General features: G+C 41.5%; 45 protein-coding genes, 8 tRNA genes and 1 pseudogene (2 of these 54 cut by a window edge). 28 read left to right on the top strand and 26 right to left on the bottom strand.

Features of this window, described 5'->3' with window-relative positions:
• Both gap and ACROAE_RS12110 read right to left on the bottom strand, forming a co-directional pair.
• Positions 1-861, bottom strand: partial view of a type I glyceraldehyde-3-phosphate dehydrogenase gene (gap, locus tag ACROAE_RS12115; protein WP_432402043.1) — the 5' portion only. Its footprint begins 150 nt before the window's first position; 861 of the gene's 1011 nt are visible here — the first part of the coding sequence; it begins with the start codon at positions 859-861; the stop codon falls past the left edge of the window.
• 230 nt (positions 862-1091) lie between these two features.
• The gene (locus ACROAE_RS12110; protein ID WP_432402041.1) at positions 1092-1922 is read right to left on the bottom strand and encodes a DUF2989 domain-containing protein; all 831 of its coding nucleotides are present in this window, start codon (positions 1920-1922) and stop codon (positions 1092-1094) included.
• A gap of 202 nt (positions 1923-2124) precedes the next feature.
• Here ACROAE_RS12110 and ACROAE_RS12105 point away from each other — a divergent pair, with 202 nt between their 5' ends.
• The 7 genes from ACROAE_RS12105 to ACROAE_RS12075 all read left to right on the top strand — a co-directional run bounded on the left by ACROAE_RS12105 (position 2125) and on the right by ACROAE_RS12075 (position 8853).
• Positions 2125-3561: a glyceraldehyde-3-phosphate dehydrogenase gene (locus ACROAE_RS12105; protein ID WP_432402039.1), complete on the top strand. Its 1437-nt coding sequence runs from the start codon at positions 2125-2127 to the stop codon at positions 3559-3561.
• Positions 3562-3950: 389 nt separating this feature from the next.
• A tRNA-Gly gene (locus tag ACROAE_RS12100) sits at positions 3951-4026 on the top strand.
• A gap of 39 nt (positions 4027-4065) precedes the next feature.
• Positions 4066-4139: transfer RNA gene (locus tag ACROAE_RS12095), tRNA-Cys, on the top strand.
• A gap of 50 nt (positions 4140-4189) precedes the next feature.
• Positions 4190-4275: transfer RNA gene (locus ACROAE_RS12090), tRNA-Leu, on the top strand.
• A 709-nt stretch (positions 4276-4984) separates the two neighbouring features.
• Positions 4985-6109: a hypothetical protein gene (locus ACROAE_RS12085; RefSeq protein ID WP_432402037.1), complete on the top strand. Its 1125-nt coding sequence runs from the start codon at positions 4985-4987 to the stop codon at positions 6107-6109.
• Positions 6110-6250: 141 nt separating this feature from the next.
• The gene (locus ACROAE_RS12080) at positions 6251-7837 is read left to right on the top strand and encodes an ATP-dependent nuclease (protein ID WP_432402035.1); all 1587 of its coding nucleotides are present in this window, start codon (positions 6251-6253) and stop codon (positions 7835-7837) included.
• Positions 7822-8853, top strand: coding sequence for a DNA helicase UvrD (locus tag ACROAE_RS12075; RefSeq protein ID WP_432402033.1), 1032 nt, complete (start codon positions 7822-7824; stop codon positions 8851-8853). The genes ACROAE_RS12080 and ACROAE_RS12075 overlap by 16 nt, the downstream gene beginning before the upstream one ends.
• Before the next feature lie 273 nt (positions 8854-9126).
• On the opposite strand, the gene ACROAE_RS12070 is transcribed toward ACROAE_RS12075, so the two are convergent.
• The gene (locus ACROAE_RS12070) at positions 9127-9993 is read right to left on the bottom strand and encodes a PA4780 family RIO1-like protein kinase (RefSeq protein ID WP_432402031.1); all 867 of its coding nucleotides are present in this window, start codon (positions 9991-9993) and stop codon (positions 9127-9129) included.
• A gap of 229 nt (positions 9994-10222) precedes the next feature.
• Here ACROAE_RS12070 and ACROAE_RS12065 point away from each other — a divergent pair, with 229 nt between their 5' ends.
• Both ACROAE_RS12065 and ACROAE_RS12060 read left to right on the top strand, forming a co-directional pair.
• Positions 10223-10696: a YciI family protein gene (locus ACROAE_RS12065; protein ID WP_432402029.1), complete on the top strand. Its 474-nt coding sequence runs from the start codon at positions 10223-10225 to the stop codon at positions 10694-10696.
• Positions 10697-10905: 209 nt separating this feature from the next.
• Positions 10906-11205, top strand: coding sequence for a 2OG-Fe(II) oxygenase (locus tag ACROAE_RS12060; protein WP_432402148.1), 300 nt, complete (start codon positions 10906-10908; stop codon positions 11203-11205).
• Between the two features lie 88 nt (positions 11206-11293).
• Here the strand turns inward: ACROAE_RS12060 and yfaE are convergent, their stop codons facing one another.
• The 5 genes from yfaE to ubiG form a co-directional block, all read right to left on the bottom strand.
• On the bottom strand, positions 11294-11662 hold the full coding sequence (gene yfaE / locus ACROAE_RS12055) for a class I ribonucleotide reductase maintenance protein YfaE (RefSeq protein WP_432402027.1): 369 nt from the start codon (positions 11660-11662) through the stop codon (positions 11294-11296).
• Positions 11652-12782, bottom strand: a complete 1131-nt coding sequence (gene nrdB / locus ACROAE_RS12050; RefSeq protein ID WP_432402025.1) for a class Ia ribonucleoside-diphosphate reductase subunit beta — start codon at positions 12780-12782, stop codon at positions 11652-11654. The genes yfaE and nrdB overlap by 11 nt, the downstream gene beginning before the upstream one ends.
• A gap of 91 nt (positions 12783-12873) precedes the next feature.
• Positions 12874-15162, bottom strand: a complete 2289-nt coding sequence (gene nrdA, locus ACROAE_RS12045; RefSeq protein WP_432402023.1) for a class 1a ribonucleoside-diphosphate reductase subunit alpha — start codon at positions 15160-15162, stop codon at positions 12874-12876.
• 567 nt (positions 15163-15729) lie between these two features.
• On the bottom strand, positions 15730-16392 hold the full coding sequence (locus ACROAE_RS12040; protein ID WP_432402021.1) for an HAD family hydrolase: 663 nt from the start codon (positions 16390-16392) through the stop codon (positions 15730-15732).
• A 113-nt stretch (positions 16393-16505) separates the two neighbouring features.
• The gene (gene ubiG, locus ACROAE_RS12035) at positions 16506-17228 is read right to left on the bottom strand and encodes a bifunctional 2-polyprenyl-6-hydroxyphenol methylase/3-demethylubiquinol 3-O-methyltransferase UbiG (RefSeq protein WP_432402019.1); all 723 of its coding nucleotides are present in this window, start codon (positions 17226-17228) and stop codon (positions 16506-16508) included.
• A 388-nt stretch (positions 17229-17616) separates the two neighbouring features.
• On the opposite strand from ubiG, the gene gyrA reads away from it, so the two are divergent.
• The 4 genes from gyrA to ACROAE_RS12015 all read left to right on the top strand — a co-directional run bounded on the left by gyrA (position 17617) and on the right by ACROAE_RS12015 (position 22959).
• Positions 17617-20340 carry a DNA gyrase subunit A gene (gene gyrA, locus ACROAE_RS12030; RefSeq protein ID WP_432402017.1) on the top strand — a complete coding sequence of 908 codons (2724 nt, stop codon included), beginning with the start codon at positions 17617-17619 and terminating at the stop codon, positions 20338-20340.
• A 213-nt stretch (positions 20341-20553) separates the two neighbouring features.
• Positions 20554-21645 carry a 3-phosphoserine/phosphohydroxythreonine transaminase gene (gene serC / locus ACROAE_RS12025; RefSeq protein WP_432402015.1) on the top strand — a complete coding sequence of 364 codons (1092 nt, stop codon included), beginning with the start codon at positions 20554-20556 and terminating at the stop codon, positions 21643-21645.
• A gap of 229 nt (positions 21646-21874) precedes the next feature.
• Positions 21875-22771: a hypothetical protein gene (locus ACROAE_RS12020; RefSeq protein ID WP_432402013.1), complete on the top strand. Its 897-nt coding sequence runs from the start codon at positions 21875-21877 to the stop codon at positions 22769-22771.
• Positions 22768-22959: a hypothetical protein gene (locus ACROAE_RS12015; RefSeq protein WP_432402011.1), complete on the top strand. Its 192-nt coding sequence runs from the start codon at positions 22768-22770 to the stop codon at positions 22957-22959. Before ACROAE_RS12020 ends, ACROAE_RS12015 begins: the two co-directional genes overlap by 4 nt.
• Before the next feature lie 125 nt (positions 22960-23084).
• On the opposite strand, the gene ACROAE_RS12010 is transcribed toward ACROAE_RS12015, so the two are convergent.
• Positions 23085-24278, bottom strand: a complete 1194-nt coding sequence (locus ACROAE_RS12010) for an amino acid aminotransferase (RefSeq protein WP_432402009.1) — start codon at positions 24276-24278, stop codon at positions 23085-23087.
• A 426-nt stretch (positions 24279-24704) separates the two neighbouring features.
• On the opposite strand from ACROAE_RS12010, the gene aroA reads away from it, so the two are divergent.
• The 9 genes from aroA to ACROAE_RS11965 all read left to right on the top strand — a co-directional run bounded on the left by aroA (position 24705) and on the right by ACROAE_RS11965 (position 32803).
• Complete coding sequence (gene aroA, locus ACROAE_RS12005) at positions 24705-25985, top strand: 3-phosphoshikimate 1-carboxyvinyltransferase (protein WP_432402007.1); 1281 nt, start codon at positions 24705-24707, stop codon at positions 25983-25985.
• A gap of 183 nt (positions 25986-26168) precedes the next feature.
• Complete coding sequence (gene cmk, locus ACROAE_RS12000; RefSeq protein WP_432402005.1) at positions 26169-26858, top strand: (d)CMP kinase; 690 nt, start codon at positions 26169-26171, stop codon at positions 26856-26858.
• A gap of 116 nt (positions 26859-26974) precedes the next feature.
• Positions 26975-28642, top strand: coding sequence for a 30S ribosomal protein S1 (gene rpsA, locus ACROAE_RS11995; protein ID WP_432402003.1), 1668 nt, complete (start codon positions 26975-26977; stop codon positions 28640-28642).
• 77 nt (positions 28643-28719) lie between these two features.
• Positions 28720-29007 carry an integration host factor subunit beta gene (gene ihfB / locus ACROAE_RS11990; RefSeq protein ID WP_432402001.1) on the top strand — a complete coding sequence of 96 codons (288 nt, stop codon included), beginning with the start codon at positions 28720-28722 and terminating at the stop codon, positions 29005-29007.
• A gap of 121 nt (positions 29008-29128) precedes the next feature.
• A complete protein-coding gene (locus ACROAE_RS11985) occupies positions 29129-29425 on the top strand; it encodes a LapA family protein (RefSeq protein ID WP_432401999.1) in 297 nt (98 codons plus the stop codon).
• A 1-nt stretch (position 29426) separates the two neighbouring features.
• On the top strand, positions 29427-30587 hold the full coding sequence (lapB, locus tag ACROAE_RS11980; protein WP_432401997.1) for a lipopolysaccharide assembly protein LapB: 1161 nt from the start codon (positions 29427-29429) through the stop codon (positions 30585-30587).
• Positions 30588-30642: 55 nt separating this feature from the next.
• Complete coding sequence (gene pyrF / locus ACROAE_RS11975; RefSeq protein ID WP_432401995.1) at positions 30643-31341, top strand: orotidine-5'-phosphate decarboxylase; 699 nt, start codon at positions 30643-30645, stop codon at positions 31339-31341.
• A gap of 41 nt (positions 31342-31382) precedes the next feature.
• Positions 31383-32225 (top strand): SDR family oxidoreductase, encoded by an 843-nt coding sequence (locus ACROAE_RS11970; RefSeq protein ID WP_432401992.1) that lies wholly within the window; start codon positions 31383-31385, stop codon positions 32223-32225.
• 26 nt (positions 32226-32251) lie between these two features.
• Positions 32252-32803, top strand: a complete 552-nt coding sequence (locus ACROAE_RS11965) for a DUF2058 domain-containing protein (protein ID WP_432401989.1) — start codon at positions 32252-32254, stop codon at positions 32801-32803.
• A 121-nt stretch (positions 32804-32924) separates the two neighbouring features.
• On the opposite strand, the pseudogene ACROAE_RS11960 reads toward ACROAE_RS11965, so the two are convergent.
• The 15 genes and pseudogenes from ACROAE_RS11960 to ACROAE_RS11890 form a co-directional block, all read right to left on the bottom strand.
• Positions 32925-33196 (bottom strand): annotated as a pseudogene (locus ACROAE_RS11960) (transposase domain-containing protein); the annotation flags it as partial.
• 579 nt (positions 33197-33775) lie between these two features.
• Positions 33776-34186 carry a lactoylglutathione lyase gene (gloA, locus tag ACROAE_RS11955; protein ID WP_432401987.1) on the bottom strand — a complete coding sequence of 137 codons (411 nt, stop codon included), beginning with the start codon at positions 34184-34186 and terminating at the stop codon, positions 33776-33778.
• Positions 34187-34755: 569 nt separating this feature from the next.
• A complete protein-coding gene (nth, locus tag ACROAE_RS11950; RefSeq protein WP_432401985.1) occupies positions 34756-35397 on the bottom strand; it encodes an endonuclease III in 642 nt (213 codons plus the stop codon).
• Between the two features lie 10 nt (positions 35398-35407).
• On the bottom strand, positions 35408-36103 hold the full coding sequence (locus ACROAE_RS11945) for an electron transport complex subunit E (protein ID WP_432401983.1): 696 nt from the start codon (positions 36101-36103) through the stop codon (positions 35408-35410).
• Positions 36096-36719 carry an electron transport complex subunit RsxG gene (gene rsxG, locus ACROAE_RS11940; protein WP_432402146.1) on the bottom strand — a complete coding sequence of 208 codons (624 nt, stop codon included), beginning with the start codon at positions 36717-36719 and terminating at the stop codon, positions 36096-36098. The genes ACROAE_RS11945 and rsxG overlap by 8 nt, the downstream gene beginning before the upstream one ends.
• Positions 36720-36742: 23 nt before the next feature.
• Positions 36743-37795: an electron transport complex subunit RsxD gene (gene rsxD, locus ACROAE_RS11935; protein WP_432401981.1), complete on the bottom strand. Its 1053-nt coding sequence runs from the start codon at positions 37793-37795 to the stop codon at positions 36743-36745.
• Positions 37796-37797: 2 nt separating this feature from the next.
• Entirely contained in the window at positions 37798-40524 is a 2727-nt protein-coding gene (gene rsxC, locus ACROAE_RS11930; protein ID WP_432401979.1) for an electron transport complex subunit RsxC, read from the bottom strand.
• Positions 40518-41096, bottom strand: a complete 579-nt coding sequence (gene rsxB, locus ACROAE_RS11925) for an electron transport complex subunit RsxB (protein ID WP_432401977.1) — start codon at positions 41094-41096, stop codon at positions 40518-40520. Before rsxB ends, rsxC begins: the two co-directional genes overlap by 7 nt.
• Position 41097: 1 nt before the next feature.
• Positions 41098-41676, bottom strand: coding sequence for an electron transport complex subunit RsxA (gene rsxA / locus ACROAE_RS11920; protein ID WP_188916400.1), 579 nt, complete (start codon positions 41674-41676; stop codon positions 41098-41100).
• 139 nt (positions 41677-41815) lie between these two features.
• Positions 41816-43714 carry an EAL domain-containing protein gene (locus tag ACROAE_RS11915; RefSeq protein ID WP_432401974.1) on the bottom strand — a complete coding sequence of 633 codons (1899 nt, stop codon included), beginning with the start codon at positions 43712-43714 and terminating at the stop codon, positions 41816-41818.
• A gap of 325 nt (positions 43715-44039) precedes the next feature.
• Positions 44040-44115 (bottom strand) — tRNA-Asn (locus ACROAE_RS11910).
• 51 nt (positions 44116-44166) lie between these two features.
• A tRNA-Asn gene (locus ACROAE_RS11905) sits at positions 44167-44242 on the bottom strand.
• Positions 44243-44271: 29 nt separating this feature from the next.
• A tRNA-Asn gene (locus ACROAE_RS11900) sits at positions 44272-44347 on the bottom strand.
• Between the two features lie 23 nt (positions 44348-44370).
• Positions 44371-44446, bottom strand: a tRNA-Asn gene (locus ACROAE_RS11895).
• Between the two features lie 33 nt (positions 44447-44479).
• A tRNA-Asn gene (locus ACROAE_RS11890) sits at positions 44480-44555 on the bottom strand.
• A gap of 1464 nt (positions 44556-46019) precedes the next feature.
• Between ACROAE_RS11890 and uvrB the strand changes: the two genes are divergently transcribed.
• Positions 46020-48041, top strand: coding sequence for an excinuclease ABC subunit UvrB (gene uvrB, locus ACROAE_RS11885; protein WP_432401972.1), 2022 nt, complete (start codon positions 46020-46022; stop codon positions 48039-48041).
• A 95-nt stretch (positions 48042-48136) separates the two neighbouring features.
• A complete protein-coding gene (locus ACROAE_RS11880) occupies positions 48137-48910 on the top strand; it encodes an EAL domain-containing protein (protein ID WP_432401970.1) in 774 nt (257 codons plus the stop codon).
• Positions 48911-48975: 65 nt separating this feature from the next.
• Here the strand turns inward: ACROAE_RS11880 and asnS are convergent, their stop codons facing one another.
• Positions 48976-50376: an asparagine--tRNA ligase gene (asnS, locus tag ACROAE_RS11875; RefSeq protein ID WP_432401968.1), complete on the bottom strand. Its 1401-nt coding sequence runs from the start codon at positions 50374-50376 to the stop codon at positions 48976-48978.
• Positions 50377-50636: 260 nt separating this feature from the next.
• Between asnS and ACROAE_RS11870 the strand changes: the two genes are divergently transcribed.
• On the top strand, positions 50637-50972 hold the full coding sequence (locus ACROAE_RS11870; RefSeq protein ID WP_432401966.1) for a hypothetical protein: 336 nt from the start codon (positions 50637-50639) through the stop codon (positions 50970-50972).
• Positions 50973-51299: 327 nt separating this feature from the next.
• Here the strand turns inward: ACROAE_RS11870 and ACROAE_RS11865 are convergent, their stop codons facing one another.
• Positions 51300-51875, bottom strand: a complete 576-nt coding sequence (locus ACROAE_RS11865) for a CoA pyrophosphatase (protein ID WP_432401964.1) — start codon at positions 51873-51875, stop codon at positions 51300-51302.
• A 794-nt stretch (positions 51876-52669) separates the two neighbouring features.
• Here ACROAE_RS11865 and malQ point away from each other — a divergent pair.
• The 3 genes in view from malQ to glgX are tightly spaced (at most 42 nt apart) and all read left to right on the top strand, a layout consistent with a single transcriptional unit that may run on beyond the window.
• Entirely contained in the window at positions 52670-54937 is a 2268-nt protein-coding gene (malQ, locus tag ACROAE_RS11860) for a 4-alpha-glucanotransferase (RefSeq protein ID WP_432401962.1), read from the top strand.
• A 13-nt stretch (positions 54938-54950) separates the two neighbouring features.
• On the top strand, positions 54951-57185 hold the full coding sequence (gene glgB, locus ACROAE_RS11855) for a 1,4-alpha-glucan branching protein GlgB (protein WP_432401960.1): 2235 nt from the start codon (positions 54951-54953) through the stop codon (positions 57183-57185).
• A gap of 42 nt (positions 57186-57227) precedes the next feature.
• A protein-coding gene (glgX, locus tag ACROAE_RS11850) for a glycogen debranching protein GlgX (RefSeq protein ID WP_432401958.1) crosses the window boundary here: on the top strand, positions 57228-57671 show its beginning. 1656 nt of this gene lie beyond the right edge of the window; 444 of the gene's 2100 nt are visible here — the first part of the coding sequence; it begins with the start codon at positions 57228-57230; its stop codon lies beyond the right edge, outside the window.

The raw sequence follows: 57671 nt of genomic DNA, 5'->3' as shown, positions 1-57671 counted from the left end.
GTCGATAGACACTAATGGCTCAACATTAATCGCAAGTACTTCAGACATTGGAGCCTGCTGTGAAGCACGAGTAATGATGGCATTCACTTCTTCAACAGTCGTGTCGCGAGACGCTAAGAATGTTAAGTCAACTAGAGACACGTTAATGGTTGGTACACGTACCGCTAAACCATCAAATTTGCCTTGAAGCTCAGGAACCACTAAACCTACTGCAGCAGCTGCACCAGTTTGAGTTGGGATCATTGACATTGCCGCAGCGCGAGCACGACGTAAATCAGTGTGATACACATCAGATAAACGTTGGTCATTCGTGTAAGAGTGGATGGTGGTCATTAAACCAGACTCAATCCCCAACTCATCATTTAACGGTTTAGCAATAGGCGCTAAACAGTTAGTAGTACAAGAAGCATTTGAAACCACTGTCATATCAGCCGTTAATACTTCGTTGTTTACGCCGTAAACAACAGTGGCATCAACATTCTTACCTGGAGCAGAAATAAGCACTTTCTTCGCGCCAGCGATAAGGTGTGGCTGTACAGATTCTTTAGACGTGAAAATACCGGTACATTCGAAAACGATATCAATTTTAAGCTCAGCCCAAGGTAACTTTGATGGGTCACGTTCTTGGAAGGTTAAAATTTTATCGCCATTAACGTAGATAGCTTCATCGTCATGATCAACTTTAGCGTTGAAACGACCATGTACGGTATCGTACTTAGTTAAATGAGCATTAATTGACGCATCGCCTAAATCGTTTAACGCAACGATTTCGATTGGATAGTCTTTTTCGCTTTCGTACAGTGCACGTAGAACATTTCTTCCGATACGGCCATAGCCGTTAATTGCTACACGGATAGTCATCTCATATCCCTCAAGTTAAAATAATTTGGTGGCATGTAAATCGCCTGGTTGTAAAATTACCAAATTGGCCATAATAATCAAGCTAAATCACCCGAATAAGGCGAATTAAGGCAATAATTTTGTATTTTTTTTACATTAAGCACGTTTTGAAGATAATTTAAGCACGGTTTTGTAAGTTGGCTTATTATCCATACATACGGTTAAAGAGCACTTTTAAGTACAAACAGACTCTATTTCAATAACCTTTCACTGACGCTATTTGCAAATTGTTCATTTAATACAGCAGCAACTAAATCTTTGGCTTGGTTGTCTAAAGTTTGAGCCAATGGTTTATCGCCTTTAATGATAGCCAATAATTGAGTCTCATCTGCCTGGCTTTGACTAATGAGTAAATATGCCCGAGTCAATAAGTATTCTTTATCATGATCTTGTTGCTGTTTATAAATGGACGCCAGGGCTAAAAACCAATCTGGATTGATTAATGAAGCATCGGTCGTACCTAATAATTGAAGATAAAGAGCTTTGGCATCATTTGGTGCGAAGCGAACATAATGAGAAGCCAATTGGCCAATGATTTCAGGATCGTCAAGTTGCCCTTGTTGATAAGCTTGCTCAACAATCTCAAGACCCGCTTGCTCATTAAAACGTATCCAACGGTAATACGCTAAATAGAGGTCATTGTTGTGTTGAGTCGATTCTTGCAATTCTGCTAGCGTTTGGGTGCTCACTGCAAACGCACGTTCTCGGTCGCGTGTTCTGTCTGTATTGAGTTTATGCTGAACACCAGCGGCGAGTTCGATGCACTTGCTGTATGTTTCTAGGTAAATAAGTTGCTGATACAGCTCTTTGCCTGTAGGCGAGGAATGTTGTTTTAGTAAGTAGCGATGACGAATGAGGTCAGCTTTTTCGAAGCGACACCAACTATCTTTATGTAAATCGCTACAAAGTTCAGGATTATTTTTACATATTAGGTTGCTATTACGGTCATTATCGCAGCCAAAAAGGCCAAAAAATGCACCAATAATGGTAAATGATGTAATTAATACAAAATTTTGACTCAAATTGAGCTCCAAGAGGTAAATTGTCTAATAAAATTACATATTTACCGAAAATTTGTTACTGGCGAAATGAGCTGTATTTCATTACAATGTCGCCGACCAAGAGGGCAGAGCCCCATACAATAAACTTAATTATTGGTCTTTTCTTTTTGTTACTCAAACCTTTCTGTTAAAAAACTGGAAAAGTGAGATAAAGGATCCCTACATGAGCGCAGATAAACATCTACAAAGCTGGCAAGAACGTTTCGAAATGGCTGAAGCAATGCAACCATTGCTCGGTAAGTTGTATCGTAACCAAGGCGTTGAAGTGATGGTTTATGGCAAACCATTGTTAAACGCATCAACCATCGAAATCATTAAGTCACACCGTTTAGTTCGTCGTCATGTTGGTGAAAAGTTACGCCTTCGCGAAAGTTTCCCATTTGTTGAAGCACTAAGCAAATTGGCTGTGAAGCATTGTCGAGTTGATATCGGTAAATTAGCGATAAACTACTGGCGTGACAACAAGGATGCAAGCGGTATTGAAGCCTACATGGCAAAAGAATTAGCGCCTGCCATTAACCATGGTGATGATACACCTGCACGTGATGTAGTACTTTATGGTTTTGGTCGTATTGGACGTTTACTTGCTCGTTTATTGATTGAGCGCACGGGTAAAAGCAACAAAATGCGTTTACGTGCCATTGTATTACGTGGTGGTAAAAAAGGTGACCTTGAGAAACGTGCAAGCTTGTTACGTCGTGATTCAGTGCACGGACCTTTTAATGGGTCAGTTGAAGTTGATGAAGAAAACAATGCCATCATCGCGAACGGTACCTATATTCAAATCATTTATGCTAATTCACCTGATCAAGTTGATTACACTAAATACGACATTAGCAATGCGTTAATCGTTGATAATACCGGTATTTGGAAAGATGAAGATGGATTAGGTTTACACTTAAAAAGTCCTGGTGCAACTAAAGTATTGTTAACAGCACCTGCTAAAGGCGCAATCAAGAACGTGGTTTACGGCGTTAATGAAAACGATATTTTAGACGAAGACATGATTGTATCGGCGGCAAGTTGTACCACTAATGCGATTACACCGGTATTAAAAGCGGTTAACGATAAATACGGTATCGAAAATGGTCATGTTGAGACTATTCATTCATATACCAATGATCAAAACTTAATTGATAATTACCACAGTGCCGATCGCCGCGGCCGTAGTGCACCGTTAAACATGGTTATTACTGAAACGGGAGCGGCTAAAGCCGTTGCTAAAGCACTGCCAGTATTAGCAGGTAAGTTAACCGGTAATGCGATTCGCGTACCAACGCCAAATGTGTCAATGGCCATCATCAGCGTTAACTTAAACGCTGAAACGAATCGTGACGAGTTAAACGAATACTTAAAAGACGTGGCACTTCAGTCTGGTTTACAAAATCAAATTGACTATACAGATTCTACCGAAATTGTATCGAGTGACTTAGTGGGTTCACGTTATGCTGGTGTTGTTGATTCACAAGCAACGATTGCAGAAGGTAAGCGTGCCATTTTATATGTATGGTACGACAACGAGTTTGGTTATAGCTGCCAGGTTGTTGGTGTTATGCAAAAAATGCTGGGATTAACGACATTATCACTGCCTAACGTATAACTTATAATAAGTCGTTTATACACTGTTGATAGCGTTTAGAATGAAAGCACCTCATCGAGGTGCTTTTTTATTTTGTTTGATATAAAAGTGTGATGAGCTCAAGAAAACCCTTAAGAGATTATCTTAAATGTGATTGTTTGGTTAAAAATTGTCTCAAATTAGCAAATAATCACCACAATGATGATTTATGCATCAAACAGTCATTTTGTTGCAATAATCCTGACTTTATTGATTGACTATCCAGATCAAATCGGTAGAATGCCATTCCGCAGTCAGGGGAAACGTCCTTAGATTGTAATGATAAAAAATGTGACATTAGCTCAGTTGGATAGGTTGGAAGACGATACCTTTCTTGCAGATTTAATAAAGCGTTTATAAAGATTGAAAATGCGACATTAGCTCAGTTGGTAGAGCGATACCTTGCCAAGGTATAGGTCATCGGTTCGAACCCGATATGTCGCTCCAATTTCTTATCTTATCCGATGGATTCGAAGTTGGTAGCATGGCGCGATGGCAGAATGGCTATGCTGCGGATTGCAAATCCGCCGATCTCGGTTCGACTCCGGGTCGCGCCTCCACAAAATTGCGTTTAATGGTTACTGTAACGTAACGGTTAAAACAACACTTTGCCCGAGTGGTGGAATCGGTAGACACAAGGGATTTAAAATCCCTCGCTGAATAAGCGTGCCGGTTCAAGTCCGGCCTCGGGTACCATTATAATCTCTAGTAATAGAGAGTGGTGTAAAAAAGCCTCAACATTAGTTGGGGCTTTTTTACGTCTGCAATTTAGATTTTATTGTTAAGGATTAAAGGCAAAAGCAAAATCCCTCGCGCTCTGGTTGAAAATCAGGCGTGCCATTCTTTCGATAAAGAGCAGTCCGGCCTCGGGTACCATCCTTTACATACGTTAAGTATGGTGTGAAAAAGCCTCGACATTAGTCGGGGCTTTTTTACGTCTGTAATTTGATTGTTAAGGATTAAAGTCAAAAGCAAAATCTCTCGCGCTCGGGTTGAATATCAGGCGTTTCATTTTACTCATGGCCTGCGGCCACTAACGTCGTGGTGCTTCGCCAACACCAGACCAAGAGGAAACCAACGGCTGCTCCCTCTTTATTTTCTATAAAAGAATTGGCCCAGCCGACATATCAAAATTATCATTCTTTACTAAGCAATAGCAGCGATAATTTCGCGACGTGGTTAAATCCAGCTTTTGACCTCGTTTGTGCCCCAAAATGAGTTATGCATAATAGATATATTTAGTAATTTTACTAATCCTAAGTGCCGCGTAGAAGTTACTTTCGCACGATGAAACTAATGGATGACTTTCTATCACCTAAAATAAAATGAACGACAGCTCATCTTGAAAGTAGTATCTTAATCGTTGATAAAAATGGATTTAGTCGAACAGATTGAGAGATGAGATATGCCAATAACTGCCTATTCAAACACTTATAAACGAGAATTAGATGCAATTCAATTGGAGTCACTTTTCAATGTAAGTCCTCACTCTCTAGATGTTTCGTTTCAAAACTTCGTGAAAAATGACATAGAGTGCCCTTCATGCAATGTTACTGGTGGTTATATAGTTAGTGAGGGCATTTGTACAAAGACAGGTAGAACGGTATCTCAAGCTCACTTTGCATTTAGAAACTCTCAAGGAATAGATGCACACTTACCATTTTGTGACTTCTATGATGGTGAGGACAAACAAAAATTGGTATCAAATGAAGGTAAAGTTGACTTAAGAAGCTCTCAGTCAGCTATAACAAGACAAATTGGAGTCATAGTTAGTATTGGGATAGAAAATAATATTTTCAACCAAGGTGACATGAGGGATATGAGGCAATGGTTTCTTGATTTGAGGAAAAGTGGCCAAGATCTTTTTGATATCTCTCCACACATTGTCAATCTAGCCAGAAGCTCATATGTTAAATCTAAAAGAAATTTTGAAAAATTTGTCCCAGACTTTACTGAAGCTTCAAAAGAAGGATTTGATATCGATAAGGAAGTTTATGAGTCTCTAAGCCATCAATATCCTCATTACAAATTGATTGAGTATTATAAAGAGAATCCATTCTATTTAGAAATAAGCCATAAAGCTGTAGTTAAAAAGGCTATTAATATAATAAGAAATGACTCAAGTGCCTTAAGTTTTGACCGAGGCGTGCTCCTAGATAAGTATCAATTGACTCGGAAACTGGCCAATAAAATTGTTAGAAATGATGGTTTTCTATCACAAAAGCTATCTCCTAGTGCAATTTTTAAATCTAATCCGTTAATGGCCCTTTCAGCTTTACTACTTTTTGTATCGAATTGGGATATTGATGAAGCATGGGGGAAGGTTGAAATAATTTATAATATTCGGACCATTAAAGATGAGGATGCTGGAAATTTTATTGGTCTTAATCCATTTGCAAATTATAGCGCTTGGGTGATCATTAAGAAATTGATGTTTATAAAAGACACCCTTGAAGATAATCTAGACTATGACTATTTATTTAATGAAGAGAAGTCTCGATTAATGAAGTTATACGGTCTTAAAGGTTGAACACTGCAACAGTAGTTTAATAATAGCCTAAGCGGCTTATGAAGTTAAGCCTTTACTAGAACACTTTGAAGTACGAATGTAATAATAGATCTCTCCACTAATATCCAGACTAATAAAACTCGATATCTGAGAACGAACAATATGAAAACAATAACTAAAATTCAATTGCGAAATTTCAAAAAATATAAGACATTTAGTGTAGGTTTCGACCCCGAAATTAACCTATTGATTGGAGATAACGAAGCTGGCAAAAGCACTATTCTGACAGCCATTGAATTAGTGCTTAGTGGGAGTAAGAGCAAAGTTGAGACTGCTGGTCTTGAAACCTTGTTTAACACTAGCATCGTGCATGAATTTTTGGTTAGTGATAAGAAATATGAAAATTTACCTGTCTTAATTGCTGAATTACATCTTAATGAACAAGACAACCCATCATTAAGTGGCAAAAACAACATTGATGGAATTCCGACTGATGGGCTTCAGCTTATCTGTGAACCAAATGACGAACTCAGTCATGAAATCTCCCAAGTGTTAGCTCAACCAGAGGCTAATTTCCCCTTTGAATATTATTCCATAAAATTTATTACTTTTGCTGGCGAAGCATACACTGGTTACCGTAAGTTTCTCAAATACCTAACTGTTGATAGTTCCCAAATAAATAATGAGTATGCTACCAAAGAGTATGTAAAAACTGTTTACGAATCTCATGTTGAGCAACCACAAAGGATCGGGTTGCAAAATGACTATCGCCAGCAAAAAGCTAACTTCAAAGATAATAATTTAAAACCTATTAATGACAGTCTAAATAACTATCAATTTGCGATCAGATCAGGAACTAAATGTAATCTAGAGACTGACTTAACAATTACTGAAGATGATGTTCCACTCGATAACAAAGGTAAAGGGCGCCAGTGTTTTATCAAGACTGAGTTTGCATTGCAGCGAAGTAATCCAGACCAAAAACTTGATGTTCTCCTATTGGAAGAACCTGAAAATCACCTAAGCCATACCAATATGAAGAAGTTGGTAGCCCGAATTTCTGAATCTGAAGCAAAACAAATCTTTATAGCTACTCATAGTAGTTTGATTAGTACAAGATTAGATCTTCGAAGAACCGTTTTCATGAATAGCATTTCAACAGATCCACTTTTGTTGAAAAATTTGCCCAGCGATACCGCCAAGTTCTTTATGAAAGCACCAGACAATAATGTTCTGGAATTTGTAATGTCACCCAAAGTTATTCTGGTTGAAGGAGATGCCGAATATATGCTCATTGAGCAGTTATATAAAAATACCACAGGTTCAACACCAGAACAGGACGGTGTGCACATCATTTCAGTCGGAGGAACAAGCTTCAAGCGTTATCTTGATATTGCAAAGTTGCTTAATACCAGAGTCGCAGTTATTAGAGATAATGATGGTGATAAGCAGACAAATTGCGTTGATAGTTTCACCGATTACACCGTTGCCAATATGCAAGTATTCTGTGATGACGATGACAATAATTGGACATTTGAAATATGTATGTTGAATGTAAACCCAAAAATTTGCGATGAATTGTTTACGAAAAAACTAAGAAAAAAACCAAGAAAAGACGAAATAACGACACTTCAAGAATATATGTTAAGTCATAAAGCAGATGTGGCCTTCGAGCTACTTGATAAAAAAGCTAATGAATTAGTTTCACCTGACTATCTTGCCAAGGCGTTTGTATGGATAAACGAGTAATTTTCGCAGTAGCTGGCTCGGGTAAGACTAGCCATATTATTGATGGCTTAAATGAGAGATCGCGAGCTCTCATAATAACTTACACTGAAAATAACTTTAAAAATCTAAAGAGGCGCATATCAACCAAGTTCGGATATATTCCGAATGGCATTAAAGTGTACACCTATTTCACTTTTATATATTCGTTCTGTTACAAACCAATACTGGGTAATGCTGTAAAAATAAAGGGGATAAACTGGGATATACCACCTCAATTCACGCAGCGCTTGAAAAGAAACGATGAACGTTTTTATATTGATACAAACGAGAGGCTCTATCATAACCGTATTGCTAAGATGTTCGAACAATATAAAGTCGTTGATGAGATTATATCGAGGTTGGAAAAGTATTTCGATAGTATCTGTATTGATGAAATTCAAGACTTTGCAGGGCATGATTTTAATTTTTTGCTTCAGATGGCTAGAACTAATATAAATCAGCTATTAGTTGGTGACTTCTACCAACACACTTTCGATACCAGTAGAGATGGGCTAATAAACAAGCCTTTGCACGACAACTATGACGAATACAAGCAAAGATTTATCAAAGCGGGATATACGGTTGATACTGAAACCCTTTCCCATAGCTATCGTTGTAGCGCAAACACCTGTGATTTTGTTACAAATAATATAGGGGTAGAGATTTTTTCACACAGGGTTGATGTTACAAACGTAGAATACATAAACAACAAGGAACGAGCTATAGAGCTTTTCACCTGCCCCAAGACAGTAAAATTGTTCTATCAAGCAAGCTATAAATATAAAGGATTTACTGAAAATTGGGGAGCAACAAAAGGTGAGGATCACTACGAAGATGTATGTGTCGTTTTGAATTCTAATACAGTGAGTAAATACGCTAAGGGGAAACTATGTGAACTAGCTCCTCAGACAAAGAACAAACTTTATGTGGCTTGTACTAGAGCAAAGCGAAACCTTTATTTAGTTCCAGAAAGTCTCTTAGGAGATCACAAGCAGTGAGTCATAATTCGTGTTAAGTTTTTTTTATAGTAGAAGGTTTAGTTAGTTTGGCAATACTTTAGATAATTGGTGACTGGTTACATTGGCGAGCCAGTAAACTCACTTCTGTCCAATAACAAGTTAGCCTTAGCCTCAAAATGCCAACATTCAACTCTGAACTTGAGATTATTTAAGACTTTTACAAAAGAATACGTGAGCCTGTAAATAAAAAGGCAACCTAGTGGTTGCCTTAATTTATGCTTGTTGGTTGTTGTCACGCCTGGTTATAACGACTTAATCATCATAATGATCATTATCTATCGCCTGTTGGCGTTCGCGCTTAAACTGAGCGTCTTCATAAGCAGCGTTGATTTCTTCAAGTACCGAGTCAATATCGGCTGCATTGGTGTCGTCTTCAAACAAGCCTGTAAGTGCGGTATCTGGCTCGAGTTCGCCTTGTTCGTAAAGTGCCCACATTTCTTTAGCGTATTTTGTTTGCAGCAATTCTGGGGCAAATTGGCCGTAATATTCGGTCATGTTATTCACATCACGGTATAACATTGCTCTGGCATTGTTGTTAGCGGATGCATCGACGGCTTGTGGTAAGTCGATGATCACTGGTCCATTACTATCAACTAAGACATTAAATTCAGACAAGTCACCATGCACAATACCGGCACATAACATACGTACTATGTAGCCCATCATGGTGTGATGTTGCGACATGGCTTGCGCATGAGTTAAGTTAACGTCGTTTAAACGAGGAGCAACGTCGCCATTGGCGTCAGTGATTAACTCCATCAATAATACACCGTCAAAACACCCGTAAGGTACTGGAACGCGGATTTTAGCTGCAGCGCATTGATACAATGCATCAACCTCGGCATTTTGCCAGGCTTTCTCTTGTTCTTCGCGGCCATATTTAGAGCCTTTTTCCATCGCGCGCCCACGACGGCTATTTTTAGTTTTTCGTCCTTCTTGGTACTGCGCGGCTTTTTTAAAGCTGCGCTTGGTCGCTTCTTTATAGACTTTGGCGCAGCGAATAGCATCGCCACACCGGATCATATAGACGGTGGCTTCTTTGCCACTCATCAGTTGGCTTATCACTTCATCAACGAGACCATCGTTAACCAGTGGCTGTAATCGTATTGGGGTTTTCATAGCGCTCGTTATACCTTAGTTGCGACTATGATGATATATCTTGGCAGACTTTTTTTACCTTGTTTTGACATCCGGTAAATTTTTGTACAGTTTATGTCATCAAAATAGTTTTTCTCCAAATGTTAGTTACGTCTTGCCAGCATACGTCATAGGTAAGCTTAACAATTTTGATGTCATCATTAACCACACATAACAACATCTTCACTGAAATGTGAAAATAGGAATACCCATGAATGTTTATGCCAGCACGTTAACCCGTTTTTTGCTTTTTTCCACGATGATATCGACTCCGTTAATGGCCCAGACTGAGATTAATCCAATATACGATCAATCGCTGGCAGAAAAGGTGGGGGCGGATGAATATGGCATGAAGCGTTATGTGATGGCGTTTTTAAGTCGAGGGCCTAATCGAGAACGTCCCAAAGCAGAAGCTGATGAACTGCAACGGTTACACATGACCAATATTGAACGTTTAGCTGAAGAGGGTAAATTGGTATTGGCGGGGCCTTTTTTAACTGATGGCGAACTCCGTGGTATTTATATTTTCGATGTAGAAACCATTGAACAGGCTCAACAATTAACTGCAACCGATCCAGCGATTAAAGCAGGCAGTTTGGTAATGGAATTAGTCCCCTGGTATGGCAGTGCTGCGTTAATGGAAGTCAATGCGATTCATAATACGCTGGCCAAAACGCTGATGTAATGCATCAAGGGTTTATGGATTTATCATCAATAATGAAAGTATGATTGGCGTTTATCACTGTTGTTTTAAATCATCTTTTCGGCTTTTTTGTGGTATTACATATCAATAGCGGATGAAAACTTAATAACATATGCATAATTGAATGGTTTAGCGGCATCACTTGGCGATGATTAACCCGTACAATATCGCTAAGTGAGTTGATTGGAGCCATTATGGCCAACGTGGTTAATAGAGCAATATTTAGTAGTAGGGTATTTTCAGTTAATTTAGTCACTTATCATGAAAATCATCGTGTTATGAAACACGTTGATCCTGTGCAGCAAGGGCGATATTACAAGTTCAATATAGTGCTAAAACAACCTTTGCACGGAGGCGTATTTACGTGTGAGAAATACATCATGAATTTATGTCATAGGGTGTATTTGTTTCGCCCAGACTTATACGAACACAGCGTCACTAAGATTGAATCTGGCAAGCGGGTGCTATTGAGTGTGGCTATAAATATGTAAATTGTACCTGATTTGCAGGTATCAATGCTAAACAGTAGCCATAGTCGATAACGAGGTGAAATACGGCATGATAAGGTCTAAGGATCTATTAACCTTCGTGCGCGAGTTTGGTGAGCACTGGTGCAGGACTATGATTGGTGTTGTATTGACGTTTGGCGACGACTTCAACACCCTGGCATGACAGCTTAAGGTTGAGGTCGGTTTCGGGCACACAACAGCAGGGTAGGCATTCATCTGCTTTAAGTTCTGCTAATGGCTGGGTAAGGTAACTGACTTCACCCGAAATCACTGTGGTTTTACAGGCACCGCAAAAACCATTGCGGCACTCTGAAAACACTTTTACTTTTTTAGACTCAAGCGCTTCTAATAAGCTTGAATGTTTACCGTCAAATAAAATCACCGGCTGACCTTTCAAGCTTACTATTGGGGCTTTTTTGAAATACTTCTTATAAGTCAAAATCTAAAAACTCATCGCCATCAACAGAAGAATCAATTTGACCGACAAGATAAGATGATACTTCTACTTCTTGTGGGGCAACTTGTACTGCATCACTTTCTAACCAGTTTTTCATCCACGGCAGTGGATTTGATTGCTCATCGTAAGGTTGCGGTAAGTGAACTGACTTCATCCGTTGGTTAGTAATAAACTCAACATACTGGCATAAAATCTGTTCATTTAAGCCAATCATTGAGCCATCTTTGAATAAGTATTTAGCCCATTCTTTTTCTTGCTCTGCCGCTTTGACGAATAAATCATACGCTTCTTGCTTACACTCAGCAGCAATTTCGCCCATTTCTGGGTCGTCTTTACCGCCTTGCATTAGGCTTAATATATGTTGTGTGCTGTTAAGGTGTAATGCTTCATCACGCGCGATTAAGCGAATAATCTTAGCATTACCTTCCATGACACGACGCTCAGCAAAGGCAAATGAACACGCAAAACTGACATAGAAACGAATCGCTTCTAACGCATTGACTGACATCATGCACAAATATAATGACTTTTTGAGGATACGTGAATTAACGGTGATTTCTATACCGTTAATGACGTGTGTACCTTCTCCTAACAAGTTATTAATTTGGGTAAGGTTAATCAAGTCATCGTAATAAGCGGCAATATCACCGGCACGCTTTAAGATTTCGTCATTTTGCACAATATCGTCAAACACCACTGACGGGTTGTTAACGATATTACGAATAATGTGCGTGTACGAACGCGAGTGAATGGTTTCAGAAAACGACCAAGTTTCAATCCACGTTTCTAATTCTGGTAGCGATACCAAAGGCAAAAATGCCACATTTGGTGAGCGGCCTTGAATTGAATCAAGTAAGGTTTGGTATTTCAGATTAGATAAGAAAATATGCTGTTCGTGTTCAGGTAAGTTACCAAAATCAATTTTGTCACGGCTGACATCAACTTCTTCTGGACGCCAGAAAAACGATAATTGTTTTTCAATGAGTTTTTCGAAGACTTCATATTTCTGTTGATCGTAGCGTGCCACGTTAACCGATTGACCGAAAAACATCGGTTCTTTAGTCGAATCGTTAGGTGTTTGACAAAATGTTGAGTAAGCCATTATTTAGGTGTCCTGAAAACGCATTTTTCAAAAAGCGGGGAAGGCCCCCGCTAAATATACATAAAGTGATACTTTTATAAAAACTAAGGAGCTATATCTTACACGCACCGCCACCACAGCCATCGTCTTCTTCTTCGACGGCAATAATGTCGTCAAACTGATCCGAAGCACCGTCGCGAGTATTATGATAATACAATGTCTTAATGCCCAGTTTGTATACGCTAAGCAAGTCTTTTAACAAGGTTTGCATTGGTACACGACCGCCTTCAAAACGGCTTGGATCGTAGTTAGTGTTAGCCGAAATAGCCTGGTCGATAAACTTCTGCATTAACCCAACAAGTTGGATGTAACCATCATTGTTTGGCATGTTCCAAAGCAATTCGTACTTGTCTTTGAGGAGGTCAAAGTCAGGTACAACTTGTTTTAATTGTCCGTCTTTACTGGCCTTAACGCTAATTAATCCGCGTGGAGGCTCAATACCGTTAGTCGCATTTGAAATTTGCGATGAGGTTTCAGACGGCATTAATGCCGATAAGGTTGAGTTACGTAAACCGTATTGCTTAATGTCGCTACGTAATGTTTCCCAATCCATGTGTAATGGCTCGTCACAAATCTTATCTAAGTCGCGTTTGTAGGTGTCGATAGGTAAAATACCTTTCGAATAGGTTGTCTCGTGGAATAACGGACATGCACCTTGCTCTTTAGCTAAGTTCATTGAAGCTTTCAATAAGTAATACTGAATTGCTTCAAAGGTTTTGTGGGTCAGGTTGTTTGCTGAACCGTCTGAGTATTTCTTACCGTTTTTCGCTAAGTAGTTAGCAAAGTTAATCACGCCTATACCAAGAGTACGACGATTCATCGAACTCGTTTGCGCGGCAATAATTGGGTAATCTTGGTAATCCAATAAGTTATCTAGCGCACGTACTGCTAAATCGGCTAATGGCTCAAGTTCAGATAAATCTTCAATGGCACCTAAGTTAAGTGCAGACAGAGTACATAACGCAATTTCACCGTCTGGATCATTGATGTTATTCAATGGTTTCGTCGGTAATGCAATTTCTAAACATAAGTTAGATTGCTTAATTGGCGCTACTTTAGAATCAAACGGGCTGTGAGTATTACAGTGATCGACGTTTTGAATGTAAATACGGCCAGTTGAGGCACGCTCTTGCATCATTAACGAGAACAGTTCAACCGCTTTGATTTGTTTTTTGCGGACATTGCTGTCTTGCTCATACTGTAAGTACAAACGTTCAAATTCTACCTGGTCTTCAAAGAAGGCATCGTAAAGACCTGGCACGTCTGATGGGCTAAATAGACTGATGTATTCGCCTTTAATCAAACGCTGGTACATTAATTTGTTTAACTGCACACCGTAGTCAAGGTGACGAACACGGTTGTCGTCAACACCACGGTTGTTTTTAAGCACCAGTAGCGACTCGACTTCTAAATGCCATAACGGATAGAAAAGTGTTGCTGCACCGCCACGTACGCCGCCTTGAGAGCACGACTTAACCGCAGTTTGGAAATACTTGTAAAAAGGTAAACAACCAGTGTGGAATGCTTCACCGCCACGAATAGGGCTACCTAACGCACGGATACGACCAGCGTTAATACCAATACCAGCACGTTGGCTGACGTATTTAACGATAGACGATGCGGTCGCGTTGATTGAATCTAAGCTGTCATCACATTCAATTAATACACAAGAGCTGAACTGACGTGTTGGAGTGCGCACGCCAGACATGATAGGTGTAGGTAATGAAATTTTGAATAGAGACGTCGCGTCATAAAAGTCTTTAATGTACTTCAGACGAATTTCTTTTGGGTAACGCGCAAATAAGCACGCTGCCACTAAAATATACAAGAACTGAGCGCTTTCGTAGACTTCGTGAGTCACACGGTTTTGCACTAGGTATTTGCCTTCTAATTGCTTAACTGCAGCATAAGAGAAGTTCATATCGCGCCAGTGGTCGATATAGGTGTCTAATGTTTCAATTTCTTCGCGCGTGTAATCGGCCAAAATATGCTTATCATATTTGCCCATTTCCACTAGACGCGTCACATGGTCATATAACTTAGGTGGTTCAAATTGACCAAAGGCTTTTTTGCGTAAATGAAATACTGCTAAGCGAGCTGCTAAGAATTGATAATCTGGCGATTCTGGCGAGATTAAGTCGGCAGCGGCTTTAATAATGGTTTCATGAATGGCTTCTGTTGGAATGCCTTCAAAAAACTGCAGGTGAGATCGAAGTTCAACTTCAGATACAGAGACGTTTTTTAATCCCTTGGCTGCCCAAGTGATCACGCGGTGAATTTTATCTAAATCGATAGTTTCACGTTCGCCACTGCGTTTAGTGACTGTCATATTGCTTTTCATTGAAGAGAGGCCTTGGTTCGATATCCGGTCATGTGATCGCGTTCAGGATGCAGTGTTACTTTATTCGATCAGAACAAATCACAAAACAGTTCCATGTTAAAACAATCATCCTGAATGCCACTTACGGCAATGTACATCTACTGTACGTTCAGTAAACATCTACACTTTAATACCCACACAGCGTAGTGTTTTGATTGTCACCCACACACAAGATATGGTGTTATTTATAAACTGAGATACAAGATAGTGAGGTTTGAGCTGATTTGCAAGCCACAATTACATTAACTTCTTGTGGATAAGTTGAGGATAAAGAGCGGGGTTAGTAACGGCTAACCCTAGAGCCCAAATTTATATAGTGTTTTTCATGGTTGATGTTTTTTTATGCGATAGATTAGAAAATTTTGATCGCTAAAATAAGCAGCGATCAAAAAATCATGTCAATTTTTAGATTGATCTTTTGCTGTATTTGATCCGCAGGTAAAAAAGTGGATGGTTGGCTACAACAAACTGACAAATTCATCTGTAACCATGTCCTCGTGCGTTGAGTATGACCTGATGATAAATGGGTTATTCGCTAAAAAATTGCCTTAAGGATGCACCATGTTCAAATTGGTGCTTCGATGGCCATAAATCTGGCGTATCTGTGGCAGATAAGTAACCCCAAAGTGCTATGCCTCCAAGCATGTTGGCATTGTGCGCCGCGACAAGGTCACGCTCTGCATCACCTAAATACAAAATATGTTCAGGTGGCGTGGCAATTTGTTGTGCAGCTAACAACATCGGTGCGGTGTGGGGCTTGGCATGGCGAGTGCTGTCGCCGCTGATCATGGCTTTTAACTGACAGGTTAACCCAAGCTTTTCGACCAATGGACGAGCAAACCGAGCAGGCTTATTGGTGACCACACCATAAGGAATGCCTTGCTGGTCTAATAATGTCAGTAGTTCAGGTAAGTTATCGAATAAACGGCTGAGATCGCCATTGATACGGCCATAATGCTGTAATAAACCTTGTTGAATAAGCACTTGCAATGCTTCATCGGCATCGGGTATTGCTGTTTTAACTAAAAACAAACTGCCGTGTGATGCGGCATGACGCATTTTATCCAGTGGCTGAGCGCTAAACCCGGCATCATTTAAACTGAGATTAAGTGCATGGACTAAATCTGGTGCGGTATCGGCTAATGTGCCATCAAGGTCAAATAACACCCCTTTAACATCGTGTTTCTGCACTTTATTATTCCTTATATCAGCGTTGAACCGTCGCGAAGATGAACACAGAGAAGAGGCCGGTAACACATGGCGTTATCGGCTTTTTGTTGCGAAGCGTGTTGAGCTAAGCCAATTTAGTCGGTTTTCTGGGTGGCGATCATATAGTTTACATCAACACTGTTAGTGTATTTAAATACGCCAGACAGTGGGTTGTAGGTAATGCCCAATGCATCTTTACACAATAAGTCCGTGTTATCGACCAGTGCCATTAACTCAGATGGACGAATAAATTTACTGTGGTCGTGAGTGCCAATAGGCAACATTTTCAGTAAGTATTCGGCGCCAATAATGGTTTGCAGATAAGACATCATATTGCGGTTAATGGTTGAGAAAAAAACAAAACCATTGGGTTTGACCATGTCGCAGCACGCTTGGACCACCGATTGCGGGTCTGGTACATGTTCAAGCATTTCCATGCAGGTGACCACATCATAATATTCTCGGTGAGTGTCACGGTGATTTTCTGCGGTGGTTTTAAGGTAATTGACAGTCATACCTGCTTCTAAGGCATGCAACTTGGCGACTTCTAATGGCTCTGTGCCCATGTCGATACCATCAACATTCGCGCCAATACGCGCCATGCTTTCAGATAAAATACCGCCGCCGCAGCCCACATCTAAGACATTTTTACCAAACAGGCCGCTCACGGTTTGGTCGATATAATTTAATCGCAGCGGATTAAGTAAATGCAATGGCTTGAACTCGCCATTAAGATCCCACCAGGTTTGTGCCATGGCTTCAAATTTTGCGATCTCATGCGGATCAACATTGGCTGTTGATTGTTCAGCGTCTGACATAAGTTAACCTAACTGTCTAATAAAGTATGGGCGTTATTATAACGATAACCTTCACGAATAGAAGCCAACATTGTGCTTTTGCGACTTAGCTTTGCTTATAAAATCACCGTTTAGAACCTGTATGAACATTTTTTATAATACAAAGCGCTTAAACCATCAGCAATTTGGCCTTTATGTCGGCATAAAATTGTTCGTATATTATGGTGTGATTAATCTAATCCAGCTGAAAATATTAGCTTTTTTATAATTTTTATACAGTAGTGGGCATTTGGCTAGTGTTTGCTCTGGCGACATTAAATATCTGTGTTAGAATGCCAAATCACGTTTTTAAGCTAGATAATAATATGGAAGATTTATTGTCAGCTCACTTTAGGGGAACGCGCAGTTTATGACTGATCTGGCATCATCTATTTCGCCAATTAATATCGAAGACGAACTTAAGAATTCTTACCTTGATTACGCCATGAGTGTAATTGTAGGTCGTGCATTACCTGACGTCCGTGACGGTTTAAAACCAGTTCACCGTCGCGTATTGTTCGCAATGAGCGAATTGAAAAACGATTGGAACAAACCATATAAAAAATCCGCTCGTGTCGTTGGTGACGTAATTGGTAAATATCACCCACATGGTGATACCGCTGTATACGATACAATTGTACGTATGGCACAGCCTTTCTCGCTACGCTATACACTGGTTGACGGACAAGGAAACTTTGGTTCGGTCGACGGTGACTCTGCAGCAGCAATGCGTTATACCGAAATTCGTATGAAGAAGTTGGCGCATTCACTGCTTGCCGACCTTGAAAAAGAAACCGTCGATTTCGTACCTAACTATGACGGCACCGAATTTATTCCTGCTGTTTTACCGACACGTGTACCTAACCTGTTAATTAACGGTTCATCAGGTATTGCGGTAGGTATGGCGACCAATATTCCACCACACAACTTAACTGAAGTGGTTAAAGGCTGTTTAGCATTAATTGATGATCCAAGCTTATCAATTGAGCAGTTAATGGAATATATCCCAGGTCCTGATTTCCCAACAGCTGCGTCAATCAATGGCCGTAAGGGCATTATCGATGCGTATAACACTGGCCGTGGTCGCGCAATTATGCGTTCGAAAGCGGAAGTAGAAACGGAAGATAACGGCCGCGAACGCATTATTGTTCACGAAATTCCTTATCAAGTTAACAAAGCGCGTTTAATTGAAAAAATCGCTGAGCTTGTTAAAGATAAAAAATTAGAAGGCATTAGCGGATTACGTGATGAGTCTGATAAAGACGGCATGCGTATCGTGATTGAAATCAAACGCGGTGAAGTGGGTGAGGTTGTATTAAACAACTTATACGCTCAAACGCAAATGCAGTGTTCTTTTGGTATTAACATGGTGGCGTTGACTAACGGTCAGCCTAAATTGTTTAACCTTAAAGAAATGCTCGAGTGCTTTATTCTTCACCGTCGTGAAGTGGTTACCCGCCGTACCGTATTTGAATTACGTAAAGCGCGCGAACGTGCTCATATCCTTGAAGCATTAGCCATTGCACTGGCTAACATCGACCCAATCATTGCATTAATCAAAGCTTCTCCAACACCAGCAGAAGCTAAAGTTAAATTAGTGGCTGAAGGTTGGGAATTAGGCCATGTACAAGGCATGCTTGAAAAAGCAGGTGATGATGCAGCGCGCCCAGAATGGTTAGAGCCTGAGTACGGTATCCGTGACGGCAAATACTATTTAACTGAACAACAAGCGCAAGCTATCCTTGAATTACGTTTACACCGTTTAACCGGTTTAGAGCATGACAAGATTTTAGCTGAGTACGAAGAGCTATTAGTTGTTATTGCGGCATTGTTATTAATTCTTCGCAGTCCAGAACGTTTAATGGAAGTGATTAAAGAAGAGTTAGCCGAAATTCTTGAGCAATACGGTGATGAACGTCGCACAATTATCAACGCTAACGAAATTGACATGAGTCTTGAAGACTTAATCAATGAAGAAGACGTTGTCGTGACCTTATCGCACTTAGGTTACGCCAAGTACCAAGTATTGTCTGACTACCAAGCGCAGCGTCGTGGTGGTAAAGGCAAAGCGGCGACGAAAGTAAAAGACGAAGACTTCGTTGAAAAACTCCTGGTTGCTAATACTCACGATACCATTTTGTGCTTCTCTGACTTTGGCAAAATGTATTGGTTAAAAGTGTATCAATTACCGCTTGCGAGCCGTACTGCTCGTGGTCGCCCAATTGTTAACTTGTTACCACTGTCTGACGGTGAACACATTACTGCAATCTTACCTGTACGTGAGTATGCTGATGATAAATTTATCATCATGGCAACAGCACACGGCACCGTTAAGAAAACAGCATTAACGGCTTACAGTAACCCTCGTGCAAACGGCATTATTGCTGTAAACCTAAAAGACGGCGATCAATTGATTGGTGTTGATATTACTGAAGGTAGCGACGACATCATGTTGTTCTCTAACGAAGGTAAAGTGGTTCGCTTTAACGAAAAAGCCCGTGACTCAGTGACTGGTGAAGTGAAGATTGATGCTGAAACTGGCGAAGAAATCATTGCTCTACGTCCAATGGGCCGTACAGCAACGGGTGTTCGTGGTATTAAGCTTGAAGACGGTCAAAAAGTGGTTTCACTGATTGTTCCTAAAGGTGATGGCGCAATCTTAACGGTAACTGAAAACGGTTACGGTAAGCGTACAGAGCTAAGTGAATACCCAGCGAAGAGCCGTGGCACTAAAGGTGTGGTATCGATTAAAGTGAGCGAGCGTAACGGTTCAGTTGTCGGTGCGGTTCAAGTCGGTGATTTCGACGAAATCATGCTAATCAGTGACAAAGGCACATTGGTTCGTACCCCTGCTGAAGGCGTATCAATTATTGGCCGTAACACGCAAGGTGTGACCATCATTCGTACCGCAGATGACGAGAAAGTCGTTGGTTTGCAGCGTATTGATGAAATCCAAACAGAAGAGTTGTTAGATGAAGAAGGCAATGTCATCGTGCCTGTCGACATCATTGAAGGCGAAGTCGCCGAAGGTGAAACAGTTGAGTCTGCAAGTTCTGATGTAGAAGATGATGCAGAGGCTGACGAGCAGGAATAACCTGTCAGTTAACTTCATCACATCGATAACGGGCGCCTAATGGCGCTCGTTTTATTTTACGGAAAATTATTCATCAAAATAGGCAAATAAAGGCCTATTCAACTGCAAATAAAGTCCTTAGTATTAACCGCTAAACATAATGATACCAATCGTATGGATTATCAGAGAGTAAATATGATTGGTATGAATACAAACTGAGTCAAGGAGTTGTCTGTGAGCGCGATTTATAATTTCTGTGCGGGTCCTGCGATGTTACCTCAAGCTGTGATGCAAAAAGCACAACAGGAATTAATTGATTGGAATGGCCTTGGCGTTTCCGTGATGGAAATTAGTCACCGTAGTAAGGAATTTATCGCGTTAACGGAGCAAGCGGAAGTGACCTTGCGCCAGTTAATGAATATTCCTAAAAACTACCATGTGCTTTTTATGCACGGTGGAGGCCGCGCTCAGTTTTCAAATGTGGTGAACAACTTTTTAGGTGATAACGGTCGTGCCTTATATTTAGTCAGTGGCCAATGGTCGTCAGCTGCCGTGTCAGAAGCACACAAATTAGTTGGTGAAAGCCAAATTGATAGTATCAATATCGTTGAAAAAGTGGACGGATTAAATCAAGTTATCTTACCTGATCTCAATGCTATCGATAAAGACTACCGTTATGTGCATTACTGTTCAAATGAAACGGTTGATGGGATTGAAATCTTTGAAGAACTAGACAGCCCATGGCCAGTGGTGGCCGATCTGTCATCAACCATCATGTCGCATGACATTGATGTCAGCAAATATGGGCTTATTTATGCGGGTGCGCAAAAGAACATTGGCCCATCGGGCTTATCGATTGTGATTGTACGTGACGATATGCTGAAGTTACCCAGCTTACCACAGTCATCGATCATGGATTATCGTGTTGCGGTTGAGCATGGTTCAATGTTTAATACACCGCCAACGTTTGCATGGTATTTAGCATCAGAAGTGTTTGCCTGGTTAGCGGCTAATGGTGGCGTGAGTGCGATGGCTGACGTTAATCAACAAAAAGCGGCTTTACTATATGAGTGTATCGATTCAAATCCATTTTATAAAAATGGTGTCGCCCCGCACAATCGCTCGCGCATGAATGTCACCTTCCAATTGGTAAATGACACTCTTGACGGCGAGTTTTTAAAGCAAGCAGAGCAAGCGGGATTAGTTGCGCTAAAAGGTCATCGTATTGTTGGCGGCATGCGCGCCAGTATTTACAATGCTATGCCATTAGCCGGTGTGCAAAAACTGGTTAACTTTATGAATCAATTTGCCACTCAACACGCTTAACGGTTACTGCCATTGTTAACACCTCAACTGAAGCGTTAAACCCCAAAAAGATCCCGAGAGGATCTTTTTTGTTATGTATAGGGCCTGTTGATCTTTCAAGGTTGTTTTTGCAGCGAATTGTTGGCCATTATTCACATTTACAACTGCGCGGCAGAGACTTCGAGGTGTCGTTATTCTACATAAAAAGTCGATTTTTCCGGTATGTGATTTAACCCATGACGGTACCATCATGGCCTATAAAATTGGTGCTAAAGTCACGGGTAAAGAATGGAATGATGGGCATCCTGGTTCGGCTAAAAACTCAGGTTCAAGTTATGATAATTGTCATGGACAAATTGAAGAAAAGCCGTCGATTACCTCTGCGCAAATTAATCATCATTTGGGTGTCGATATGAATTATCAAGCATACACTCAAGGTGCGCCTGTTATGATGATGCCACCAAGGCCACAACGCCCAGGTGAAGCGGTTAAGCAGCAAACTGTTAGTCAAACTAATATCTTTCCCGCGGGACCATTTGTGCCAGAAGCCTTTAAAAAATCTGGTCCTCCACCTAAACCACCAGAAGCTAGTTTTTTTCGTAGCCTGGTGTCAAGTAAAGGCCATTCTGGCCCACCTGGTATGGGCGGCGAGCAAGTCGGCGGTTCGAGTGCCGGGATGGCAATCCATAAGTCAGAAGGTCTGGTGCCAATCAATGCCCAAGGGTTGTCGACGATTCCTGGTTTATATGCAGCAGGTGATGCCTTAGGTTCTTATATGTCGGGCGGTATTTATACTCAAATCGGTTCATCGTTGGCGGGCTCTGCTGTACAAGGGGCCATCGCTGGGGCTGCTGCGGCAAATGACAGTCTCGGAATGGCCAGTAAGTTGGATGTGTCTGAACAATATTTGGCATTGGTTAACCAACAAATTTTAGTGCCATTAAAGCGTCAACGTGGTTATAGCCCTGCCTGGGTGACTCAGGTGTTACAGGGCGTGATGATACCTAACTTTGTGCTTTACATTAAAAAAGAGCGCATGATGCAAGCGGCGTTAGCGTATGTTGAGGAGCTATATGAGCACCATGTCCCGATGTTAATGGGGACGATTTACATGCACTTCGCTTGGCGCACGAAACTGAGAATATGATTATCACCGCAGAAATGAAGCTCAAAGCATCCATTATGCGTAAAGAAAGTCGCTGCAGTCATTACCGTTTAGACTGTCCCGATATTGATTATGAAAACTGGCAGGCGTGGATAAACATCTCTAAAGATGAAAAAGGCAACATGGTATTAGAAAAGCAACCGTTTGATAGTTGGCCAAATTTTACTTAGCACATTTTATAAAGTCTAATGAGACAAACTATAATGCAATAAACTATAGTGCGACAAACTATAATGAAACAATAAAGCCGACTTAAGTAGTCGGCTTTATTGTTTGTGCAATGACATAACTCGGGTTATTTGATTACCGCAGCAATTGATTTTGCCAAATAATCAACGTTCGCTTCACTAATACCGGCAATACTAATGCGGCTTGAACCGACCATATACACACTGTATTGCTGTTTAAGCGTTGCAACTTGCTCTGGGTTAACACCTAAAAATGAGAACATGCCTTTTTGACGAGCGATAAAGCTAAAGTCACGCTCAACACCATTAGCAATAAGCTGATTGACTAGCATTTCACGGTTACCGTTAATGCGGTCACGCATTTCTTTAAGCTCGAGTAACCATTGCTGTTTAAGGGCAGGGGTGCCTAAGATAGTTTCTACAATGGCTGCACCATGTGCTGGCGGCATTGAGTAGATACAGCGAATGACATACAGCAAGACCGATAGCGCAATGTCAGCTGTGGCACTGTCTTTAGCCACAATTGAACAGGCGCCGATACGCTCGCGATAAAGGCCAAAGTTTTTAGAGCATGAGCTGCATAAAATCATGCTTTCTACCGCTGCTGCCATTTGACGTACGCCGTAAGCATCTTCATCAACGCCATCACCAAAGCCTTGATAGGCCATATCTATAAGTGGTGTAAAGCCTTGTTTAACGGTGACCTTAACGACTTCATCCCATTGCTGTGTGTTTAAATCCATGCCGCTAGGGTTGTGACAACAAGCGTGTAATAACACCACATCGTCTTTACCTATATTATTTAAGGTTGCAAGCATTTGCTCGAACTTAAGGTTCTTGGTGTCGTAATCGTAATATGGGTAGGTTTTTACCGTAATACCAGCAGCTTCAAATAACCCCGTGTGGTTGGCCCAGGTTGGGTCACTCACCCACAATACTGCATTAGGATTACAGCGCTTAATAAAGTCAGCAGCCACTCTTAATGCGCCTGTTCCACCAGGCGTTGATACCGTTCTAACACGATTCGTAATCAAGGCACTGTGACTTGCGCCGAAGGCTAATTCGCCCATTAATTGGTTAAAGGGCGCAGAACCGGTCGGACCTATGTATACCTTGGTCGTTTCGGTGTCTAAACGAATTTTTTCAGCCGCTTTAACACAATCTAAAATAGGCGTGTGACCCACAGGATCTTTATAAACACCCACACCTAAGTCAACTTTATTTGCGTGGCTGTCTTCGCGGTATTGTGTCAGTAGACCCAAAATTGGATCGGCAGGTAGGGCTTTTAGGGTATCGAACATGAATAGAACCTTGTATTTGCTATTTGTACTAAGCATAACGTGCTTTAAACACAGAGTTAAAGTGATTATTGTCGGTTAGGATGATTAATTGCGCCTTGAGATTTTTTCATTTGGAAAGTTAATTGAACAGACAAATAATACTGTCATATCGAGAGATTATCTGGTGTAATGGCTGGCCATTACATTGTTTTGAATTTATCTTAAGTCAATCGTGAGTATTGGCGGCGTAAATAATCCAATTTATGCTTGATATTACTGCCGTAATCCGTATTTTTGTAACGTTGAAATCGTCATCAAATGACGTCGATAGGTTTGTACCTATTAATATGAATTTGTGCCACTTGATTTACGCTGTTTGGCAATAACTGAGTGATGTTTACCACCAAGATTAACGTGAACTTAATCTGTAGCAAAAGAAGAAAGCAAATGAAGCAACTGCGTCTTGATCCAATTACCTGCATAAACGGCGAAATTAATATCCCTGGCTCTAAAAGCATTTCCAATCGTGCATTATTGTTAGCCACACTTGCCAAGGGCAGCACGACTCTGACTAATTTGCTTGACTCAGATGACATCCGATATATGTTGGCATCACTCAAGCAATTAGGTATTCAATACAGGTTAAGTGACGATAAAACCGTTTGTGTCGTTGAAGGTAATGCTGGCCCAATATCATCTACCACAGTACAGAGCTTATTTTTAGGGAATGCTGGCACGGCAATGCGTCCATTATGTGCAGCATTAACACTCGGTCAGGGAGAGTTTACCCTTACTGGTGAGCCTCGCATGGAAGAGCGTCCTATCGGCGATTTAGTTGATGCATTACGTCAATTAGGTGCTGATGTGACTTACCTTAAAAATGACGGCTTTCCGCCATTAACCATTAACGCTACCGGCCTTAATGGTGGTGATGTGGACATTGCTGGAGATTTATCCAGTCAGTTTTTAACGGCTTTATTGATGGTTGCGCCATTAACTAAAGACAGCGTTAACATCAAAATCAAAGGCGAATTAGTTTCAAAACCTTATATCGATATTACGATTGCGCTAATGAAACAGTTTGGTGTTGAGGTTATTAACCACCAATATCAACGATTTGAAATTAAAGCCGGTCAACAGTATGTGTCACCAGGTAAAGTATTAGTAGAAGGCGATGCATCATCGGCATCGTACTTTTTAGCCGCCGGTGCGATACAAGGTGGTGAAGTTAAAGTTACTGGCGTAGGGCGATTAAGCATTCAAGGCGATGTTAAGTTTGCTGACGCTTTAGCTAAAATGGGCGCCGATATAGAGTGGGGCGATGATTACATTATTGCCCGTAAATCGTCGTTAACGGCCATCGAAATGGACATGAACCATATTCCTGATGCGGCCATGACCATTGCTACGGCTGCGTTATTTGCCAAAGGCACTACCAAACTGACTAATATTTACAACTGGCGCATTAAAGAAACCGATCGCTTAGCTGCAATGGCGACAGAACTGCGTAAAGTAGGGGCGATTGTTGATGAAGGACATGATTACATCACCATTACACCACCTGCTCAGTTAAACACGGCTGATATTGATACGTATAATGATCACCGTATGGCGATGTGTTTTTCATTAATGGCCTTCGCTGATTGTGGCATTACCATTAACGATCCAGATTGTACGTCTAAAACATTCCCCGACTATTTTGCCCAGTTTAGTCGTTTAGCTAAATAAGCTGATATCATCTGTTTACCTGTCGCCCTTTTGTGTTTCTTTACAATGCAAAAGGGCGATCTTGGTTCAAATAACTAAAAATTCATCAGTAATTAACATTTATTTGTTATACAATGCGCGCGCTCAATTTTGGCGAAACCCTTTTTTATTATCAGGGAAGATAGATTATTTTCGGAGGAAATTATGTCTGAACGGTCTCCAGTGATCACAGTTGATGGCCCTAGCGGTGCAGGGAAAGGGACAATCTGTCAATTATTGGCACAGCATTTAGGCTGGCACTTATTAGACAGTGGTGCAATTTATCGTGTATTAGCGTTAGCCGCTATTCATCATGATGTAGAATTAGAAAATGAAGAAGCATTAACACTGCTGGCTGCCCACCTTGATGTGCAGTTTCTTACTGGCACAGAGCAAGATGCCATTAAAGTGATTTTAGAAGGTGAAGACGTCACGACGACTATCCGCACCCAAGAATGCTCCAATGCCGCCTCAAAAGTGGCCGCATTACCCCGCGTACGTGAAGCATTATTGCGTCGTCAACGTGCTTTTAGTACCGCCCCAGGGTTAGTGGCCGATGGTCGTGATATGGGCACAGTGGTTTTTTCTAAAGCACCAGTAAAAATATTTTTAACGGCGTCCGCTGAAGAACGGGCGCAAAGACGCTATAATCAGTTGCAGGACAAGGGCTTCGATGTTAAAATCGACCGCCTTTTAGCAGAAATTATTGAACGAGATGACCGTGATATTAATCGCGCCGCCTCGCCGCTAGTGCCTGCTAAAGATGCACTTGTTATTGATACAAGCGGCATAGGCATTAACGATGTATTGAAGCAAGTGCTTGAATATGTTGAACAAAAAATTACTGTAGCCTAATCGAATTCCCGATTAACGCGCACAGTAGGTATTCGTGTTAAGGATGATACGAATAATATTACTAGACTCCACATCTAGGATGGATGGTGGTTTATTTAATGAAAGTAACCTAAAACATGACTGAATCTTTTGCTGATCTATTTGAACAATCCCTTCAAACTCTTGAGTTCCGTCCAGGTTCTATCGTTCGTGGTACAGTTGTTGCCATCGAAAACGGTATGGTACTTGTAGACGCTGGTCTTAAGTCTGAAAGCCCAATCAACGCTGACGAATTCAAAAACGCACAAGGCGTTCTAGAAATTCAAGTTGGTGATGAAGTTGACGTAGCCCTTGACTCTGTTGAAGATGGCTTCGGTGAGACTCAATTGTCTCGCGAAAAAGCTAAGCGTCATGAAGCTTGGATCGTTCTAGAAAAAGCGTACGAAGATGCTGAAACTGTAATCGGTATCATCAATGGTAAAGTTAAAGGTGGTTTCACTGTTGAATTAAACGGTATCCGCGCCTTCTTACCAGGTTCTCTAGTTGACGTGCGCCCAGTTCGCGACACAGCTCACTTAGAGTACAAAGAATTAGAATTCAAAGTTATCAAGCTTGATCAGAAGCGCAACAACGTTGTTGTTTCTCGTCGTGCAGTTATCGAATCTGAAAGCAGTGCTGAGCGTGATGCACTTCTTGAAAATCTACAAGAAGGCCAAGCAGTTAAAGGTATCGTTAAGAACCTTACTGATTACGGTGCATTCGTAGATTTAGGTGGCGTTGACGGTCTATTACATATCACTGATATGGCGTGGAAACGTGTTAAGCACCCATCTGAAATCGTTAATGTTGGTGACGAAATCAACGTTAAAGTTCTTAAGTATGACCGTGAGCGTACTCGCGTATCACTAGGTCTTAAGCAACTTGGCGAAGATCCATGGTTAGAAATCAGCAAGCGTTACCCAGAAAGCACTAAGCTTACTGGTCGCGTAACTAACCTTACTGACTACGGCTGCTTCGTAGAAATCGAAGAAGGCGTTGAAGGTTTAGTACACGTTTCTGAAATGGATTGGACTAACAAAAACATTCACCCATCTAAAGTTGTTAACTTAGGTGATGAAGTTGAAGTGTTAGTACTAGACATCGATGAAGAACGTCGTCGTATTTCTCTAGGCCTTAAACAGTGTAAAGTTAACCCATGGGATGACTTCGCTACTAAGTTTAACAAAGGCGACAAAGTATCTGGTAAGATCAAGTCAATCACTGACTTCGGTATCTTTATCGGTCTTGACGGTGGAATCGATGGTCTTGTTCACTTATCTGACATTTCTTGGAACGGTACTGGCGAAGACGCAGTTTCTGAATACAAGAAAGGCGACGAAATCCACGCAGTGGTTCTATCTGTAGACCCAGAGCGTGAGCGCATCAGCTTAGGTGTTAAGCAAACTGAAGATGATCCATTCAACGCATACTTAGCTGACAAGAAGAAAGGCACCGTAGTTAACGGTACTGTTTCTGCTGTTGACGCTAAAGGTGTTACAGTTGAATTAGCAGACACTGTTGAAGGTTACATCCGTGTAGCTGACATTTCTGCAGAGCGCATCGAAGATGCATCTACTGTTTACTCAGTAGGTGACGCAATCGAAGCTAAGTTCATGGGTGTAGATCGTAAGAACCGTTCTATCAGCTTATCTATCAAAGCGAAAGATGAAGCTGAACAGAAAGAAGCGATTGCTACTCTGAACAAGCAAGATGACGTTGTAATGAGCAGCGCGATGGCTGAAGCCTTCAAAGCGGCTCGTAAGTAATCGAAAATCGCCTGTTGTATGGGGACGTCGTCCCCATTAGGCGACTGTGTTTGGCTTGATAATATAGGATAGCTAAGATGACAAAATCTGAACTGATCGAAAAACTCGCCACTAGGCAGTCGCAATTGTCGGCGAAAGAAGTGGAAAGTGTAATCAAAGAAATGTTGGAGCAAATGGCGACAACATTAGAAGGCGGTGATCGTATAGAAATCCGTGGCTTTGGTAGTTTTTCTCTTCACTATCGTGCACCTCGTACTGGTCGTAACCCAAAAACAGGCACATCTGTTGATTTGGAAGGCAAGTATGTACCGCACTTTAAGCCAGGCAAAGAACTGCGCGAACGTGTCGATGCTGTTAATGTTTGATTTACGCTTTAAAAAAAGCCTCCTTTTGGAGGCTTTTTTGTATCTAATGACAGTCAACGCTGGTCAGCTCAGTAAATTTCTTGGATAATCATTATATTGATGCGTATACATGGAGAATAGCGTGAGATCTTTTATTGTTATTGTACTAATTGGATTACTCTTTGTTTTAGCTTTACTATTTGGAGCTAAAAACGAACAAGTCGTAACGTTGAGTTACTTTATCGCAGAAGGTGAATACCGCTTGCCGGTTGTACTTGCGACCGTGTTTTTTAGCGGGTTTATTCTTAGTTGGGTATTTGCAAGTTATCACATTATCAAGCTCAAAATGGCGTTACGTAAGAGTAATAAAGCCTTGAAAAAATTCACTGCAGTCGATGCGATAAACATTGACGTAACCCCAAAGGATCAAGCTGTCTAGTATGCTAGAAATCTTGTTCTTGTTATTGCCCATTGCTGCCGGATACGGTTGGTATATGGGGCGACGAAGTATTCGCCATAGCGATAGCCAACAAAGTAAAAAATTAAGCCGGGATTATTTTACCGGGCTTAATTTTTTATTGTCTAATGAGTCTGATAAAGCCGTAGACTTGTTTATTAGTATGCTAGATGTCGATGATGAAACCATTGATACCCATTTATCATTAGGGTCGTTATTTCGTAAACGCGGCGAAGTTGACCGCTCCATCCGCATTCATCAAAATTTGATTGCCCGTCCAAGTCTCACCAACGAACAGCGCGATATTGCGATGATGGAATTGGGCAAAGATTACATGGCTGCGGGTTTTTACGACCGTGCAGAAGAGATATTTCTCAATCTGGTTAGTCAGGACGATCACAGTGAAGAAGCTGAAACTCAGCTTATCTTGATTTATCAGGTGACCAAAGAATGGCAAAATGCCATTGATATCACCAAACGTTTACCGCGCAAACGTCAGCAAGTGCTTAAATGCACCACCGCCCATTTTTATTGCCAACTGGCAGATGAAGCCAGCAACGACGCTGATAAAATAAAAAAACTGCAGCAAGCCATTAAACAAGACAACAAATGCGGTCGTGCCTGGTTAACGCTAGCAAAAATTTACCTCGATGCAGGCCAACATGATTTATGTAAGCAGGCAATATCTGAGTTAAAAGTTGCTGATATTGATTTGTTCGCCGATGTAGTGGCTATTGCAAAGCAAGTGTACCGAGACACTCAAGATCCTGACGGTTTTCACGAATTATTAGCGAAAGCGATTGCCGATGGTGCAGGAGCCAGTGTGGTCGTGGCGTTAGCCGAGCATAAAATCAGTGTTAATCAACATCAAAGTGCTGAAACCATGATGCTCGATAATTTATATCGCCATCCGACGATGAAAGGTTTTCAGCATTTAATGAAGTTACACATTAAACAAGCAGAAGATGGCCAAGCGAAACAAAGCTTATCAATGCTAGAGCAGCTTGTAGAACAGCAAATTAAATTCCGTCCAAGCTACCGCTGTACTGCCTGTGGGTTTCCATCTCACAGTTTATATTGGCATTGTCCGTCATGTAAGCAATGGGGCAGTATAAAACGGATCAAAGGCCTTGACGGTGAGTAACCCTTCAAAAAACATTCTATAATAATTAACAAAAGCTATTGCCGCTGGAGTCCAAATGACTGATAAACCCATTGTAGTTGCCCTCGACTATGACAATAAAGCCGATGCCCTGACTTTTATTGATAAACTCGATCCAACCATGTGTCGTTTAAAAATCGGCAAAGAAATGTTTACCTTATTTGGCCCCCAATTAGTCAAAGACATTCACAGTCGTGATTTTGATTTATTCCTCGATTTAAAATTCCATGACATTCCTAATACTGTCGCTAAAGCGGTCGCCGCTGCAGCTGATTTAGGTGTGTGGATGACAAACGTGCATGCCAGTGGTGGCTTAGCCATGATGCAAGCGGCGAAAAATGCGTTAGTGCCGTTTGGTAAAGATGCACCCTTACTGATTGCAGTGACTGTATTAACGTCAATGTCGGATGAAGGTTTAGCGTTGCTTGGCATTAATGTGCCCGCATTCGAACATGTATTGCGTCTCGCTAAATTGACTCATCAAGCTGGTCTTGATGGTGTGGTGTGTTCCGCTCAAGAAGCGAAACTGCTTAAATCATCTTTCGGCCAGGATTTTACCCTAGTCACACCAGGGATCCGTCCCGCAGGCAGCGATGCCGGCGATCAACATCGGGTCATGACGCCACCACAAGCCATTGCAGCAGGTTCGGATTATTTGGTGATTGGCCGTCCTATTACACAAGCGGCAGATCCGCTAGCTGCGCTAAAAGCGATACATCAATCGCTTCAAGTATAAACATTTTATCGTCAATCAAAACAAACCAATAAGGGATGACAATGGTTACTAGCACAGGGGTTACTGACAACGGTTTTAGTTACGAAGGCAAGAATGTGGTTGTGGTTGGTGGCACATCAGGTATCAACCTGCAAGTCGCGATAGCGTTTGCCAAAGCCGGCGCCAATGTGGCAGTTGCCAGTCGCAGCATAGACAAAGTCAATGCTGCAGTAGAGCAACTTAAGCACGCCAATCCCCAAGCGCAGCATATCGGTGTTAGTTTTGATGTGCGCGATAATGAAGCGCTAACCGTTGGCTTTAGCACTATTGCTGATGCATTTGGAACAATCGATGTGTTGGTCAGTGGCGCAGCAGGTAATTTCCCTGCAAGCGCTGCAAAATTGTCTAATAACGGTTTTAAGTCTGTCATTGATATTGATTTGATTGGCAGTTTTCAGGTGCTTAAACAAGCTTATCCGTTATTGGTGCGCCCAGGCGCGAGCATTATTCAAATTTCAGCGCCACAAGCTTATATTGCGATGCCACTGCAAGTTCATGTGTGTGCCGCAAAAGCGGGTGTTGATATGTTAACCCGCACCTTAGCGCTAGAGTGGGGCATTGAAGGGGTTCGAATTAACTCAATTGTGCCAGGCCCAATTGCCGACACAGAAGGCTTTAACCGTTTAGCGCCCAGTGATGAATTACAACAACGTGTGGCTAATAGCGTGCCATTAAAGCGTAACGGCAAAGGCCAAGATATTGCTAACGCAGCATTATTTCTTGCATCCGACATGGCATCGTACATTACCGGTGTGGTATTGCCCGTTGATGGCGGTTGGTCATTAGGTGGCGCCAGTATTGCGATGACCGAATTAGGCGACATTGCCGCCAAACATGGCTTATAAACATTATTACTTAAAGGTAACAAATCATGGCAAATGCATTACAAGATCAATTACTCAAAGCCGGTCTTGCCAGCAAGCAAAAAGTACGCGATGTGAAGACCCAGCAACGTCGCAATAAAAAAGCCAAAGTCGATGATGGCAGTTCAGAGCTTAAGCAACAAATTGCCGAGCAGAAATTAGAACAGGCTAAAAAAGACAAAGCCTTAAATGAACAACGCTTTGCAGAGGCGTCTGAAAAAGGCCAAGTGCGCGGCTTAATTAGTGAGTTTTCTCAATTTGCCATCAAGATCCCTAAAGATGCTGAGCTTAAGTTTAACTACACCTTAGAAAACAAAATTTATTCGTTGTACATTACCGATAAAATTCAAGCCGAGTTGCTTAATGGCACTTTAGGAATTGTACGCTACGAAGACAAAAGCTACCTGGTGCCACATAAACTCGCTGAGCGCGTGAAGTTATTAGTTCCTCAGTGGTGTGGTTATTTGTGGGACAAAGCAGCGAAAGATGCTGTTGCGCAAGTCAGTGATGCTAATGACCCGTATGCAGATTACGCTATTCCAGATGATTTAATGTGGTAACGATTACCCTAAAAAGCCTCTTCAACGAGGCTTTTTTTTGGACCTTTTATTCGTTAACTTGATCTCGGTTTGCTGTGCGCGCTAAATCTAGGCTATTTACTTTCGTTTCAGGAGTTCGCTATACCACGCCATCAACGCCAAAAATAATCAAATCACACCAATCAGGATGCTCAGCACGTTGATGCCAAGTGACGGCTGAGCGATAGAATATATTGCGAACCACATGACTTCCCAACATTTTGCTGCCCTGTGTTGCAGCACTTCTCGAGACATAATCAATTTTTCGTGATCAGACAATATCAAGCTTCTTAATCAATTAATGAACGGGTTCATTGCGAAATACATACCTATATCAGACCAAACCATAGCGTCCATGGGAAGTCTCTCAGTCTTATACCATTTCCATTAATTATGTGACCAATCAGAGCCACTCAGACTTTCCAGTTTGAGGCGCATTGTTGAAAGAATGGGTATTCCCTTTTAAGGCGATGCAACAAAGAAATGGAAAGTCTGAGTGTCTCCTGCAAGGCGGGTTTCTGTGCCTTCTATACTGCTTAATAGCATTTTGAGGTACGACTGCATGGATGCAGTAGGTAGAGCAACGCAGGAGCAGTTGCCGAGAACAACTATGCCTACAATCCTATTACTTGCCTAGAAGACACAGAATTCCCACTGAATGACCAGATAATTGCTGGAATTGGTATTATGTGGGTCTAGATAAGATTGAATAATAGCGGGTTCATGGACATCAGGAAGGCATGAGAATTCGATCTGGTCGTTAATTGAAGTACGGGTAAGCGCTTCTGAAACGTCCATAAAAAAATCCGATAATCAAGATCATCGGATTTTGGCAGACTGAAAAGATCGGTCAAGAGATCTTTTTATGTTGTGTAGCTTCAGTTATTAACTGATCGGCATTAAGCTAATTGCTGGCTTTGTTATACTTAATGATAAAATGTATATGCGAACCGTTTAGCCTAAAGCCGAAGTCGCTGACTTTTTCTGAATTAATTCAATTTTATAGCCATCAGGATCTTCAACAAAAGCGATTTCAGTCGTGCCGCCTGCAACAGGACCTGGTTTGCGAGTCACTTTACCGCCTGCGGCAGTGATAGCGTCACAACGGGCATAAATATCTTCTTCACCTATGGCTAAATGGCCAAAACCGTTACCTAAGTCGTAGCTGTCTACCCCCCAGTTATACGTTAATTCAATAACAGCTTGGCCAGTGGTTTCTTCACCAAAACCCACGAAGGCGAGGGTATACTTGTATTCAGCATTTTCAGACTTACGCAGTAGTTTCATACCCATTACGTCAGTGTAAAAGGTTATGCTGCGATCTAAATCGCCAACGCGGATCATAGTGTGAAGTAATTGCGACATAATGTTCTCTCTTAAATAAAAATATACCTGACTGTATCAAGCTCAGATGACAATGAAAAGATGAGTGTCTGTTGATCTGTAACAATTTATATTTTATCAGACTCAACAGAGCGCTATTAAAAACTCGGTATTAAATCTCATTATTCAACAAAAAAACGGGATAATCCGACCCAGTAAATAACAGCATTAAAATGAATACCGTTATTTTTTTGCTTTAGCTCACATTTGTGATGATATTTTTTGGGTTCATAAGCAAAAGGCGTTATTCTTCTTTTATACCTACATGGAGGCAAGACAATGACAACAGAATTAAAAATGGCCTTAGGCACTACCGTTGTAATCGCAATTTGTTTTAGCGCATTTTTTGTGGCGATGTTTTAAATCAGTATTAAACAGTGCTACAGATTAAGCGACAAAGATTCAATGATAAATCACTTGGGATGTAATCAATAGATTCAATCCTTGTGACTAAAACGCTAGTTTATTGCATGTTAGTTGATGAGTTAACATACAATGAATTATAAAAAAATGACCAAAACACATTATGTGTATTGGTCATTTTTTTGCGGCTATTCTTCAGGGTAAATCTTTTCAGAGAACTCACAAAGGTCTTCGATAATACAAGAGCCACAACGTGGTTTGCGGGCAATACAAGTATAACGGCCATGCAAAATAAACCAATGATGTACATCCACCTTAAACTCGCTTGGGACTACTTTTAGCATTTTTTGCTCGACCTGGTCGACATTTTTACCGGGTGCAAACTTCGTGCGATTTGCCATTCGAAATATATGGGTATCTACTGCTATCGTAGGCCAGCCAAAGGCAGTGTTGAGGACCACATTAGCCGTTTTACGGCCAACACCGGGTAATGCTTCTAACGCCTCACGATTTTCGGGGACTTCGCCGCCGTGTAAATCGATTAACATTTTACATGCGTTAATCACGTTGATGGCTTTATTGTTATATAAACCAATGGTTTTGATATATTGCTTGAGCCCATCGACACCTAAGTCATAAATCGATTGAGCGGTATTCGCTACCGGGAATAACTTATCCGTTGCCTTGTTTACGCTAACATCTGTTGCTTGTGCTGATAATGTCACTGCCACTAATAATTCAAATGGGCTGGAAAAATTCAACTCAGTTTCTGGTTTTGGATTGTTATCTCGTAGTCGCGTTAATATCTGAATGCGTTTTTCTTTATTCATAATAATGTAGTTAACTTACCTTAGTGATCCGAGCGCGAGTCACTCCAACAGACTCCACTTTAGGCTGCCTAGCTTTAATTCTGCTGTCGATAACATTTTTAAGGGCAATGAGTAAGCCCATGCCGATAAATGCGCCTGGTGGCAACATGGCGAGTAAGAATGGGGTATCAACTTGCCAGACGTGTATTGTCAGTATACTGGCCCATTCACCTAATAATAAATCGGCTCCATCAAATAACGTGCCTTGGCCTAATAGCTCACGGCTTGCGCCTAATACGACTAATACTGCTGTAAAGCCTAAGCCCATCATTAAGCCGTCAAAAGCTGAATGCGCTAGTGAGTTACGCGATGCAAATGCTTCTGCCCGACCAATAATGACGCAGTTTGTGACGATGAGCGGTAAGAAAATTCCTAATGAAATATACAAATTATAAGCATAAGCATTAATTAATAATTGCACACAGGTCACTAAGGCTGCAATGATCATGACAAACACCGGAATACGGATTTCTTTTGGTACATAATCACGTACTAATGATACTAAGATGTTGGATCCAATTAATACCAATAGTGTCGCAACCCCTAAACCCAATGCGTTCGTGATGGTTGCGGTGACAGCCAGTAATGGACATAAACCAAGTAACTGGACAAGTCCTGGGTTATTTTTCCACAAACCTTGGCTCGCTATTTCGCGATAATTACTCATGGTTGCCCTCACACTTTACATGGCTTTTATACAAATCTTGACGATGAAGCTCTACAAAACTTAACGCTTTACTGATGGCTTTGACATAGGCGCGTGGCGTAATAGTGGCGCCAGTGAATTGATCAAATTGACCACCGTCTTTTTTCACTTTCCACAAGTCCGTATTATCTTTAAACAGTTTGCCACTAAAGTGAGTCACCCAATCTGATTTACGTAATTCAATTTTATCACCAAGACCAGGTGTTTCTTGATGCGATAGCGTGCGCACTCCCAATACTTGGCCGTCATTATCAATACCGATAATCAGCTTGATTTCACCGTTATAACCATCGGGGGCAATAGCTTCAATGGCAATCGCAACAGCTTGTTGATTCTTATAAGCTAAGTAAGCGGGTAAGGCATTTTTACTGCCCAGTAACTCTGGTGAGTGTACTAAAATACATTGCTCAAATAACACATTGTCATGTAAGTGAGTTGGAATGACTTGAGTTAAGGTTTCGGTTAGCTGCTTTTGTTGCTGTAGTGCGATAGTGTCGTGGGTGAGGGCATTAACGATCGCCACTAAACCCGTGCAACACAATGCAAACAGGGCTAACAATAAGCCATTTTTAATCATCGGATTATCATTAATAGACATGGTTAATTTCCTGTGCGATGACCGTAGCTACGTGGGCGGACATAGTAGTCAATAAATGGCGCGCACATATTGGCGAGCAATACCGCAAATGCCACCGCATCTGGGTAACCACCAAAAGTACGAATAAGGTAAATCAATACACCAATCATGGCGCCAAATATTAATCGACCTCGTGGACTGGTTGCCGCTGTCACCGGATCCGTAGCGATAAAAAAAGCCGCTATCATAGTGCCACCACTAAATAGGTGCATTAACGGACTGACAAAGGTATCGGGACTGATTAAAAAGCCGAAACTGGCACATACAAACACACTGGCAATGATAGCGCCGCTAATATGCCAGCGTATCACTTTGAGTTTTAACATGATAAGCCCACCAGCAAGGTAGGCCATATTAACCCAAAACCACCCTTCAGCAGCCATTCCAGAGAATATAGGTTTTGCTAAACTTTCCGTGGTGGTTAATCCCATGGATAAATCGGTTTTGAGCGTATCTAAAGGCGTAGCCATGGTTATGCCGTCTATACCTAAACGAAAATACTCAGGCGCAAAAGAGTGATTGATTTCAAAAATAGTTTGCACACTGGTCAGCAAAGAAACGTGATTCATTGCAATGGTTTGCGGTGCAACCCATGAGGTCATTTGAACGGGAAATGAAATAAGCAGTAATACATATGCAGCCATTGCCGGGTTAAATACATTATTGCCTAAACCACCATAAAGTTGTTTTACGATGACGATGGCAAAAAGGGTCCCGATAACAATTAACCACCAAGGCGCTAATGGCGGAATGGCAACAGCAAGTAATGACGCCGTAACCAATGCGCTATTATCACTCAGCGTCGCTTTAATGTTTTTATGACGTAGCTTCATTACCGCAGCTTCAGCGAGGTATGCCACGCTCACTGCCAAGAGTAATTGAATTAAGGTTCCCAAACCAAAATAATAGCTTTGAACTGCAATACCCGGAATAAGGCATAAGGCCACCCGTTTCATCACGGTATTGGTGTGTAAACTGGTGCTCACATGGGGTGACGAGGCAATTTTAAATGCCATGATTATTGTTCCTCTTGCTCAGCACTGTTAGCGAGCTTTTTCGCTTTTGCTTTGGCAACAGCTGCCGCGACTTTGGCTTTTTTGATTTGTTCAGGGGTTAACTCAACAGCATCGTCATTGTTAATGACTGAAGTGGTATTGCTAACAGATACTGTCTCATGTTCAAACGTTGGTGTCGTTTCAGTGTGCAAGCTAGCCACGTTATCATCTGTTATTGCTTGAGATATTGCAGGTATAGCCTCTAATAATGATTCATTTTTTAATGGTTCATTATTTATTGATTCACTTTCTGTTGATTCAAGAGGGGTAACGGCTATATCCGTTTGGCTGGCTTGAGCAAGCTTTTTAGCTTTTGCTTTAGCGACGGCCGCTGCGACACGGGCTTTTTTATCATCAATGGCATCTATTGGTGATTCAATATTAACCGTTGATACAATTTCAGTTGCTGGGACAGGTCCTGTTGCCGTCACGTCCGTTTGTCCGGCTTGAGCAAGTTTTTTAGCTTTTGCTTTAGCGACAGCCGCTGCGACACGGGCTTTTTTATCATCAATGGCATCTATTGGTGATTCAATATTAACCGTTGATTCAATTTCAGATGTTGGTACAGATGCTGCTGATGTGACGTCGGTTTGGCTGGCTTGAGCAAGTTTTTTAGCTTTTGCTTTGGCAACAGCCGCTGCGACACGGGCTTTTTTATCATCAATGGCATCTATTGGTGATTCAATATTAACCGTTGATTCAATTTCAGATGTTGGTACAGATGCTGCTGATGTGACGTCAGTTTGACTTTCTTGAGCAAGTTTTTTAGCTTTTGCTTTGGCAACAGCCGCTGCGACACGGGCTTTTTTATCATCAATGGCATCTGTTGATGATTCAATACTAATTGTTGATTGAGTTTCAGTTGCTGGCTCAGAACCTGCTGCCGTCGCGTCGGTTTGACTGGCTTGAGCTGCTTTCTTGGCTTTGGCGCGTGCAACCGCGGCGGCAATCTTAGCTTGCTTGTCATCGACGACAACGTCAGTGTCGTGTGTTGTGTTATTCGATTCACTGCTTAATGCTGTTGCTTGGGCCGCTTTTTTGGCTTTAGCGCGCTCAATGGCTGCATTAACTGCGGCTTTTTTAGGATCGACTGCTGTTAGCGGAGCTGGTGTTGTTGTTTCAACTGACGCAGTTGTTGAAGATATTGCCGCATCTTGCGCTTTTTTAGCCGCAATGCGCGCCATGGCGGCCGCAACGGCGTCTTTATCTGTTGACTTCATGCTTGCTTGACGTTTGGCGGCCGCTTCTTTGGCTTTCGCTTCACGCGCATTCTTTTCATCTTCTAAGCGCTGTAAGCGTGTTTCGAAACGGATTTTAGCTTGTTCCGCTTGACGTTTCTCTTCCGCTTCTATTTTTAATGCCGATTTAGCAACGCGATAATATTCAACTAACGGAATATCACTTGGGCATACATAACTGCAACAACCACACTCAATGCAGTCTTTTAAGTTAAAACTGGCCGCTTTATCGTACTCTTCGGCTTTTGCATGCCAAAAAAGTTGTTGTGGTAATAACAATGCAGGACAGGCCACTGCACACTCACCGCAACGTATACAGGCTTTTTCATCAACAACAGGAGCCATTTCATTTTGGCTTGGTACTAACAAGCAGTTAGTGCCTTTTAAAATAGGTACATCTAACTCAGCTAGGGCGTAACCCATCATCGGGCCACCGACAATGACTTTCTGCTCGGCAGATTCGATAAAATGAACCGACTGCAATGCATCTGCTACTGTAGTACCAATGGGTAACCAATAATTACCCGGTTGGCCAATGTGTTCGCCGGTTAAGGTGACAACGCGCTCAATAAGCGGTTTACCCTGATATATCGCCTCTTGAATAGCATAGGCGGTACCAACGTTGTGAACCACAATACCGAGTTGAGCAGGTATAGAGCCACTGGGCACTTCTTTGCCGGTAATAATTTGGATTAATTGCTTTTCACCGCCAGAAGGATACTTTGTCGGAATAACCGTGACACGAACGACGCCTTTAGGCAAATCGCTTCGATTAACCGCTGCTTGCATCGCTTGCGCTGCTTCAGGCTTATTGTCTTCAATGGCAATAATGATCCGCTGAGGGTTAAGTAAATGGTTAATCACCCCTACGCCAGACAAGATTTCATCACTGTGGTCGCGCATTAATCGATCATCTGAGGTGATATAGGGTTCGCACTCAATACCATTGATGATGACTAAGTTGATTTCACTGGCAGGATTGAGTTTGACATGGCTTGGAAATGCCGCGCCGCCCATGCCTGCAATACCTGCTAGTTTGATTTTATCTAATATTTGCGCTTTAGACAGTTGCTCAAGACTATTAGGGGTTAAATCACACCAGGTGTCTTGCCCGTCGGCTTCAATAATACAACTCAATGTTGGAAGCGAAGAAGGGTGGTTAGTTGCGTGTTGCTCTACGGCAATAATTTGCCCTGACGTAGGCGCATGAACCGGCAAATAAGTAAAGCCAGCACCTTCTGTGAGTGCCTGACCTTTTAACACTTTATCGCCCACTGCCACGGTCAACGTAGCTTGCTCACCGACTAACGGTACCGGTACGACAAAACGCTTAGCAAGGGGTAAGCGCGCAATCGCAGATTGATTAGAAAGTGTTTTTAATTGAGGAGGATGGATCCCACCAGGAGATTGCCACAACGACCCTTTATCAAGTTGTTCTAATAACGTTAGCACGCTTGTTCCTCTTGCTCAGAATGAATCACCTTGACTGGGATTGTGTTTAATTTCCAATCCCAATTTTGCAGAGTGGTTTCAACAGGGATCATGTCGATACAATCAACAGGGCAAGGTTCTACGCATAAATCACAACCCGTACAATCTTTGGCGATGACGGTGTGCATGAGTTTACCCGCGCCTAAAATGGCATCTACTGGGCAAGCTTGAATACATTTGGTGCAACCAATACATTCGTCTTCACGGATGTAAGCCACTTTTTTTACTGTAGATTGGGCTTCGGCATTTAAAGGTTCTTGATCAACCCCCATCAATTCGGCAATTTTCTCCATGGTCGCAGTACCGCCAGGAGGACACTTATTGATATGGTCACCATTGGCAATCGCTTCAGCGTAAGGCCGACAACCTGGGTATCCGCATTGGCCGCATTGCGTTTGCGGTAGCAAGGCTTCGACTTGATCGATAACCGGATTACCTTCGACTTTAAATTTCTTTGAGGCAAAACCTAAAATAACACCAAACACTAATGCCAATAAACTCAGCACAGCAACGGCAATAAATATACTTGTCATATTAGTTAACCAGCCCCGCAAACCCCATAAACGCTAACGACATTAGTCCAGCGGTGATCATCGCTATTGCGCCGCCTTTAAAGGGGACGGGCACATCGGCAGCCGCTAAGCGTTCACGCATAGCCGAAAATAAAATCAACACTAATGAAAAGCCAACCGCAGCCCCAAAACCATAAATAGCAGATTGAATAAAGTTATGGTCTTCATTTACATTGAGTAAAGCCACACCTAATACTGCACAGTTAGTGGTAATAAGCGGTAAATAGATACCCAAAGCACGATGCAGTGATGCACTGGTTTTTTGTACGACCATTTCAGTAAATTGGACTACAACGGCAATCACCAGAATAAAGCTCATGGTACGTAAGTAACTGAGGTCGAAAGGCTGTAATAAAAATTCATTGGTGAGATAGCTTAAAATTGAGGCGAGGGTTAATACAAACGTGGTCGCCATTGACATACCAATCGCAGACGCCAATTTGCTCGACACCCCCATAAAAGGGCATAGACCTAAGAATTTAACTAGGACGAAGTTATTAACCAGTACTGTGCCGATTAATAGAAGAAGGTACTCTGTCATTGCTACATTTTTTTGACCAATAGATCTTAGTATTATCTAAGGTTTAGCGTTGAGAAACAACGGATAAAAAACAAGGTTAAACATAAAATGCTTAACCTTGTAATAAAATGCTCAATTTTACCTTTTTATAACACAATAATTACTGTTTTTTGACCAGTAATTCAGGTTTTGCAATGTAATATCCTTGTAGGCCGTCAACGAGTAATTTTTCTAACGTTAATTTTTCGTCTTGTTTTTCAACACCGGTAGCAATTACCCGAATACTGATACGCTTAGCGATATCGACAATCATACGAACAAAAAACTTATTGTTGTTATCTTGCTCAATATTATCACTATAACTACTGTCTAATTTGATAAAGTCTGGGCGCACTTCTCGGAAAAATTTAAACGAGGTAAATCCTAAACCAAAACGCTCAATAGCCACTTTAGCACCGACTTTATGCATTTCGCTGACAAATTGATGACTGGAAATTAAATTGGCTTGCATACCAGACTCATTAAGTTCGAATATGATCCGAGATGCAATTTGACGATGCTTGGTCAATAGGTCTTTTAACCAGGTGGTAAAGCCATCTTGTAACGCCGATAATGCGCTAATGTTGACCCCCATGTTGCCGATAACACTTGGGTTTTCACTTAACACTTTAATGGTTTGTATCACAATCATTTTATCAAGTTCGACATTCAAACCGTAACGCTCAGCCATCGCAATCACTGTGGTCGTAGGCAGGTGTTTACCTTCAGCGTTATAAAAACGTGCTAACAGCTCACGATAGACGTCTGTTTGATTATTACAAGGCTGAATAGGTTGTTGATAAAAGTTAATGCTGCGGCGATTAATTAAGTCATCAATGGTAATTTTCCAATGGTCATCACCCAATTGCTCATCACCAGAGAGCTTCTCAAGTTGATAATATCGGTTAGGCCCTAATGTTTGTGCAATGCTGACTGCAGTGTCCGCTAATGCCATTAACGTTAAAGGTTCACACCCTTCTTTATAAGGCACCATGCCTGCATGGGCAATGGAATCACTACGAGTACTTTGAGCATACTCATCGAGATGACGTTTAAGACTCTCTAAACATTTTTCACCTTCTTTAAGTGTTAAGCCATCGATAAAGACCGCAAAGTCACCACTGGAGACTCTAAAACATTCATTTACCCCTAATGATGAAACCGCTTTACGAATACAATTAGCCAATTTAGCTAAATAATCATCACCCGCGGCTCGTCCATGTAGTTGGTTAATGCTCGCAAGCTCTGCGGCTTTTACCATGATTAAGACGCCATATTGCTGTTTATTTGATTGGCTTAAGTCTTCTAAAAATTGAGTAAAACGTTGCCGAGTAGAAAAACCACTGACGGGATCTTGGTAAGCTGCTTTAGTGAGTAATTCGTTTTCTTTTCTGACTCTGTCTAGGCTAAGTTTCAATTGGCTACGGCAAGTTTCAAGGGCATTGCCTAATGGGCGTAAAACCCCAGGGAAACGAGAACGTTCTAGTGCTAAAAAAGACAAATCAGGAATATGTGTAATGTACTCCGCTGCATACCGAATGCGTTTTTTATGTAATTGTACTAATGCTGCAAACAACAACATTAACAGAATATACGCACCAATTAATAAGGTGGCGGTTTGTTCAAGATCGGCAATATTCGCTGAAAGTACGCTTGATGTGTCTAATCGAACTTGCAAGCGTGCTTGGGGAAAAGAGTCAATGTGACCGAGCTCAATATCGAAAATTTTGCTGGCAAAGTCATCACTTGGACGTTGTAAGCTACCGTGAGTGAAGTTTAGATTGCTGTCAGTATTATGAATAAATTGGAAAAATTGAAAAGTAAATGTACTCGACATTTGTTGATATAAGGCTTCGCCGTCACCATCCCAGTTACGATATGTTTGCACATATTGCAAATAACTTGCGCGTGCGATTTCACCTTGTTCTTGAACTTCATTATTTTCAACCGAGTAAATACGGAAAACCAATAGGCCGAAAACAATTAACAGAACCAGCTGAAAGGATTTTGATAAGCCCATAAAACATCCATTCCTTACGAGTTGCCAATTTATGCCATTCAGCCAAATGCTGTTGTTAATAACAGTGTCATCTGGATGGGCATGATGATAAATGTGTTGTCACAATAGTGTATATATTAACCAATAATATTATAGCAGGTGTAGTATTAAATTATTATTAACCTAAAGCACTATAATCACAGGAAAAAACAGGTAAATTAGATGAGTAGAATGACTGTGTAGAAAACATTAAGTTAGCGACATTATCAATCAATAAAGTTTCAAAAGAAAGTGAGGGTATAGAGTAACAGAGAATTTTTACGAGGAATGAAGCTGATGTTAATAATGGCTCCCCAGACTGGACTCGAACCAGTGACATACGGATTAACAGTCCGCCGTTCTACCAACTGAACTACTGGGGAAGCGTATTATTACGATTGAACTATTTACTATCGAACTGTTTTGACTTGAAATGGCTCCCCAGACTGGACTCGAACCAGTGACATACGGATTAACAGTCCGCCGTTCTACCAACTGAACTACTGGGGAAGCGTATTATTTCAAATGCATTATCTCGATGGCTCCCCAAACTGGACTCGAACCAGTGACATACGGATTAACAGTCCGCCGTTCTACCAACTGAACTATTGGGGAATTATTTCGATAATTATAAACGTTGGCTCCCCAAACTGGACTCGAACCAGTGACATACGGATTAACAGTCCGCCGTTCTACCAACTGAACTATTGGGGAATTACGCTTATATTCTAAACTTACATACTAAATTGGCTCCCCAGACTGGACTCGAACCAGTGACATACGGATTAACAGTCCGCCGTTCTACCAACTGAACTACTGGGGAAACGTTTTTAGCAATGTATTGCTGAGAACGGAGCGCATAGTAAAACGCTCTGGTAACTGAGTCAACTCGAGTTATAAAAAAAAACGCATTTATGTGACTAATTGGTTATCAAATACACATCGTGCACGACTTTTGGGCGTTTATGTCGATTTTTGAACAATGAATAGAAAATGAAACACTTATATATTCAATTCAGTCTTTGTTGATCTTGTGCTCATTAAAGAAGAGTTAAATCAAAAGCGCAGCATGGTGCTCATGACTTAGGTGTCATTTTGATTCCAGTCGTAACTCGAGGTAATTGACTCCTCGGGAGGCCACTATTGGGTCACGCTATGGATAAGTACTAAAGTGAGTCTGTGCTTTGATTGCACATAAGTTTTTAAAAGACAGTAGCGATGAGCGCATTTATCTGTTTTATGAGTGGCGTTGGCAGCCTAGATTGTTTCTCTACTGGGGTTAGCACTCATGCATTGAAGCTGTGAGTTTTCGGTTACATCCATTTTTCGGTTACATTCATTGCACACATAAGGTTATGTCCAATACTGTTAACAATTTAAATGACCTACCGCGATGTGTTAATTGATATTGCTTTTGATCAAACCCTTTAACGTCGTTTGTGGGCACTCTTACATTAGGAAATAATGAACCGATTGTCTTGCTGTTTCGTATTGCATGTCAAATGTAATTAAATTTCATCAAAACATTCTTACGTTTTTATGAACCTTGCCATCGCGCTATCCCGCACCCACATTGGTGTTTAGTGAGTTATCCACTAAATCTGTGGATAAACATGTGGACTTCTTCTATAAATGCTCTTCAATCCCTTACTGAGCAAGGCTTGGACTTAAAATGCACTTATTCATTAGAGATAAATTAACTTGATTAAATTCAAATGAATACAAAAATCAACTGTTTTGTTTTTTCACTGTTCTGTGGATTGCAAAATTGTAATCCGTTTGCATTGTAGATTGTGTATTAAATTGCAGTTTAGTTTAGTTTTTCACCAATTTACACGCGGTATTTAACACCAAACGGCTTGTGTCGATAACGTCTATATAAGGATCGCATCGTTGTCATAATCAATGTTTGTATGGCGGTAAACGATCGTAATCGTCCTGCAAATACAGACATTACGCTAACGAGTACGCTTGTGCTTGAGTGGGTTTAATTTATAGTTCAACGATTCCGTGCTGTACATTGTTCAATTATATTGAAGAGATATCAATCTGATAAAAGTACCACCCAAATAGATCACTTTAGTTACCATAGCGTCAATCCCCGTAACCAGTAATGCTCAGCTTTTGAAATCGCTTATTTATCGGTATTTATTTTTCGTTATCTATTAGTATCGCCTATTTGTCATGGCTAGGTTGGCAATGCAGCAAGGCATATCAATATTTACAGTCGCAACCCATTAGCGTTTAGGTATATCATAAACAGTTCAATTATTAAGGAAGTCATGCAGTGTCAGAGTCAGTTTTCACCTTAGAGTCCAAATTTGAGCCCGCGGGCGACCAGCCCACTGCAATCAATCAATTAGTCGAGGGTCTTCACTCAGGCATTGCCAGCCAAACCTTATTAGGGGTGACAGGCTCAGGTAAAACTTACACCATTGCTAATGTGATTAAGCAAATGGGGCGTCCAACCATTATCATGGCGCCTAACAAAACGCTTGCGGCTCAGCTTTATGGCGAAATGAAAGAATTTTTTCCACACAATGCCGTTGAGTATTTTGTGTCTTACTACGACTACTATCAACCAGAAGCGTATGTACCCGCCTCAAATACCTTTATTGAAAAAGATGCATCGGTTAACGCCCATATTGAGCAAATGCGTTTATCGGCGACCAAAGCATTATTAGAACGAAAAGATGTGGTGCTTATTGCTTCTGTGTCTGCGATTTATGGCCTGGGTGATCCTGAGTCATACATGAAAATGTTACTGCATCTCCGTCAGGGTGACTTTATGGGGCAACGTGACATTCTTATTCGCCTCAGTGAATTACAATACAAGCGCAATGATATCGAACTGCAGCGTGGCACTTATCGTGTGCGTGGTGAAGTGATTGACATATTCCCCGCAGAATCGGAACGCGAAGCCATCCGCATTGAATTGTTTGACGATGAAATAGAACGTTTGAGCGAATTTGATCCACTGACTGGACAAATAAATAAGCGCATCGTGCGGACCACTATTTATCCTAAAACGCACTATGTCACTCCACGTGAAAAAATATTAGCGGCAACAGAAGACATTAAAGAAGAATTACGTGAGCGTCGGCAATTCTTGCTCGACAACAACAAACTTATCGAAGCGCAACGGATCACCGAAAGAGTGCAATACGACGTCGAAATGATGGTTGAATTAGGTTATTGCTCAGGTATCGAAAACTACTCACGTTATTTGTCGGGGCGGGGCACCGGTGAAGGACCTCCGACGCTTCTGGATTATTTACCTGCAGACGGTTTGTTGATTATTGACGAATCGCACGTGACGGTGCCACAAATAGGCGCAATGTACAAAGGCGATCGTAGCCGTAAAATGAATCTAGTCGAGTACGGATTTAGATTACCCTCAGCACTCGACAACCGCCCGTTAATGTTCGAAGAGTTCGAGCGTTTAATGCCGCAAACCATTTTTGTTTCGGCCACACCTAGCCAGTACGAGCTTGATAAAAGTGATGGCGAAATTGCTGAGCAACTCGTTCGTCCAACCGGATTACTTGATCCGGTACTTGAGGTTCGCCCTGTTGGGATCCAAGTAGACGATTTATTATCTGAAATTCATAAACGCGTGGCGGTAAATGAGCGAGTATTAGTGACAACGTTAACTAAACGTATGTCAGAAGACTTAACTGAATACCTCGACGAACATGGCGTTAAAGTGCGTTACTTACACTCAGATATTGACACTGTTGAGCGAATTGAAATTATTCGTGATCTTCGCTTAGGTCATTTTGATGTGTTAGTCGGGATTAACTTATTACGTGAAGGCCTGGATTTACCCGAAGTATCGTTAGTGTGTATTCTTGATGCCGATAAAGAAGGCTTTTTACGCTCTGAACGTTCGCTTATTCAGACGATTGGCCGCGCTGCACGTAACGTTAATGGTAAAGTGATTCTCTATGCCGACAGAATCACCAACTCAATGGCAAAAGCCATGGGTGAAACTGAACGTCGACGTGAAAAACAACATCAGCACAATTTAAAGCTTGGGATTGTACCTCGCGGCGTCGTGAAGAGTATCACCGACGTAATGGATGTAGGCGATCCTAAAAAAGCCAAAGGTCAGCACAAACAACAAGGCAAATATGCACAAGTGGCAGACAATCGTGCAACGTACACCAGTGTTGCTGATTTGAGCCATCAAATCGATGCACTTGAAAAGCAAATGCACGAATTTGCCAGAAACTTAGAATTTGAACAAGCCGCAGCGCTTCGCGATGAAGTTAAACAACTACGTGAGCAAATTATTTTAAACAGCTAGCCAATCTTAGTAGACTACACTTTATGTAAAGTGCTTTAATTGAATTGCTTATGACGCATTGATGCGCAAACGACAGAGAATGAACTGGTATAAATATGACATCAGACGATATAAATTGCGATAAAGTAGTGTGTAATCATTGTATCGATGATAATGAGCTCGGCTTTGATTTTACCATGGCATTCCAACCGATTATCAATTGCCAAACCATGGACGTTTTTGGTTATGAGGCGCTAGTGCGCGGCGTCAATAATGAATCGGCTTATTCTATTATCGCTAAGGTTAACGACGATAACCGCTACTTGTTCGATCAACTTTGTCGCATCAAAGCAATCGCTTTAGCTGCAAAGTTGCGGATCGATTCCATGTTAAGCATTAACTTTTTACCGAATGCGATTTATAAACCCGAGCGCTGTATTCGCACTACGCTTGAGGCGGCTAAAAAATATCAATTCCCGACTGAACGGATTATGTTTGAGTTTACTGAAGTTGAAAAGATTGAAGACAGCGAACACATCAAAAAAATTGTTAATTATTATCAAGCGTTAGGATTTAAAACCGCGACCGATGACTTTGGTTCTGGTTTTTCTGGGTTGAATTTATTAGCCGACTTCCAAACGGATATTATTAAGCTTGATATGGGGCTTATCCGCAATATTCATTTAAATACAACGCGTCAGATCATCGTCAGCCATTGCTTGAATATGATGCACGAACTCAATATCACGGTTTTAGCCGAAGGGATTGAAACCATGGAGGAGTATCTTTGGTTAAAAAATGCCGGTATCGAGCTAATGCAAGGTTATCTTTTTGCCAAACCCGGATTTGAATGTTTGCCTGACATTGATTTTGAGTTGCTCAAGGCATAAATCAGATAATAAAAAACGCGCCGTAAAGGCGCGTTTTAACATCTATTGACTATGACACTAGCGGATTAGAAGTTTGCAGAACGTGGCGCACGTGGGAAAGGGATCACATCACGGATATTGTTCACACCAGTCACATATGACACTAAACGTTCAAACCCTAAACCAAAGCCTGAGTGAGGCACTGTGCCATAACGGCGTAAGTCACGGTACCACCAGTAATCTTCCTGGCTTAAATCCATTTCAGCTAAACGTGCATCAAGCACATCTAAACGCTCTTCACGTTGCGCACCACCAATGATCTCACCAATGCCTGGTGCTAACACGTCCATGGCGGCAACCGTCTTGCCATCATCGTTTAAACGCATGTAGAACGCTTTAATGTCTTTAGGGTAGTTTTTCACTACAACCGGCGCTTTAAAGTGTTCTTCAGCTAAATAACGCTCATGTTCAGATTGTAAATCAATGCCCCATTCAACAGGGAACTCGAACGTCTTGCCGCAGTTTTTAAGGATCTCTACTGCATCAGTATAATCAACTTGCGCAAAGTCACTGCTTACAAAAGCTTGTAAACGTTCAATAACCGTTTTATCAACACGTTCGTTGAAGAAGCTTAAATCATCCATACGCTCTTCAAGCACAGCATTAAACGCAAACTTAAGCATTTTTTCAGCCAGCTCAGCCGCATCATCTAATGTAGCAAAAGCCACTTCCGGTTCAACCATCCAAAACTCTGCAAGGTGACGAGTTGTGTTGGAGTTTTCAGCGCGGAAAGTAGGGCCAAAGGTATAGACTTTAGATAAAGCACAAGCATAGGTTTCTGCGTTTAACTGGCCAGAAACAGTTAAAAACGCTTCTTTACCGAAAAAGTCTTTGTCATAGTCCACTTTACCAGCATCTGTACGAGGTAAGTTTTCCATGTCTAAAGTCGATACTCGGAACATTTCACCAGCGCCTTCACAATCAGAAGCGGTAATCAGTGGGGTCGATACCCAAATAAACCCTTCTTGATGGTAAAAACGGTGAATAGCTTGTGACAAGCAGTTACGCACTCGCGCTACAGCACCAATAATGTTGGTACGTGGACGTAAATGTGCAAGTTCACGAAGATGCTCAATAGAGTGACGTTTAGCGGCCATTGGGTAGGTATCTGGGTCATCAACAAAGCCGGTGACTTCAACGCCAGAGACTTGCAGTTCAAATGCTTGGCCAGCACCAGGAGAAGCCACCACTTCACCGGTCATGACTACAGCGCAGCCGGCAGTCAATTTCAATACATCGTCATTGTAATTGGCTAGGCTATTTGGCACGACACCTTGTATTGGGTCGAAACATGAACCGTCGTAAACGGCCAAGAAAGAGATACCAGCTTTAGAATCACGGCGAGTTCTTACCCAGCCACGTACAGTGACTTGCGAACCGATTGCGTGTTCACCTTTAAATACAGAAGCGACAGATGTAATGCTCATTGTTGCTTAATTCTCCAACGTATCGAATTATGAATATAAATTTGCGTTTATCTTACCTTGCTGGTGGCTTTTCTCAAGCTTAAAACGCTATTCTATAATGATTATTGTGTTACTTTTGATTAAGTCGGTTAAATATTTGGCAAATGAGCAAGTTAAGCCAATGCCGATTACCGTCATCACTCCTATCTTAATTAATTATCAGTGTGAAAATTAATGAAGAGGTATGAGGTTGGCATATTGTGTAAACCAAGGATTAGGACATGTCTCGATTAGGTACTTTGCAAGTTGTGTTGACCGTATTATCGATTTTAGGGTGGAGTTTGGCCATTTATGCGTTGATTATTTATGGTGAGGCGAGGCCAGATCGCGCCGTGGGGTATTTTTTGAGTAAAGGTGTGTCTGTGCGTCTTTATTGGGAACCCGATTTGACGGTTAAGTTAGAGTATTTAATCTGGTGTTGTGCGGGCGTGAGTTTTTTAAACTTGCTGGTTAACTTTTATGCTAAAACAACCACTAGAATTGGCTTTTGGGTCAATATTCCTCTGCTACTGTTGGTGTCGTTATCTGCTGGGTTATACATTCGTTACATGATTTAAAATATTATCAAAATCAATTTTGCGTGACATGGCGCCATAGTAAATCGATTATTACTGACAAACGACCACGAGGAATGGCTTTTGGGTCAATATCCTTTTTCTATTGCTACTGCAGGTGTCGTTATCTGCTGGGTTATACATTCGCTACATGATTTAAATGATAATCAAAATCAATCTTGGGTGACATGGCGGCATAATAAATCGATTATTTTTGCCAAACGACCACTAGAATTGGCTTTTTGGTCAATATCCTTTTTCTATTGCTACAGCAGGTGTCGTAATCTGCTGGGCTATACATTCGTTACATGATTTAAATGATAATCAAAATCAATCTTGCGTGACATGGCGGCATAATAAATCGATTATTGCTGCCGTTACTCCCCATATAAAACGGTCTTCAAACGGCATAAAATGAACGTGATAGCGTTTTCCATGTCGATAATGAAACACCTCATGCCGATTATTTCTGTCAATAAAAAAGCTTAATGGCACGGTAAAACAGTCTGCTACTTCGCCCGGATCAATGATTAACTCGAAGGGCTGTTTTACAAAAGCAACCACTGGCGTTATCTCAAATCCCGTAAATGTTTTGTGCGGCGGAAATAAGCCTAATACCTCAACGTTTTCGGCGCTTAAGCCAATTTCTTCATGGGCCTCTCTCAATGCCGTATCAATGGCATTTAAGTCAGTAGGTTCAACTTTACCGCCTGGGAAGCTAATTTGCCCAGGATGATGACGTAAATGCATTGCTCGTTGGGTCAATACAATTTGCAGTTGCTGATCTATTTCAATAATCGGAATTAACACCGCCGCTTGGCGTCCCAAATACGATGTAGGTGCGGATGCAATCGCGCCACTCAATTGATGTAATCGGTAGCGTATTTGAAATTCGTGTTTATTCATTGATGTGTTTGAATCCAATTAATAGTTTATTGAGTGTTATACATATTCAATTAATTATATGTTCGATCAGAGTCACTCAGATTTCAGTTTGAGACGCATTGTTGAAAATATGGTTGTTTCTTTGTAAAACAATGTAACAAATAAATGGAAAGCCTATGTGATTCTTAAGGGCGGTTTTCTGCACCTTCTATGCTGCTTAATATGTTTATTAGGTACAACTGCATGGTCTTATTTTTGCCATAAAATTAAAACATTTCCACCATCTATAGCAGTCAGATGTAGGAGATAGAGTAACGCAGGAGCCGTTGCCGAAAAACAACGATGCCTAACAATCCTATTATTTATCTATAAGCCGCAGAATTTCCACTTAATACCAGATAATTAATAAAATGGGTTTAAACATCCAACAATGAGTCGCGCCCAGCAACTCATTGTATAACATTTGAACAAGCCTATCAGAATGCTCAATAGTTTAGGTAATTTGTTTGCTGCACGATTAACCGTTCCTACTTAATATCAACCGTCTACGCAATAAACCGAGTAATAATAATTATAGTGACATTGATTGCTTAATTGCGCCATTTTGTGACACGTGCCCGATTATCGTGCATTTAATAGTCCTAAAATGATTGTGTGTTTAAACATTTAAACGTCAACATCGATTGGTAAGTTGCTGATTTATATTTAGTAATCGTTGTCATTTTATTGCCATTAATCTGTCTTCAATTTGTTATGATGAACTGGCATGGTAACTGCTGGAATGAATGCAGTTAATTATCGCGAGGAAGACAAATATGGGACTAGAGAAGTTGCTATATTTGCAAGGTGTAGGGGCAGAATTTATCGATTGTTTCGGTAATCTTGTTCACATACCCGCTAGGGACAGGCAGGGGATTTTAACTACGATGTTATTGCAATCATCGTTTCATCAACGTGAACATCTTCATGATGAGTCCGACCCTCAATCATTTGATATACAGGATTTTACTCAGCAGCAATTATCACCACCAAAGATAGACGCGCGAATAGAGCAACTCGATGTACAGCCTTGGTTGCTTCCGTTACATACTTTTCAATGGTGTACCATTGAAAAGCTTTATGTCGATGTTTATCTGCCAGAGAATTATGCATCTGGGTTTGTGGTGACCATTAGCGGTGAAAATATTGACACACTCTCGGTGAGTGCCAATGTAAGTGATTGTGTTATTGCTGGCGAATATCATATTAATGACAAGCGTTATTGCCAATATCGCTTAATGCTTGATAACTCGGCATTGCATTTAGGTTATCACCAAGTTGATTTAGTGTTTAATCATGATCCTCAGCGTAAAAACACCTTACAGGGACAATTGATGGTTGCGCCGTCTACGGCTTATCAAGGTCGTTCAGCGCAGCCATTTAACAACAATAAAGAAACATGGGGACTTAATGCGCAACTGTATGCTTTACGTAATGAGGCGCAATGGGGGATTGGTGATTTTGGCAATTTAGCTGAACTTATAGAGTACGCTGCCCATGCTGGTGCAGATTTTATTCTTCTCAATCCACTACATGCTGTAGACATCAGTCAGCCAGATAACCCCAGTCCATACAGCCCGACAGACCGCCGTCGATTAAACCCTTTATACATACAAATTGAAGCCGTTGATGAATATAACGCCCTTAATGGCGAATTATTATCACAAAAATGGCAGCAAAAAAGATTAGTGCTCAATCAAGCCCACCTTATTAATTACGATGAAGTACACAGCCTGAAATATGCCATTTTCGATAAGTTGTATCAAATATTTTGTTCTCATCACGTCAAGTTAGAAACACCAAGATATAGAGCTTATAAGGCGTTTTTGGCACAAGATGAAACTGCGCTGATTCAGTTTGTTACCATCGAGGTGAAATTAGCACCTAAATATTTCACTCAAGATGTTGGCTTTTATTTGTATCTACAATTTGTCGCTAATGAACAATTACAAGCTTGCCAGTTGAATGCTAAACAGTGTGGAATGAGTATTGGGCTTATTCGTGATTTGGCTGTCGGGGCGGTGAGTCATGGCGCCGAAATTAGTGCCAATGCCGATTTGTTTTGTGACAACGCCAGTATTGGTGCACCACCAGATCCTTTTGCTGAACATGGCCAAAATTGGGGCTTAACCCCATTCGATCCGGTTAAATTAAAACAACATGATTATGGTCATTTTATCCAGTTGGTTCGCAGTAATATGCAAAGTTGCGGAGCATTGAGAATTGATCATGTCATGGGATTACTGCGTTTGTGGTGGTGGCCACTACATGAAGAACTCGGTAATGGCTGTTATGTCTATTATCCATTAGAAACCTTGTTAGCCATTATTTGTTTAGAAAGCCAGCGCGCTCGTTGCATTGTGATTGGCGAGGATTTAGGCATAGTACCACCGGAAATTGTGGCGTGTTTGCACGAAGCCGGCATTTTATCTAATGAATTATTTTATTTTTGTAAAGATCACAATCGCTTCCAATCACCACAAAACTATAAGCGTCAAAGCCTGATGATGCTAGCTAATCATGATGTACCAACGCTTTCTGCGTGGTGGTTTGGTGCGGACTTACGTCTACGACGTCAGCTCGAATTGATTGAAACCGATGACAAGTTACAGCAGGCCATCACTCAGCGTCAGCAAGAGAAACAGCAATTAATTGATTTGCTTATCCGCGAACAGGAATTTGAGCTACCAACCTCTACTACATCGGTTGAACAATTAGATTTTGACAGTGTGTTATTGGCCTGGATCCGAGTTGCCGCAAAAGGCAATGCACAACTGTTTAGTGTGCAATTAAGTGATTTAGTCGCCGATAAACACGGAGTAAATATTCCCGGCACCTGGAAAGCATTCCCTAATTGGCAGCGGCGATTACCCCTTTCAATCAAACAAATGTCCCAAAGCCCTAAAGTACAGCAACGTCTTGAAGCGATAGCATCAGCCCGAAAGTCCCGAACTCAAGCCAATCCAGTTAACACAAGTACCGTAAACACAACAGTAAACACCAATGCAGAAAACACATCGTCATCCGATAAACGTGCCTATTAATGGATCATTGAATATGACTGTAGCGACCCCGTATTTTCAACAAGGTAGTGAAATAGCCTTATTAAATGGTGAGTACACAGATGTGTTTTCACTGCTTGGCATGCACAGTGCTAATGATGGTAAAACACTGGTTGTCCGTTGCTTAATACCTGGTGCGATCAGTGTTGATGTATTGAGCGCTAAAGATGGACGTAAAGTGGCAACACTTGAGCAAGTGAACGAGCAAGGTCTATTTGCCGGTAAAATGGGCCGAAGAGTGAAGCCTTTTGCTTATTTATTGCGGGTGCAATATCCCTTATGTGAGCAGCTCATTAACGACCCATATCAATTTGACAGCTTACTCAACCCTGATGACGTGTATTTATTTGGCGAAGGCAGCCAGTTGCAAACATACCATTTTCAGGGTGCTAATTGGCGTGAACATCAGGGTCTGAAAGGGGTTCATTTTTGTGTGTGGGCGCCAAATGCTAAGCAAGTTGCGGTGATGGGGGATTTTAATTTATGGGACAACAAGCGTCATATATTACGTCACCATCCTGCTAGTGGGCTGTGGGATATTTTCATTGCTGAGGTTGAACCCGATCAACACTATAAATATGCCATTAGCGATATGCATGGCAATCGCGTTATTAAGTCTGATCCTTACGCGGTCGCCATGCAACCATCACCTCATAATGCGTCGAAAATCCCTCATGTCGAACGTTATGACTGGCAAGATAGTCAATGGTTAGCAGAGCGGGCAAGTCATCAGCCACACGTACAACCTATGTCTATCTATGAGGTGCAATTAGCCTCGTGGCGTCGCAATGGGGATGACGGCCAGGAATATACTGATTACTCGCAGTTAATTGCCGAGTTAGTACCTTATATAAAAGAGATGGGTTTTACTCATTTACAGTTAATGCCAATCAGCGAATATCCGTTCGATGGATCTTGGGGTTATCAACCTGTAGGGTTATTTGCCCCGACTTATCGCTTTGGTGATGCCAATGGCCTTAAAGCTTTTATTGATGAATGCCATCAGCAAGGTATTGCGGTGTTGCTCGATTGGGTGCCAGCACATTTTCCTCGCGATCCTCATGGATTGGTAAGGTTTGACGGTAGTTGCTTATACGAACATGCTGACCCCCGCAAAGGCGAACAACCGGACTGGGACACACTAATTTATAATTATGGTCGCGCAGAAGTTCGCAGTTTTTTATACAGTAATGCCCATTACTGGTTAGATGAATTTCATTTTGATGGTTTAAGGCTTGATGCTGTGTCGTCTATGCTCTACCTCGATTACAGCAGAAGAGCAGATCAATGGATCCCAAATAAATTCGGCGGGCGTGAAAACCTTGAAGCTATCAGCTTTCTACAAGAGTTAAATGCGCGCATGTACCAATGCTTCCCAGGCATTAACATGATTGCTGAAGAGTCAACCGCATGGCCAGGTGTGACGCAAGCCACCAGCAATAATGGCCTAGGTTTTGGCTTTAAATGGAACATGGGGTGGATGAATGACACTTTACGTTACATCAGTTGTGACCCTCTTTACCGACGTTATCATCATGGTGAGCTTACCTTTAGCTTAGTGTATGCCTTCACCGAACAATTTATTTTGTCACTCAGTCACGATGAAGTGGTTCACGGTAAGGGGTCGTTACTGCATAAAATTCCGGGTGATGACTGGCAGAAGTTCGCCACATTACGCGCTTATTATGGCTTTATGTGGACTCATCCGGGCAAAAAATTATTGTTTATGGGTAACGAATTTGCCCAGCGCAACGAATGGAACCATAACCAGAGCCTAGATTGGCATTTATTAACCTATGCAACACATCAAGGTGTGCAAGATTGGGTGCGCGATCTCAATCAATGCTATCAACAATATCCTGCATTATATCAACGCGATCACCATAGCGACGGTTTCCAATGGCTCGACTGCAACAATGCTGACAATAACATTTTGGTGTTTTGTCGTTTTGGCATGGACAAGCAACAACATGTCGTGATTGTGGTCAACATGTCTCCACAGGTTTATTACGACTTCAGAGTGGGTGTACCCACGGCGCAAAACTATCGCGAGTTGCTCAACAGTGACCATCAGCACTATGGTGGCGGTGATGTCGTCAATGATAATCCCTGTGAAGCTCAGGCTACTCCATGGCAAGGCATGTTACACAGTATTGTTATCACAGTACCACCGTTGGGTTGCAGTATTTGGGTTCCAGAACTAGACGAACAAGATCAGCCTACGCAATAAGTGGGTGACGAAATAATGGTTTCAACTTTACAAGGGCATGTTATGGATATGACCAGCGGTTATCCTTATCCACTTGGGGCAACACTCGATGATAATGGGGTGAACTTTTCGTTATTTTCGGCGCATGCAACAAAAGTAGTGCTGTGTATTTTTGACTCCACAGGCAGTGTTGAAATAGCGCAATATATTATGCAGCATCAAATACGACAGATTTGGCATTGCCACTTATCGGGTGCTAAAGCGGGACTGCTTTATGGCTATCGAGTTTTTGGGCCTTACCAGCCTGAACTCGGGCACCGTTTTAATCATCATAAATTTCTGCTCGATCCTTACGCCAAAAGATTAGTGGGGGAAGTGACATACCACCCTGCGATTTATGGTTATGACATTGATGCCTTAAATGAAGATTTATCATTTGATACTCAAGATAGCGCACCATATATGCCCAAATGTATGGTGTTAGACAGTCGATTTGTAAACGATATT

The sequence above is a fragment of the Shewanella sp. MF05960 genome (assembly GCF_050849305.1).
Lineage (GTDB): Bacteria > Pseudomonadota > Gammaproteobacteria > Enterobacterales > Shewanellaceae > Shewanella.
This window is presented reverse-complemented; position numbering and strand designations above follow the sequence as displayed.

Bases quoted from the DNA above. Each gene is read 5' to 3' on its own strand.
- rsxD (WP_432401981.1), bottom strand. From the start codon at position 37,795: ATGGCATTTAAAATTGCCTCGTCACCCCATGTGAGCACCAGTTTACAC.
- glgB (WP_432401960.1), top strand. From the start codon at position 54,951: ATGACTGTAGCGACCCCGTATTTTCAACAAGGTAGTGAAATAGCCTTA.
- rsxB (WP_432401977.1), bottom strand. From the start codon at position 41,096: ATGACAAGTATATTTATTGCCGTTGCTGTGCTGAGTTTATTGGCATTA.
- gloA (WP_432401987.1), bottom strand. From the start codon at position 34,186: ATGTCGCAATTACTTCACACTATGATCCGCGTTGGCGATTTAGATCGC.
- ACROAE_RS12015 (WP_432402011.1), top strand. From the start codon at position 22,768: ATGATTATCACCGCAGAAATGAAGCTCAAAGCATCCATTATGCGTAAA.
- ACROAE_RS11970 (WP_432401992.1), top strand. From the start codon at position 31,383: ATGGTTACTAGCACAGGGGTTACTGACAACGGTTTTAGTTACGAAGGC.
- ACROAE_RS12020 (WP_432402013.1), top strand. From the start codon at position 21,875: ATGGCCTATAAAATTGGTGCTAAAGTCACGGGTAAAGAATGGAATGAT.
- ACROAE_RS11865 (WP_432401964.1), bottom strand. From the start codon at position 51,875: ATGAATAAACACGAATTTCAAATACGCTACCGATTACATCAATTGAGT.
- malQ (WP_432401962.1), top strand. From the start codon at position 52,670: ATGGGACTAGAGAAGTTGCTATATTTGCAAGGTGTAGGGGCAGAATTT.
- nrdA (WP_432402023.1), bottom strand. From the start codon at position 15,162: ATGAAAAGCAATATGACAGTCACTAAACGCAGTGGCGAACGTGAAACT.
- rpsA (WP_432402003.1), top strand. From the start codon at position 26,975: ATGACTGAATCTTTTGCTGATCTATTTGAACAATCCCTTCAAACTCTT.
- ihfB (WP_432402001.1), top strand. From the start codon at position 28,720: ATGACAAAATCTGAACTGATCGAAAAACTCGCCACTAGGCAGTCGCAA.
- ACROAE_RS11880 (WP_432401970.1), top strand. From the start codon at position 48,137: ATGACATCAGACGATATAAATTGCGATAAAGTAGTGTGTAATCATTGT.
- rsxA (WP_188916400.1), bottom strand. From the start codon at position 41,676: ATGACAGAGTACCTTCTTCTATTAATCGGCACAGTACTGGTTAATAAC.
- ACROAE_RS12085 (WP_432402037.1), top strand. From the start codon at position 4,985: ATGCCAATAACTGCCTATTCAAACACTTATAAACGAGAATTAGATGCA.
- ACROAE_RS11870 (WP_432401966.1), top strand. From the start codon at position 50,637: ATGTCTCGATTAGGTACTTTGCAAGTTGTGTTGACCGTATTATCGATT.
- nrdB (WP_432402025.1), bottom strand. From the start codon at position 12,782: ATGGCTTACTCAACATTTTGTCAAACACCTAACGATTCGACTAAAGAA.
- gyrA (WP_432402017.1), top strand. From the start codon at position 17,617: ATGACTGATCTGGCATCATCTATTTCGCCAATTAATATCGAAGACGAA.
- ACROAE_RS12010 (WP_432402009.1), bottom strand. From the start codon at position 24,278: ATGTTCGATACCCTAAAAGCCCTACCTGCCGATCCAATTTTGGGTCTA.
- rsxG (WP_432402146.1), bottom strand. From the start codon at position 36,719: ATGATTAAAAATGGCTTATTGTTAGCCCTGTTTGCATTGTGTTGCACG.
- ACROAE_RS12075 (WP_432402033.1), top strand. From the start codon at position 7,822: ATGGATAAACGAGTAATTTTCGCAGTAGCTGGCTCGGGTAAGACTAGC.
- cmk (WP_432402005.1), top strand. From the start codon at position 26,169: ATGTCTGAACGGTCTCCAGTGATCACAGTTGATGGCCCTAGCGGTGCA.
- asnS (WP_432401968.1), bottom strand. From the start codon at position 50,376: ATGAGCATTACATCTGTCGCTTCTGTATTTAAAGGTGAACACGCAATC.
- ACROAE_RS11915 (WP_432401974.1), bottom strand. From the start codon at position 43,714: ATGGGCTTATCAAAATCCTTTCAGCTGGTTCTGTTAATTGTTTTCGGC.
- ACROAE_RS11965 (WP_432401989.1), top strand. From the start codon at position 32,252: ATGGCAAATGCATTACAAGATCAATTACTCAAAGCCGGTCTTGCCAGC.
- lapB (WP_432401997.1), top strand. From the start codon at position 29,427: ATGCTAGAAATCTTGTTCTTGTTATTGCCCATTGCTGCCGGATACGGT.
- ACROAE_RS12065 (WP_432402029.1), top strand. From the start codon at position 10,223: ATGAATGTTTATGCCAGCACGTTAACCCGTTTTTTGCTTTTTTCCACG.
- ACROAE_RS12105 (WP_432402039.1), top strand. From the start codon at position 2,125: ATGAGCGCAGATAAACATCTACAAAGCTGGCAAGAACGTTTCGAAATG.
- ACROAE_RS12070 (WP_432402031.1), bottom strand. From the start codon at position 9,993: ATGAAAACCCCAATACGATTACAGCCACTGGTTAACGATGGTCTCGTT.
- ubiG (WP_432402019.1), bottom strand. From the start codon at position 17,228: ATGTCAGACGCTGAACAATCAACAGCCAATGTTGATCCGCATGAGATC.
- nth (WP_432401985.1), bottom strand. From the start codon at position 35,397: ATGAATAAAGAAAAACGCATTCAGATATTAACGCGACTACGAGATAAC.
- pyrF (WP_432401995.1), top strand. From the start codon at position 30,643: ATGACTGATAAACCCATTGTAGTTGCCCTCGACTATGACAATAAAGCC.
- ACROAE_RS11945 (WP_432401983.1), bottom strand. From the start codon at position 36,103: ATGAGTAATTATCGCGAAATAGCGAGCCAAGGTTTGTGGAAAAATAAC.
- aroA (WP_432402007.1), top strand. From the start codon at position 24,705: ATGAAGCAACTGCGTCTTGATCCAATTACCTGCATAAACGGCGAAATT.
- ACROAE_RS12080 (WP_432402035.1), top strand. From the start codon at position 6,251: ATGAAAACAATAACTAAAATTCAATTGCGAAATTTCAAAAAATATAAG.